Origin of the sequence: Pseudomonas sp. SED1 (assembly GCF_034044025.1) — a bacterium.
Taxonomy (GTDB): Bacteria; Pseudomonadota; Gammaproteobacteria; order Pseudomonadales; family Pseudomonadaceae; genus Aquipseudomonas.
This window is the reverse complement of record NZ_JAXCIS010000068.1, coordinates 1-56,104: the sequence shown is the minus strand read 5'-3', so window position 1 is coordinate 56,104 and position 56,104 is coordinate 1. Positions and strand designations below refer to the sequence as shown.

General features: G+C 59.4%; 53 protein-coding genes, 1 tRNA gene and 1 pseudogene (1 of these 55 cut by a window edge). 34 read left to right on the top strand and 21 right to left on the bottom strand.

From position 1 onward, the window contains the following. Positions 1-182 carry the 3' portion of a PilZ domain-containing protein gene (locus SNL23_RS10555; protein WP_076017732.1) on the top strand. It extends 178 nt beyond the left edge of the window, so the window shows 182 of its 360 coding nt (coding positions 179-360); the start codon falls outside the window, past its left edge; the stop codon is at positions 180-182. 17 nt (positions 183-199) lie between these two features. Here the strand turns inward: SNL23_RS10555 and SNL23_RS10550 are convergent, their stop codons facing one another. The 6 genes from SNL23_RS10550 to SNL23_RS10525 are packed head-to-tail and all read right to left on the bottom strand — an operon-like array spanning position 200 to position 6,855. Continuing rightward, entirely contained in the window at positions 200-1,531 is a 1,332-nt protein-coding gene (locus tag SNL23_RS10550) for a DUF58 domain-containing protein (protein ID WP_076017446.1), read from the bottom strand. Positions 1,532-1,538: 7 nt separating this feature from the next. Next, on the bottom strand, positions 1,539-2,519 hold the full coding sequence (locus SNL23_RS10545) for an AAA family ATPase (RefSeq protein ID WP_167664430.1): 981 nt from the start codon (positions 2,517-2,519) through the stop codon (positions 1,539-1,541). Further along, positions 2,516-3,673, bottom strand: a complete 1,158-nt coding sequence (locus SNL23_RS10540) for a DUF4350 domain-containing protein (protein WP_167664429.1) — start codon at positions 3,671-3,673, stop codon at positions 2,516-2,518. Before SNL23_RS10540 ends, SNL23_RS10545 begins: the two co-directional genes overlap by 4 nt. Then, positions 3,670-5,199 carry a DUF4129 domain-containing protein gene (locus tag SNL23_RS10535; protein WP_318302206.1) on the bottom strand — a complete coding sequence of 510 codons (1,530 nt, stop codon included), beginning with the start codon at positions 5,197-5,199 and terminating at the stop codon, positions 3,670-3,672. The genes SNL23_RS10540 and SNL23_RS10535 overlap by 4 nt, the downstream gene beginning before the upstream one ends. Further along, positions 5,186-6,166: a stage II sporulation protein M gene (locus tag SNL23_RS10530; protein ID WP_318302205.1), complete on the bottom strand. Its 981-nt coding sequence runs from the start codon at positions 6,164-6,166 to the stop codon at positions 5,186-5,188. Before SNL23_RS10530 ends, SNL23_RS10535 begins: the two co-directional genes overlap by 14 nt. Further along, positions 6,163-6,855, bottom strand: a complete 693-nt coding sequence (locus tag SNL23_RS10525) for an RDD family protein (RefSeq protein WP_076017442.1) — start codon at positions 6,853-6,855, stop codon at positions 6,163-6,165. The genes SNL23_RS10530 and SNL23_RS10525 overlap by 4 nt, the downstream gene beginning before the upstream one ends. A 189-nt stretch (positions 6,856-7,044) precedes the next feature. On the opposite strand from SNL23_RS10525, the gene sbcB reads away from it, so the two are divergent. Then, the gene (gene sbcB, locus SNL23_RS10520) at positions 7,045-8,472 is read left to right on the top strand and encodes an exodeoxyribonuclease I (protein WP_167664426.1); all 1,428 of its coding nucleotides are present in this window, start codon (positions 7,045-7,047) and stop codon (positions 8,470-8,472) included. A 90-nt stretch (positions 8,473-8,562) separates the two neighbouring features. Here sbcB and mvaT read toward each other — a convergent pair whose 3' ends face one another. Further along, positions 8,563-8,937: a histone-like nucleoid-structuring protein MvaT gene (gene mvaT / locus SNL23_RS10515; RefSeq protein ID WP_005790963.1), complete on the bottom strand. Its 375-nt coding sequence runs from the start codon at positions 8,935-8,937 to the stop codon at positions 8,563-8,565. 350 nt (positions 8,938-9,287) lie between these two features. Between mvaT and purU the strand changes: the two genes are divergently transcribed. Further along, positions 9,288-10,136 (top strand): formyltetrahydrofolate deformylase, encoded by an 849-nt coding sequence (gene purU, locus SNL23_RS10510; RefSeq protein WP_318302204.1) that lies wholly within the window; start codon positions 9,288-9,290, stop codon positions 10,134-10,136. An 87-nt stretch (positions 10,137-10,223) separates the two neighbouring features. After that, positions 10,224-10,424 carry a hypothetical protein gene (locus tag SNL23_RS10505; RefSeq protein ID WP_318302203.1) on the top strand — a complete coding sequence of 67 codons (201 nt, stop codon included), beginning with the start codon at positions 10,224-10,226 and terminating at the stop codon, positions 10,422-10,424. A gap of 10 nt (positions 10,425-10,434) precedes the next feature. Here the strand turns inward: SNL23_RS10505 and SNL23_RS31505 are convergent, their stop codons facing one another. Further along, complete coding sequence (locus SNL23_RS31505) at positions 10,435-11,199, bottom strand: methyl-accepting chemotaxis protein (RefSeq protein ID WP_412104191.1); 765 nt, start codon at positions 11,197-11,199, stop codon at positions 10,435-10,437. Positions 11,200-11,292: 93 nt separating this feature from the next. Further along, positions 11,293-12,324 (bottom strand): annotated as a pseudogene (locus tag SNL23_RS31500) (HAMP domain-containing protein); the annotation flags it as partial. Between the two features lie 196 nt (positions 12,325-12,520). Here SNL23_RS31500 and SNL23_RS10495 point away from each other — a divergent pair. After that, positions 12,521-13,999, top strand: a complete 1,479-nt coding sequence (locus SNL23_RS10495) for a helicase HerA-like domain-containing protein (RefSeq protein ID WP_076017730.1) — start codon at positions 12,521-12,523, stop codon at positions 13,997-13,999. 60 nt (positions 14,000-14,059) lie between these two features. Here SNL23_RS10495 and SNL23_RS10490 read toward each other — a convergent pair whose 3' ends face one another. Further along, positions 14,060-14,515 (bottom strand): DUF721 domain-containing protein, encoded by a 456-nt coding sequence (locus SNL23_RS10490; RefSeq protein WP_008432358.1) that lies wholly within the window; start codon positions 14,513-14,515, stop codon positions 14,060-14,062. A 305-nt stretch (positions 14,516-14,820) separates the two neighbouring features. Here SNL23_RS10490 and secA point away from each other — a divergent pair, with 305 nt between their 5' ends. The 3 genes from secA (at position 14,821) to SNL23_RS10475 (ending at position 19,992) form a co-directional block, all read left to right on the top strand. Next, positions 14,821-17,556 carry a preprotein translocase subunit SecA gene (secA, locus tag SNL23_RS10485; protein ID WP_076017438.1) on the top strand — a complete coding sequence of 912 codons (2,736 nt, stop codon included), beginning with the start codon at positions 14,821-14,823 and terminating at the stop codon, positions 17,554-17,556. 121 nt (positions 17,557-17,677) lie between these two features. Next, positions 17,678-18,895 carry a bifunctional glutamate N-acetyltransferase/amino-acid acetyltransferase ArgJ gene (gene argJ / locus SNL23_RS10480; RefSeq protein WP_167664422.1) on the top strand — a complete coding sequence of 406 codons (1,218 nt, stop codon included), beginning with the start codon at positions 17,678-17,680 and terminating at the stop codon, positions 18,893-18,895. A 152-nt stretch (positions 18,896-19,047) separates the two neighbouring features. Further along, the gene (locus tag SNL23_RS10475; RefSeq protein WP_076017436.1) at positions 19,048-19,992 is read left to right on the top strand and encodes a Nudix family hydrolase; all 945 of its coding nucleotides are present in this window, start codon (positions 19,048-19,050) and stop codon (positions 19,990-19,992) included. Between the two features lie 137 nt (positions 19,993-20,129). On the opposite strand, the gene SNL23_RS10470 is transcribed toward SNL23_RS10475, so the two are convergent. From SNL23_RS10470 to SNL23_RS10460, 3 genes are read right to left on the bottom strand one after another with little or no spacing between them, the layout of a single operon-like run. After that, positions 20,130-20,708, bottom strand: a complete 579-nt coding sequence (locus SNL23_RS10470) for a cob(I)yrinic acid a,c-diamide adenosyltransferase (protein ID WP_063027599.1) — start codon at positions 20,706-20,708, stop codon at positions 20,130-20,132. A gap of 2 nt (positions 20,709-20,710) precedes the next feature. Then, entirely contained in the window at positions 20,711-22,747 is a 2,037-nt protein-coding gene (locus tag SNL23_RS10465) for a sensor histidine kinase (RefSeq protein ID WP_076017435.1), read from the bottom strand. A 46-nt stretch (positions 22,748-22,793) separates the two neighbouring features. Beyond that, positions 22,794-23,711, bottom strand: coding sequence for a putative 2-dehydropantoate 2-reductase (locus SNL23_RS10460; protein ID WP_167664420.1), 918 nt, complete (start codon positions 23,709-23,711; stop codon positions 22,794-22,796). Between the two features lie 125 nt (positions 23,712-23,836). Here SNL23_RS10460 and SNL23_RS10455 point away from each other — a divergent pair, with 125 nt between their 5' ends. Together SNL23_RS10455 and SNL23_RS10450 are read left to right on the top strand one after the other, a co-directional pair. Further along, a complete protein-coding gene (locus SNL23_RS10455; protein WP_076017433.1) occupies positions 23,837-24,322 on the top strand; it encodes a YajQ family cyclic di-GMP-binding protein in 486 nt (161 codons plus the stop codon). A gap of 135 nt (positions 24,323-24,457) precedes the next feature. Beyond that, a complete protein-coding gene (locus SNL23_RS10450; protein WP_167664419.1) occupies positions 24,458-25,300 on the top strand; it encodes a mechanosensitive ion channel family protein in 843 nt (280 codons plus the stop codon). Positions 25,301-25,490: 190 nt separating this feature from the next. Here SNL23_RS10450 and SNL23_RS10445 read toward each other — a convergent pair whose 3' ends face one another. Further along, positions 25,491-26,762 (bottom strand): OprD family porin, encoded by a 1,272-nt coding sequence (locus SNL23_RS10445; protein ID WP_076017431.1) that lies wholly within the window; start codon positions 26,760-26,762, stop codon positions 25,491-25,493. Between the two features lie 882 nt (positions 26,763-27,644). Between SNL23_RS10445 and SNL23_RS10440 the strand changes: the two genes are divergently transcribed. Both SNL23_RS10440 and SNL23_RS10435 read left to right on the top strand, forming a co-directional pair. Further along, complete coding sequence (locus SNL23_RS10440; RefSeq protein ID WP_076017430.1) at positions 27,645-28,070, top strand: HIT domain-containing protein; 426 nt, start codon at positions 27,645-27,647, stop codon at positions 28,068-28,070. A gap of 3 nt (positions 28,071-28,073) precedes the next feature. Then, positions 28,074-28,280 carry a SlyX family protein gene (locus tag SNL23_RS10435; protein WP_017475674.1) on the top strand — a complete coding sequence of 69 codons (207 nt, stop codon included), beginning with the start codon at positions 28,074-28,076 and terminating at the stop codon, positions 28,278-28,280. Between the two features lie 85 nt (positions 28,281-28,365). Here SNL23_RS10435 and SNL23_RS10430 read toward each other — a convergent pair whose 3' ends face one another. Then, positions 28,366-28,968, bottom strand: a complete 603-nt coding sequence (locus SNL23_RS10430; protein ID WP_003209798.1) for a cold-shock protein — start codon at positions 28,966-28,968, stop codon at positions 28,366-28,368. A 429-nt stretch (positions 28,969-29,397) separates the two neighbouring features. Here SNL23_RS10430 and SNL23_RS10425 point away from each other — a divergent pair, with 429 nt between their 5' ends. The 18 genes from SNL23_RS10425 to SNL23_RS10340 all read left to right on the top strand — a co-directional run bounded on the left by SNL23_RS10425 (position 29,398) and on the right by SNL23_RS10340 (position 43,229). Continuing rightward, positions 29,398-29,871: a Dps family protein gene (locus SNL23_RS10425; protein WP_003209800.1), complete on the top strand. Its 474-nt coding sequence runs from the start codon at positions 29,398-29,400 to the stop codon at positions 29,869-29,871. Positions 29,872-30,084: 213 nt separating this feature from the next. Continuing rightward, complete coding sequence (locus SNL23_RS10420) at positions 30,085-30,438, top strand: ribbon-helix-helix domain-containing protein (protein WP_167664416.1); 354 nt, start codon at positions 30,085-30,087, stop codon at positions 30,436-30,438. Between the two features lie 218 nt (positions 30,439-30,656). Continuing rightward, positions 30,657-30,878, top strand: coding sequence for an FmdB family zinc ribbon protein (locus SNL23_RS10415; protein WP_076017428.1), 222 nt, complete (start codon positions 30,657-30,659; stop codon positions 30,876-30,878). Positions 30,879-30,986: 108 nt separating this feature from the next. Continuing rightward, positions 30,987-32,762, top strand: a complete 1,776-nt coding sequence (gene aspS, locus SNL23_RS10410; protein ID WP_076017427.1) for an aspartate--tRNA ligase — start codon at positions 30,987-30,989, stop codon at positions 32,760-32,762. Between the two features lie 151 nt (positions 32,763-32,913). After that, positions 32,914-33,660, top strand: coding sequence for a YebC/PmpR family DNA-binding transcriptional regulator (locus tag SNL23_RS10405; protein WP_003209810.1), 747 nt, complete (start codon positions 32,914-32,916; stop codon positions 33,658-33,660). A 94-nt stretch (positions 33,661-33,754) separates the two neighbouring features. Beyond that, positions 33,755-34,279: a crossover junction endodeoxyribonuclease RuvC gene (ruvC, locus tag SNL23_RS10400; protein WP_003209812.1), complete on the top strand. Its 525-nt coding sequence runs from the start codon at positions 33,755-33,757 to the stop codon at positions 34,277-34,279. 115 nt (positions 34,280-34,394) lie between these two features. Beyond that, positions 34,395-35,006 carry a Holliday junction branch migration protein RuvA gene (gene ruvA, locus SNL23_RS10395; protein ID WP_010169952.1) on the top strand — a complete coding sequence of 204 codons (612 nt, stop codon included), beginning with the start codon at positions 34,395-34,397 and terminating at the stop codon, positions 35,004-35,006. Then, positions 35,007-36,065 carry a Holliday junction branch migration DNA helicase RuvB gene (gene ruvB, locus SNL23_RS10390; protein ID WP_071484352.1) on the top strand — a complete coding sequence of 353 codons (1,059 nt, stop codon included), beginning with the start codon at positions 35,007-35,009 and terminating at the stop codon, positions 36,063-36,065. Positions 36,066-36,203: 138 nt separating this feature from the next. Then, the gene (gene ybgC / locus SNL23_RS10385) at positions 36,204-36,659 is read left to right on the top strand and encodes a tol-pal system-associated acyl-CoA thioesterase (protein WP_017475680.1); all 456 of its coding nucleotides are present in this window, start codon (positions 36,204-36,206) and stop codon (positions 36,657-36,659) included. A gap of 1 nt (position 36,660) precedes the next feature. After that, entirely contained in the window at positions 36,661-37,356 is a 696-nt protein-coding gene (gene tolQ / locus SNL23_RS10380; RefSeq protein ID WP_048727035.1) for a protein TolQ, read from the top strand. A 23-nt stretch (positions 37,357-37,379) separates the two neighbouring features. Then, a complete protein-coding gene (gene tolR, locus SNL23_RS10375; protein ID WP_161635741.1) occupies positions 37,380-37,832 on the top strand; it encodes a protein TolR in 453 nt (150 codons plus the stop codon). After that, positions 37,832-38,905 carry a cell envelope integrity protein TolA gene (gene tolA / locus SNL23_RS10370; RefSeq protein WP_076017426.1) on the top strand — a complete coding sequence of 358 codons (1,074 nt, stop codon included), beginning with the start codon at positions 37,832-37,834 and terminating at the stop codon, positions 38,903-38,905. Before tolR ends, tolA begins: the two co-directional genes overlap by 1 nt. Positions 38,906-38,922: 17 nt before the next feature. After that, a complete protein-coding gene (gene tolB / locus SNL23_RS10365) occupies positions 38,923-40,203 on the top strand; it encodes a Tol-Pal system beta propeller repeat protein TolB (protein ID WP_173860414.1) in 1,281 nt (426 codons plus the stop codon). Between the two features lie 55 nt (positions 40,204-40,258). Then, a complete protein-coding gene (pal, locus tag SNL23_RS10360; protein ID WP_003209827.1) occupies positions 40,259-40,759 on the top strand; it encodes a peptidoglycan-associated lipoprotein Pal in 501 nt (166 codons plus the stop codon). Between the two features lie 6 nt (positions 40,760-40,765). Then, positions 40,766-41,599 (top strand): tol-pal system protein YbgF, encoded by an 834-nt coding sequence (ybgF, locus tag SNL23_RS10355; protein WP_023659229.1) that lies wholly within the window; start codon positions 40,766-40,768, stop codon positions 41,597-41,599. A gap of 164 nt (positions 41,600-41,763) precedes the next feature. Further along, on the top strand, positions 41,764-42,411 hold the full coding sequence (gene queE / locus SNL23_RS10350; RefSeq protein WP_318302201.1) for a 7-carboxy-7-deazaguanine synthase QueE: 648 nt from the start codon (positions 41,764-41,766) through the stop codon (positions 42,409-42,411). 1 nt (position 42,412) lies between these two features. Next, complete coding sequence (gene queC / locus SNL23_RS10345; RefSeq protein WP_318302200.1) at positions 42,413-43,090, top strand: 7-cyano-7-deazaguanine synthase QueC; 678 nt, start codon at positions 42,413-42,415, stop codon at positions 43,088-43,090. 63 nt (positions 43,091-43,153) lie between these two features. After that, positions 43,154-43,229 (top strand) — tRNA-Lys (locus SNL23_RS10340). Positions 43,230-43,348: 119 nt separating this feature from the next. On the opposite strand, the gene pstB is transcribed toward SNL23_RS10340, so the two are convergent. The 5 genes from pstB to lldD all read right to left on the bottom strand — a co-directional run bounded on the left by pstB (position 43,349) and on the right by lldD (position 48,384). After that, complete coding sequence (gene pstB, locus SNL23_RS10335; RefSeq protein ID WP_003209835.1) at positions 43,349-44,128, bottom strand: phosphate ABC transporter ATP-binding protein PstB; 780 nt, start codon at positions 44,126-44,128, stop codon at positions 43,349-43,351. Next, positions 44,128-45,000 (bottom strand): phosphate ABC transporter permease PstA, encoded by an 873-nt coding sequence (gene pstA, locus SNL23_RS10330; protein ID WP_063027624.1) that lies wholly within the window; start codon positions 44,998-45,000, stop codon positions 44,128-44,130. The genes pstB and pstA overlap by 1 nt, the downstream gene beginning before the upstream one ends. Beyond that, positions 44,997-45,992 (bottom strand): phosphate ABC transporter permease subunit PstC, encoded by a 996-nt coding sequence (pstC, locus tag SNL23_RS10325; protein ID WP_083676737.1) that lies wholly within the window; start codon positions 45,990-45,992, stop codon positions 44,997-44,999. Before pstC ends, pstA begins: the two co-directional genes overlap by 4 nt. 63 nt (positions 45,993-46,055) lie before the next feature. After that, a complete protein-coding gene (pstS, locus tag SNL23_RS10320) occupies positions 46,056-47,072 on the bottom strand; it encodes a phosphate ABC transporter substrate-binding protein PstS (protein ID WP_318302199.1) in 1,017 nt (338 codons plus the stop codon). 169 nt (positions 47,073-47,241) lie between these two features. After that, positions 47,242-48,384: an FMN-dependent L-lactate dehydrogenase LldD gene (lldD, locus tag SNL23_RS10315; RefSeq protein ID WP_003209842.1), complete on the bottom strand. Its 1,143-nt coding sequence runs from the start codon at positions 48,382-48,384 to the stop codon at positions 47,242-47,244. Positions 48,385-48,491: 107 nt separating this feature from the next. Between lldD and SNL23_RS10310 the strand changes: the two genes are divergently transcribed. Then, entirely contained in the window at positions 48,492-49,397 is a 906-nt protein-coding gene (locus SNL23_RS10310; RefSeq protein WP_318302198.1) for a LysR family transcriptional regulator, read from the top strand. Here SNL23_RS10310 and SNL23_RS10305 read toward each other — a convergent pair. Further along, on the bottom strand, positions 49,394-51,352 hold the full coding sequence (locus tag SNL23_RS10305) for a hybrid sensor histidine kinase/response regulator (RefSeq protein WP_318302197.1): 1,959 nt from the start codon (positions 51,350-51,352) through the stop codon (positions 49,394-49,396). The two genes, SNL23_RS10310 and SNL23_RS10305, sit on opposite strands and share 4 nt — an antisense overlap. 358 nt (positions 51,353-51,710) lie before the next feature. Here SNL23_RS10305 and SNL23_RS10300 point away from each other — a divergent pair, with 358 nt between their 5' ends. The 3 genes from SNL23_RS10300 to nadA all read left to right on the top strand — a co-directional run bounded on the left by SNL23_RS10300 (position 51,711) and on the right by nadA (position 55,975). After that, entirely contained in the window at positions 51,711-52,997 is a 1,287-nt protein-coding gene (locus SNL23_RS10300) for an OmpP1/FadL family transporter (protein WP_318302196.1), read from the top strand. A gap of 128 nt (positions 52,998-53,125) precedes the next feature. Further along, positions 53,126-54,697 carry a lactate dehydrogenase gene (locus SNL23_RS10295; RefSeq protein WP_318302195.1) on the top strand — a complete coding sequence of 524 codons (1,572 nt, stop codon included), beginning with the start codon at positions 53,126-53,128 and terminating at the stop codon, positions 54,695-54,697. 219 nt (positions 54,698-54,916) lie between these two features. After that, positions 54,917-55,975 carry a quinolinate synthase NadA gene (nadA, locus tag SNL23_RS10290; RefSeq protein WP_003209852.1) on the top strand — a complete coding sequence of 353 codons (1,059 nt, stop codon included), beginning with the start codon at positions 54,917-54,919 and terminating at the stop codon, positions 55,973-55,975. Positions 55,976-56,104 lie beyond the last annotated feature (129 nt).

Sequence of the window (56,104 nt, the reverse complement as noted above, 5' to 3'; positions counted from 1 at the left end):
GGCCTGAGGGCGAGGTACATGCGGTGGACCTCACGGCTACCTGCCTGTGGTGCCATGAGGATATAAACCCCAAGCATTACGACTCCGGGTTTCGTATTTCCCAGGCGCCTGCCGAATATGGGGAGGTGATCAACGCACTGTTGAGTTACTTCAGCTTTGATCCCTTGCAGGCCTCTGCCTAGAGACAGTGCACCAGCATTCATAGTACGCCGGCTTTTTTCCAGCCCAGGTAGCGGGTCACCAGGGCGGCTCCCATTTCCGAAGGCAGCGTGTCCAGTACCGAAAGCCCGTGGGCGTTCAAGCGGTCATGGAGTTCGTCCCGGGTATTGAGATAGTCGACATTCCCGCAATAGGCCAGGGCTTCGGGCAGGGTTTGCACGGGGGCCTGGCGCAACTGGTCAAGGACTTCCTCCCGCAGGCTGGCAACCAGCACCCGGTGCTGGCGACTGATGCGTTTAACGGCGCCCAGCAATTCTTCATCATCCTCATCGCGCAAATTGGTCACTACGATCACCAACGAACGACGCTTCTGCCGGGCTAGCAGTTGGCTCGCGGCTGCCTGGTAATCGGCCGTACGCCGGGAAGTGTCCAGGTCATACACCGCATTCAGCAGCAGGTTGAGCTGGCCGCTGCCCTTGACCGGCGCCAGGTAGCGCGGCTGGTCGCAGGCAAACGTGCAGAGCCCCACGGCATCGCCTTGGCGCAGGGCGACATAGCTGAGCAGCAGGCATGCATTGAGGGCGTGGTCGAAGTGCGACAGTTCGGCGTCCTGGCTGCGCATGCGCCGGCCACAATCGAGCATGAACATGATCTGCTGGTCGCGCTCGTCCTGGTACTCCCGGGCAATGGGCGTGCGTTGCCGAGCGGTGGCTTTCCAGTCGATCTGGCGCAGGCTGTCGCCCTCGCGAAATTCACGCAGTTGATGAAACTCCATGCCCAGCCCGCGTCGTTGGCGCTGGCGTACGCCGAGCTGGTTGAGCCAGTTGTCCACCGCCAGCAACTGCGCGCCGTACAGGCGCGCGAAGTCCGGGTAGACCCGGGTGGCATCGCTGACGTCTATCAACCGCCGTGCCGACCACAATCCGAGTGGGCTGGGAAGGTGAACTTCGCATCGGGTAAAACTGAAATGCCCGCGCCTTTGAGGTTTTAACCGGTAGCCCAATTCACTCTGCTCGCCGGGTCGCAGGTCGATGGACTGCGGCAGGTTCTGCACCGTCAAACCGTCCGGTACATGATCGAATACCTGGAGCACCAGTGGCTGGGAATAGTCGTGGTCCAGCGTCACCCGCACCTCGCCCCAGCGACCCAGCGCCAGGCTCCCGGGCATCTGTCGTCGCACGCGCGGGGACGGGCGGCGACGCAAACGGCCGGCATCCAGCAGGGCCAGTAACAACAGGGCCAGCAGCAGGCCCCACGTCACGGCGTGCAGGGTGTCTGGCACCTTGACCTGCAGCGCCACCAGTGCGCCGAGCAGGATGCTCAGGCCCAGCAGCACACCGAGCCAGATCAATAGCAGGCGGGTCGGTCTCATGGGCGGGTCATTGCCGTGGCGCCGGGACTTGGTCCAGCAGTTGCTTGAGCACCTGGTCGACTTCCAGCCCATCGATATCCAGTTCCGGGGCAATGCGCACCCGATGGCGCAGCACGGCCAGGGCGCAGCCTTTAATATCGTCCGGGGTGACAAACTCGCCACCGCGCAGCAAAGCCCGGGCCCGTGCGCCACGCACCAGGGCGATGGAGGCCCGCGGGCCCGCGCCGATGGTCAGGCCTGGCCAACTGCGGGTGGTGCGGGCCAGTCTTACGGCGTAGTCGAGCACCTGCTCATCCAGCGCCAGCTCACTGGCGATCTGTTGCAGCTGCAACACATCTTCGGCGTGCAGCACCGTTCGCAGCGGTTGCACGTCGAGCATGTCGGCGCGGGACGAACGGGTGACTTCGCGCACCATGTCCAGTTCCTGCTGCGCCTCGGGATAGTCCATGCGCACCTTGAGCATGAAACGGTCCAGTTCGGCCTCGGGCAATGGGTAAGTGCCTTCCTGTTCGATGGGGTTCTGGGTGGCCAGTACCATGAACGGTTGGCCGATGGGCAGCGCCTCGCCTTCGAGGGTTACCTGGCGTTCCTGCATGGCTTCCAGCAACGCCGCCTGGGTTTTTGCCGGAGCACGGTTGATCTCGTCAGCCAACAGCAGGTTGGTAAACAACGGCCCCTTGCGCAGCTTGAACTGCTCGGTATGCAGGTCGTACACGGCATGGCCGGTCACGTCGCTGGGCATCAGGTCCGGGGTGAACTGGATGCGTGCGAACTCGCCACCAAAACAGCGTGCCAGGGCTCGTACCAGCAAGGTTTTGCCCAGGCCGGGAACACCTTCCAGCAGTACGTGGCCACCCGCGATCAATGCCGTGAGCACGTCATCGATCACCTGGTCCTGGCCGATGACCGCCTTGCGCAGTTCTACGCGCAAGGCCTGGGCCAGTTGGCTGGCGCGCTGGATCGGGTCTGCGGCTGGAAATTCGCTCATAGGGCATTCCTGAGGGTTTGCAGGCTAGCCACCTGACGGCTGAAATCGGCACTGGAGAGCCGTTTTGCCGGGAGTGGGCCGAGGGCCTGGCTGATGACGAGTGAGGGTTGGCGGGTCAGGCGTTCAAGCACCCGCGATTGTTCGGCAGTGTCGAGGTGTTCGAACCCCGGATGACGGCGCCTCGCCGTACGTTGGATGTCGCGCTGCAAGGCTTGCAACAAGCTGTTTTGGCCGCTGCGGCGCAGCAGGAAGTCGGCACTGGCTTTCAAATGTTCCTGCAATTGCCGACGTGCCTTGGGGGCTGGTTGCCGGATCGGGCCCTGGCGCAGGCTGGCGTGCCATAACCCCAGGGCGATCAATGCGGCGAGTGCCACCAGAGCCTGGGGGAAATAGCGCAGCAACAGACTGAACAGATCCTCGATATCGGTGTTGAACAGCAGCGTGACCTGCGTCCCCTGACTCAGGTACCAAAGCAGCCAGGCGTTATCGTATTGACCAATGGCCGGGCTTTTCCACAGGTCGCTGTCGGTGACCACGGTCACACGGCCTTGCCCGAGGTTAATCTGCATCAGGTGCGTCGACTTGGCACTGTTGGCCGAGAATTGCGCCAGGTGCCTGGGGTCGGTGAGATTGAAGTCGGTGTCGAAGCTGAAATAGGCCGGGGCCGTTTCGTTGTCCACATAGAGTTTGGTCAGGTCCGGTGTTTTCTTTTTACGCGCGGGTGCTGGAGCGTCGAACTCTTCACTGAAGGATTGGTGTATCTGCACGCGGTCCAGCAGCAGGTCACCACTTTTACCGGTGTCGTCATCCCACAGTGCCTCTGCGACGAGCAGCAGGTGGCCGCCAGCCTGTGTCCATTGCAGCAATTGCTCGACCTGCGGTGGGCTCATGTTACTGCGCTCGCCCAGCAGCAACAGGCTGTTGCCTTTGGGCGAAAGACTGGCCAGCCGTTCCAGGCTGTTGGCGTGCTCCACCACCAGGCCTTGCTGGCGTAGAAAGTGTTCCGCCGCCAGGTAAGGGTTGGCGAGGGCTTCGGGCGAAGGGCCGCGATCGACCACCTCCTGATACGGGATCGCCTTGTGCCAGGCATAAAAACCGCCTGCTGCGAGCAGGCCAGCCACGAGCAGTCCGACCCACAGCAATGGCCGGTTCATTGCGCAGCTCCCGAGCCAAACAGGGCTCGCCAACTGCTGCATAGCTGTTGTTGCGCGAGGGCAGGCGGCAGGCGGTGGCCATAGGCAAGGTTTTGCCAGTAGCGGGTCAGCTCATCGCTGAACGCCAGTAACTGCGGCTGTTGCAGTTGGCGGATACGCTCCAGGACCTGGCCTTCCGTGTCGGCGTTTTTCAGCGGCAGGTTGAAGTCGTGCAGCAGTCGGCTGAGCAAGCCACGGTAAAGCAAACCGAGGGCTTCCCGAGGCTGTGTCGCCCAGAGCTGTTCGGCGGTGCCGGCGATGTCTTCGGGCAAGGTGTCTGCCCCCAGTTCGAGGCCGAACAACTGCGAGGGGGCGGGCTTGGCAGCCTTCGGCTTGCGTGGGCTGCGGCGGCTGACAAAGGCATGCAGCCAGTCGCGATAGCGCCAGATCACCAGTGCCAGGCCACCCACCAGCAACCCCCAGAGCAGTACTTCAAGGCCCTTCGCGATGTGCTTGAACGAATCGCTGTTGAGGTTTTTCAGCAATGCTTCCAGCCAGGCCGGCAACTTGCCGTCATCACCCGGTTGGTTTTTGTCCGCCGCTTTTTCTTCGCCGAAGCGGTAGCGGGTGACGGTCTCGGAGTTTTTGAACGGTGGCTGCTCCAACAGCGCCTTGATCGACTGACTGGCCGATTGTGTACTCAGCTGTTTTTGGGGAGCCGGTTCATCGGCCCATGCCGATGGGAGCGGCGGAACCAGCATCAGCCCGATCACCAGCAGCAGGACCGGCGCCACACCGCTCAGGCGCTGGCGCAATCGGCGGAACACCAGCTCCAGGTCCCAGGCTTCCAGTACGGTGCGGCGGTTCAGGTACAGGCTGAAACCGCAGGCGACATAGATAGGCTCCCAGAACACCAGGATCAGCGCGTAGAAAGCGTTGGTCAGGTTTTCCAGCCAGAGCCAGTCGTGCCCCGCGGTTAGCACCAGCTGTTGCCAGTCCCAGTCCCGTTCGACCTCTTGCGGCAGGAAAAAATAGAACACGGCCATCAACCCGAACCACAGGGCAATTTCCAGATGCACCCCGATCAGGGTCAGCCAGCGTGCGGCGCCGGCATTGCGTTGTTGCAGCACACCAAGACGTTGTTGGCGCGCCTGGCCTTGCAGGCCTTCAAGCTGGACCACCGGCATCATGAAGCTGCGGCTCAGGTTGAAGCGTCGCCAGGTCAGGCTGGCCAGCAGTTGGCCCTTGAGCAGGCGCGGCGAGTGGCGCAGGGCTTGTTTCAGGCTGGGTGTTTCGCCGAACAGGGCCTTGGACAGGATATACAGTGGCAGGCGGTCGAATGCCGGTTTCAACCACCAGAACAGTAACAACGCGGTGGAGGGATGATTCCACAGCAGCATGCTGAACAGCGCGAAGATCGGCAAGGTCACGATGGCCCAGCTGCTCATCAGCAGCAGCCGATGTTCGCGGGCCAGCAGGATGCCGAGGTCCATGGCTTCCCACGAGGTACGCGGACGGATCACCACGCTGGCATCACTCAGGCGCATGGCGGTTCCGTCCGGCAAGCAGCAGGTAGGCGGCCATCAGCAACCAGAGGGTGGTGCCCACCAGGTACTTGATCCACGGCGCCACGGCATTGGTGGAAGACCAGTACGCCTCGATAAACGCGGCGATCAGCAGGAACACCATCACACCGCAAATCATCTGCACGCTTTTACGTGCGGCCAGTCGCAGGGATTCACCTCTCGTCAGGTGCCCCGGCGCAATCAACGCCCAGCCCAGTTGCAGGCCGGCTGCGCCTGCCAGGGCGATGGCGCTGAGTTCGAAGGCGCCATGGCCAATCACGAAAGACCAGAAGGTTTGGCCGTAGCCGATTTGTGTCAGGTGCCCGGCAACGGCACCAATGATCAGGCCGTTGAAGAACAGGAAAAACACGCTGCCCAGGCCGAACAACAGCCCGGCGGCAAAGGTCTGGAACGCGATGCCGATGTTGTGCATCACGTAGTAGCCAAACATCATCCAGTCTTCGCTGGAGGCACGTTCGGCTGCCCGGCCCAGGCGGCTGGCATCCGGGTCGTACATGCTTTGCATCTCAGCCACTTGTTGGGGGCTGACGATGCTGTAGATCAGGTCTGGATACAGGTACACCAGCAACGCGATGCCGATCAGGCTGCCAAAGAACAGCAGGCTGGCGGCCAACACGAACGGCCATTGCGCGCGAACCAGCCGGGGGAAGTCGGCCAGCAGGAAGCTCAGTACGTTTGCGCCCAACTGGCTGCGATGCCGATATAACTGCTGGTGGCCGCGCAAGGCAAGCTGCTGCAACGGGTCAACCAGGTAGCTGCTGTAGCCACGTCCCTGGGCCAGGGCCAGGTGTTGGCACAACTGCCGGTACTGATGAGGGAAGTCGGTGAAGTCAGCGCGCTTGGCGTTGCCTTTTTCAAGTTGTGTCAGTTGCGTGGCAAAGGCTTGCCATTGTGCCTGGTGGCGGCTTTCGAAAAGACTCTGCTTCATGCTGGCCCCAACAGTCCGCGAGCCACGCCGTTCAGTTCCGCCACGGCGCGGGCAGGGGAGACTTGCAGGGGCGTGGCCAGGATCGCGGCCAGTTCGTTGATTCGCTCGGCGGAGAGTTCGCCCTGGCGTTCGGCGAAGCTGAGAATCGCCCGTTGTTCGTTCAGCTCAAGGGCGAACGGCAGGCGCAGTGCCGGGGCTTGCGGCACCTGCGGACGGGAAAGGGGTTGTTCGCGATAGATCACCAGCGTCCCGGCCGCCAGGTCACCCAGGCGTTTGAAGTTGGGGTGTTGCAGGCAACTGATGGCGCCGAGGAAGTAGCCGAAGGGCAGCATGTCGACAAAACGCAGCAGGTTGCGGATCAGCGAGGCGGACCAGCCGATGGGCGTGCCGTCGTCCTGTACCACCCGCAGGCCCATGATCTGCTTACCGGGCGAGCAGCCCTGGTTAAGCACTTCGAACAGCACCATGTACCACCAACTGACGAGGAACAGCAGCAGCGAGCCCAAGCCAATGCCCAGGTTGCCGAGAAACGCGAGGGCGATGAACAGGATGCCAAGAATCAGGCCGCGCAACCCCAGGTCGAAGGCAAAGGCCAGTGAGCGAACCAGCAGGCCGGCCGGGCGCAGGGGCAGGTCGACGCCCTCCGGGGTCTCGATCTGGTAGCGGGTGTCCAGTGGCGCAGATGGCATCGCGGTCCTTGGCAGTGCGGCGCTGGCGCCTGGGCGGCAGCGGCGGGGTTGGAAAGACGGATGCTAGCAGTGTCGACGGTGGAAGCAACCACTCAACGATTTACTGAATGTTTGTACAGTGAACACAGCGCTGGCCCCCGGTGCCGTCAAGCGCCTAGACTTTGCCGGTCTTCAGCACAGGAATAGCCCGTGACCACCATTTTCTGGTACGACTATGAAACCACCGGCATCAACCCGCGTAGCGACCGCCCGCTGCAGGTAGCCGGTATTCGCACCGACCTTGAACTCAACGAAGTCGGGCCGCCGGTCAATCTCTACTGCCAGCCCAGCGAGGATATCCTGCCGCATCCGGCCGCCTGCGCGATTACCGGCATCACGCCCGGGGTGCTGGCGGAAAAAGGCCTGGCCGAAGCCGACTTCATGACCCGCGTACACGCCGAGCTGGCCACCCCGGGTACCTGCGGGGCCGGCTACAACACGTTGCGTTTTGACGACGAGATGACGCGCTACAGTCTGTACCGCAACTTTTTTGATCCCTATGCCCGGGAGTGGCAGGGCGGCAACAGCCGCTGGGACCTGATCGACGTGGTACGCACCGCTTACGCCCTGCGCCCGGACGGGATCGTCTGGCCGGAACAGGACGGGCGCGTCACCCTCAAGCTTGAGCGATTGACGGCTGCCAACGGCATCGATCACGGCCAGGCCCACGATGCCTTGTCCGATGTGCGCGCCACCATCGCCCTGGCGCGGTTGATCCGCGAGAAACAACCCAAGCTCTATGACTGGCTGTTTCAACTGCGCAGTAAGCAACGGGTTATGGACCAGATTCGTTTGTTGCAGCCGATGGTGCACATTTCCGGTCGATTTTCTGCCGAGCGTCATTACCTGGGTGTGGTGCTGCCTCTGGCCTGGCACCCGCGCAATCGCAATGCGTTGATCGTCTGCGACCTTGGGCTCGATCCCCAAGGGCTGTTGGACGAGGACGCCGATACGTTGCGCCGGCGGCTATATACCCGTCGTGACGACCTTGCCGAAGGTGAGTTGCCGGTACCGCTCAAACTGTTGCACATCAATCGCTGCCCGGTGGTCGCACCGTTGAGCGTGCTTCGGGCCCAAGACCGCGAGCGTCTGCAACTGGATATGGATGAGTGTGAGGCGCGGGCCCTGCGGCTAAGCGACGCACAGGAACTATGGTGCGATAAATTAGCGCTGATTTACGCCGAGGAAGATTTTGCGCCAACCGCTGATCCTGAGCAGCAGCTATACGATGGTTTTATCGGTGACCGTGATCGACGTTTATGTGAACAAGTGAGAGTCGCCGAGCCTGCGCAACTAGCGCGTCAGCAATGGCCTTTCGATGATGAACGTTTGCCTGAATTATTATTTCGCTATCGTGCGCGTAACTTCCCTGACACCTTGAATAGTGAGGAGCAACAACGCTGGAGAGTTTTCTGTCAGCAACGTTTGTCAGACCCGCAATGGGGCGCGCCAAACACCCTTGAGGCTTTTAAGCAGGCGCGTCTTGAGTTGGCTGTTAGTGCTACACCGTTTCAGCAGCGGGTGCTTGATGAATGGCAGGAGTATGTTGACTCTTTAGCCGCACGAATGAGCCTGTAATCGGCACACAGGTAAAATACGGACAATAAAAAACGCCAGCTAGCTGGCGTTTTTTATTGCGTTGCGTATCACGCGGCGTCCTGGTGAGGCTTAGCCCAGCAGGGTAGCCCAGCCTTCAACCACGTCGCCGCCCCACTTGGCTTTCCACTCTTTCAGAGTCTTGTGGTTGCCACCTTTGGTTTCAATCACTTCGCCGTTATGCGGGTTTTTGTATTGTTTAACCTTGCGTGCACGCTTGGTGCCGGTAGTTTTTACGGCGCCACGTGGAGCTTTAACTTTCGATTCTGGATCCAGCAGCGCGATGATGTCACGCAGGGATTTGGAGTATTCGCCCATCAGGGTGCGCAATTTGCCTTCGAATTCCAGCTCGGTTTGCAGTTTGTCGTCTTGGGACAGGTTCTTCAAACGGGCTTGCAGCTCTTTGATAGCTTCTTCGGTGGCGCGGTATTCGTTGATCAGGGACATGAGGACTACCTTATGTAGGGCGCGGAGTGAAAGGGGATAGTGGCCCAATAATAGTCAGACAGTTTGCTCAAGTAAACATTTAAGACTGCATTTATGTAATTTACTTTGGTTGTTTGTGACAAAAGCGTGGAATTTAGTTAATTACTAACGGCGACAGGCTAAAGATACTCTCGCTAAGTCTTGGCTTACTGCCTGAGTCCACGGGTTTGCACACATACCATGGGTAAAACCTTACGCTATTAAGGGGCAGGGCTGACGCTCGCGATCAGAATAACGGTTAAGGAATACTGCAGTTTTTCTGCGCAATCGCTAGAATGGCGGCCTTTGCGAAGTTCTGGAGTTTCCCCCTAATGCGCACTTTTCGGCTGGTGATTGCTTGCCCGGACCGGGTTGGCATCGTTGCCAAGGTCAGTAACTTTCTGGCTTCCCATAACGGTTGGATCACCGAAGCGAGCCATCACTCGGACAATCTCAGCGGCTGGTTTTTCATGCGTCACGAAATTCGTGCCGATACGCTGCCCTTTGGTCTTGAGGCATTTCGCGAGGCATTTGCGCCGATCGCCGAAGAGTTCTCGATGACCTGGCGCATTACCGACACGGAACAGAAAAAGCGCGTGGTCCTGATGGCCAGTCGCGAGTCCCACTGCCTGGCGGACTTGCTGCATCGCTGGCACAGCGACGAGCTGGACTGCGAGATTTCCTGCGTGATTTCCAATCACGACGACCTGCGCAGCATGGTCGAGTGGCATGGCATCCCGTACTACCACGTCCCGGTCAACCCGCAGGACAAAGAGCCGGCATTTGCCGAAGTCTCGCGCCTGGTCAAACAGAACGATGCAGACGTCGTGGTGCTGGCGCGCTACATGCAAATCCTGCCGCCGGAACTGTGCAGTGAATACGCTGGCAAGGTGATCAACATTCACCACAGTTTCCTGCCGTCGTTTGTGGGCGCCAAGCCGTATCACCAGGCATCCCTGCGTGGTGTAAAGCTGATCGGTGCTACCTGCCACTATGTTACCGAAGAGCTGGACGCAGGTCCGATCATCGAGCAGGACGTGGTACGCGTCAGTCATAGCGACAGCATCGAAGACATGGTGCGTTTTGGCCGTGATGTCGAGAAGATGGTGCTGGCTCGCGGCCTGCGCTATCACCTGGAAGACCGGGTGCTGGTGCACGGCAACAAGACCGTCGTGTTCTGATTGAAGTGTTTTGATTGAAGAGTGAAGGGCCTGGGCGTTAAATCGCTACAGGCCCTTTTTTCTTTGGCAACAGGTGAGGATTGGAGAATGAGCGATCCACTTGATAAAGCCACGTCCAAAGCTCCCGCGACGCTGGGAGAAGGTTGTTTGAGTCGATATGACCCGGATGACCTGAGCAGTGAGGACGGCACCGAGTTTCCAGGTGCCGCCGAGTTGTGGGAGCAACTGCAAGACACATCCGATTCGCCGGAAGAACAGGCGTCAGCCGCTGCGCAAAGCCGCCACTGACGCTGTTGAATCAGATCCGGAAACTGCCCACCAGTTGTTTCAAGCGCGCTGCCTGTTGTTTCAGGTCGGAACAGGCGCGCAACGTCGATTGCAGGTTTTCCACACCTTCCTGATTGAGGGTGTTGATCTCGGTGATGTCCATGTTGATCGACTCCACCACCGAGGTCTGTTCCTCGGTAGCGGTGGCGACTGACTGGTTCATCCCGTCAATCTCGCCGATGCGCTGGGTCACGCTGTTCAGGCGCTCGCCCGCCAGGTTGGCGATTTCCACGCTGTCCTGACTGTGTCGCTGGCTTTCGCTCATGGTGCTGACCGAATCCCGCGCGCCGACTTGCAGCTCCTCGATCATCTTCTGCACTTGCTGCGCCGATTCCTGGGTGCGGTGTGCCAGGTTGCGCACTTCATCGGCCACGACCGCGAACCCGCGACCGGCTTCCCCGGCCCGTGCGGCTTCAATCGCCGCGTTGAGGGCCAGCAAGTTGGTTTGCTGGGAAATGCTGGTGATCACTTCCAGGATCTGCCCGATGTTCACGGTCTTGCTGTTAAGCGCTTCGATATTGGTGCTGGAGGCGCTGATCATTTGCGACAACTGGTTCATCGCCTTGATATTGCGCTCGACAACGTGTTGCCCGTCTTCGGCCAGGTGCCGCGCATCGGTGGCCTGATTAGAGGCCTGGGCGGCGTTGCGGGCGATTTCCTGGGCGGCGGCCCCCAGCTCGTTGATGGCCGCGGCGACGCTGTTGGTGCGGTTGGCCTGCTCGTCGGAGTTGATCATCGAGGAGTTGGAGGCGCTGACCACCCGCAAGGCTACTTCATTGACGTGTTCGGTGGCCGAAGACACTTCTCGGATCGAGGTGTGAATCCGCTCCACGAAGCGATTGAACGCGATGCCGAGCACGCCGAATTCGTCGTGGTTCTGGATGGTCAAGCGGCGGGTCAGGTCGCCTTCGCCGTCGGCGATGTCTTCCATGGCGCGGGTCATGACGTGCAATGGTTGCAGGAGGATGCGGATCAGCATGCCCAGCAGGGCGATGATGATGACCACGGCGATGATCGTTGCAATGATCGCCGAGGTGCGGAATTCGCTGAGCATGGCGAAGGATTTGTCTTTATCCACCGACAGGCCGAGGTACCAGTTCACCGAGGGCAGGCCCTTGATCGGGGTAAAGGTGACGATACGGGTTTTGCCGTCTACGTCGACTTCACTGAAATCGCTGCTGATCTTCGGGGTGCTTTTTGGATAGACGTCAGCCAGGGTTTTCATCACCAGGTTTTTGTCCGGGTGCACCAGCACTTTACCGTCGGCGCTGACCAGGAAGGCATAACCCATGCCGCCGAAGTTCAGGGCGCCGATGTTGTCCACCAGGGTTTGCAGGCTCAGGTCACCGCCCACCACGCCGACACTCTGGCCGGCTTTGCTGCTGGGGGTGGCAATGGAGATGATCAACTGGCCGGTGGCCGCATCAATGTACGGTTCGGTCAGGGTTGAGCCGTTACTGCCCTGTGCGCCCTTGTACCAGGGGCGTACACGCGGGTCGAAGCCGTCGGGCATCTTGGTGTCGGGGCGGATCACGAAACCGCCTTTGCTGTCGCCCAGGTACGTGGCCATGAACGAAGACGTCAGGGCTTTCTGTTCCAGGAGGCTTGCGACGTTAGTTGAATCCGGGTTGATGGCGATGTTCTGGGCGGCACTTTCGATCAGCACAATGCGCCCGGTGAGCCAGGTCTGGATGTTGCTGGCGGTGACATCACCCATTTCATGCAGGTAGTTGTTCAGATCGTCGCGAATCGCATTACGCTGCAAGTAGTCGTTGTAGAGGGTAAACAACGCAAAGGCGGCAATGACGATAAGAGCGGCGGCAAGCAGGATTTTATGGCTGAAACGCAGATTTTTATTCATGGCTTGTGGGGTCCGCTATGGTCTTAATATCCGATGCACGTCCTTTTGAGGCGCGCAAAATGGCTGCGTTAAAAAAAGTGTGATATTTCCATCTGCTCCTGCAGGAATTATCCGGCCCGTTTTTCTAAGACTTTTTGGGTCTCTCGCTCTAACTGTATCGACCACGCAGTGCTAAAGATTAACCATGGGTGACAAAATGCCTGACTCCTCGCAACTCATTATTGGTGCCGATCTTCAAGGTCAGCCGATCGCCCAGTCGATGCGCCTGGCCAACCGCCACGGCCTGATCGCGGGTGCTACCGGCACCGGCAAAACCGTCACGTTGCAGCGTCTGGCGGAAGCCTTCAGCGATGCCGGCGTCGCGGTATTTGCCGCCGACATCAAGGGCGACCTCTGCGGCCTGGGCGCTGCGGCCAACCCTCAAGGCAAGGTCGCTGAGCGGATCGCCGGCATGCCTTTCCTTAATTACACGCCCAAGGCGTATCCGGTGACGTTGTGGGATATCCACGGCGAGTCCGGTCATCCGCTGCGTACCACCATGAGTGAAATGGGCCCGCTATTGCTCGGCAGCCTGTTGGAACTCACCGACAGCCAACAATCAGCGCTTTATGCGGCCTTTAAGGTGGCCGATCGCGAAGGCCTGTTGCTGCTGGACCTCAAGGACCTCAAGGCGCTGCTCAATCATTTGCGCTACCACCCGGAATTGCTGGGGGAAGATGCGGCCTTGATGACTACCGGTTCCAGCCAGGCGTTGTTGCGGCGCCTGGCGGTGCTGGAGCAGCAGGGCGCCGAAGCGTTGTTCGGCGAACCGGCGTTGCAACTGGAAGATATCCTGCAGCCGGCCAGTGACGGCCGCGGACGCATTCACCTGTTGGACGCCAGCCGCCTGGTGCATGAAGCGCCGAAGGTGTACGCGACCTTCCTGCTCTGGCTGCTGGCCGAGCTGTTCGAGCAACTGCCGGAGCGCGGTGATGCCGACAAGCCGCTGCTCGCGCTGTTTTTCGATGAAGCGCATCTGTTGTTCGCCGATACGCCAAAGGCCCTGCAGGATCGCCTGGAACAAGTGGTGCGACTGATTCGTTCGAAAGGCGTCGGGGTGTATTTCGTCACCCAGTCTCCGGGGGATCTGCCAGATACGGTGCTGGCTCAGTTGGGCCTGCGCATCCAGCATGGGCTGCGCGCGTTCACCACTAAAGAACAGAAATCCCTGCGGGCCGTGGCCGATGGCTTCCGCCCCAACCCGGCGTTTGATGCGCTGGCGGTGCTGACCGAATTGGGTACGGGTGAGGCGTTGGTGGGAACCTTGCAGGAAAAAGGGACGCCTGAGGTAGTCCAGCGCGTGCTGGTGGCGCCGCCACAATCGCGGATCGGGCCGTTGAGCGAAGCTGAGCGGGCGGCGTTGATTGCCGGTTCGCCGTTGCTGGGGCGCTATGACAAGCCGATTGACCGGGAGTCGGCGTACGAAGTGTTGATGGCGCGCAAGGACCTGGGGCCGCAAGAGGAGGCGACGCCCGCTGCTGAAGAACCGAGCTTTACCGACAAGGCCGGCGCGTTCCTGGGGACTACGGCAGGCAAGGCACTGAAATCGGCGATGCAGCAGGCGGCCAATCAGATGGGCCGGCAGTTGGTGCGCGGGTTACTGGGGTCGCTGTTGGGCGGCAGCAAACGTAAATAACGATGCGATCAAATGTGGGAGCGGGCTTGCTCGCTCCCACACTTGGTTCTGCGCCGGGTCTCAGGTCTTGGGTTTGGCGTGAGCGGCCAGCCGCTCCAGTGCCGCGCGTAAATTCGGATCGGTAATCCCGTCGGCTGTGGCCTGAATGGTTTCGGCCGCAATCTCCGACAAATCCATCGTATGCCCCACTGCACCTTGCGGCACGGTCGGCGGTTGTACTTTGAACTGGATGCGCGTCAGGCTGGCGAATTCATCGAAGGCCATCAATTGGCGCTGCAACCGTTTTTGCTGATAGCGCAGGCGCGTCGCCCAATGGCCGTCGGTGACGATCAGCAGCAGATTGCCTTCACGCCACGACGCCACATGACAGTGTTCGCGGGCGGCGGGTTGCAGTTGGCTTTCTACCAGGCGTTGCAAATGACCAAGGCGTTGCGCATGGCCGAAGATGGCTTTTAAAGGCTTGGCTTCGCGAAGCAACACGGCGGGAGCTCGAGCCGTAAGAGGGCGAAATGCCATGACTAGACACCTTAAGTAACAGAGCGGCCATGGTAGCAGAAAGTGTCTGCACCGCCGCGCCCATTGCATTACGGGCAGATTATCCATTAAATCAATGAGTAACTTCTTGCCCGAATGGGTTGAAGTTCAGCAAAAAGCCCTTATTTTAAACAAGCCCTCTAAGAGCGCCGTGCCTGCATCGTGGAATAACGCCACTTTCCTCACCCACGTTTCCGGGTAGAATGCTCGTTCGCATGCGGCCGTGAGGGCTGCTCGGGCGACTCACGGGGCGCCCTCCATCCCTATGTGTGGAAGAACCTGCCGATATGTTTGCGCCTTTGTTAAAGAAACTTTTTGGAAGCAAGAATGAGCGCGAAGTCAAACGCATGCTCAAGACGGTGCAGCTGGTCAATGCCTTCGAAGAGCAGATGGTTGCCCTTTCGGACGAGCAATTGCGCGCCAAGACCGAAGAGTTCAAGGCCCGCATAGCCAAAGGTGAAACCCTCGACAAGCTGCTTCCCGAAGCCTTTGCGGTCGCCCGTGAAGCCGGTAAGCGTGTCATGGGCATGCGCCACTTCGACGTTCAGTTGATCGGCGGCATGACCTTGCATGAAGGCATGATTGCCGAAATGCGCACCGGTGAAGGCAAGACCCTGGTAGCAACCCTGGGCGTTTACCTCAACGCACTGTCCGGCAAGGGCGTGCACGTTGTGACGGTGAACGACTACCTGGCCCGCCGGGATGCCAACTGGATGCGTCCGCTGTATGAATTCCTCGGCCTGACCGTCGGCGTTGTCACGCCGTTCCAGCCGCCGGAAGAGAAGCGCGCCGCCTACGCTGCCGACATCACCTACGGTACCAACAACGAATTCGGTTTCGACTACCTGCGCGACAACATGGCGTTCAGCATGGAAGAAAAATTCCAGCGCGAACTCAATTTTGCCGTGATCGACGAAGTCGACTCCATCCTGATCGACGAAGCCCGTACACCGCTGATCATTTCCGGTCAGGCCGAGGACAGCTCGCGCCTGTACACCGAAATCAACAAGCTGATCCCGCGCCTTGAGCAACACATCGAGGAAGTGGAAGGCGTGGTGACCAAAGAAGGTCACTTCACCATCGACGAGAAGACCCGCCAGGTCGAACTCAACGAAGCCGGTCACCAGTTCGTCGAAGACATGCTGACCCAGATCGGCCTGCTGGCCGAAGGCGAGAGCCTGTACTCGGCGCATAACCTGGGCCTGTTGACCCACGTGTATGCCGGCCTGCGTGCTCACAAGCTGTTCCATCGCAACGTCGAATACATCGTGCAGGACGGCCAGGTCGTACTGGTCGACGAACACACCGGTCGTACCATGCCGGGTCGCCGTTTGTCGGAAGGCCTGCACCAGGCGATCGAAGCCAAGGAAGTCCTGAACATCCAGGCAGAGAGCCAGACCCTGGCCTCGACCACCTTCCAGAACTACTTCCGTCTGTACAACAAACTGTCCGGCATGACCGGTACAGCCGACACCGAAGCGTTCGAATTCCACCAGATCTACGGTCTGTCGGTGATGGTTATCCCGCCGAACAAGCCGCTGGCGCGTAAAGACTTCAACGACCTGGTGTTCCTGACCGCCGACGAGAAATACGCTGCAATCGTCGCCGACATCAAGGAATGCATGGCCCAGGGCCGTCCGGTGCTGGTGGGTACTGCCACCATCGAAACTTCCGAGCACATGTCCAGCTTGCTGAACAACGAAGGCATCGAGCACAAGGTCCTCAACGCCAAGTTCCACGAAAAAGAAGCCGAGATCATTGCCCAGGCCGGTCGCCCAGGCGCACTGACCATCGCCACCAACATGGCCGGTCGTGGTACCGACATCCTGTTGGGCGGTAACTGGGAAGTGGAAGTCGCCTCCCTGGAAGACCCGACCCCTGAGCAGATCGCGCAGATCAAGGCCGACTGGCAGAAGCGTCACCAGCAAGTGCTGGAGTCCGGTGGCTTGCAGGTGATCGCGTCCGAGCGTCACGAGTCGCGCCGTATCGACAACCAGTTGCGTGGTCGTGCCGGTCGTCAGGGTGACGCCGGTTCCAGCCGTTTCTACCTGTCCCTGGAAGACAGCTTGATGCGTATCTTCGCCTCGGACCGGGTGAAGAACTTCATGAAAGCCCTGGGCATGCAGTCCGGTGAAGCGATTGAACACCGCATGGTGACCAACGCTATCGAGAAGGCCCAGCGCAAGGTAGAAGGCCGCAACTTCGACATTCGCAAGCAACTGCTCGAGTTCGATGACGTCAACAACGAACAGCGTAAAGTGATTTATCACATGCGTAACACGTTGCTGGCCGCCGACAACATCGGCGAGACCATTGCCGATTTCCGTCAGGACGTGCTCAACGCCACTGTCAGTGCACACATTCCGCCGCAATCCCTGCCTGAACAGTGGGATGTTGCCGGTCTGGAAGCTGCGTTGAAGAGCGACTTCGGTGTCGACTTGCCGGTCCAGCAATGGCTCGACGAAGACGATCACCTGTACGAAGAAACCCTGCGCGAGAAGCTCATGACCGAGCTGCTGGCCGCGTACAACGAAAAAGAAGAGCAGGCGAGTGCCGAAGCACTGCGCACCTTCGAGAAGCAAATCGTACTGCGTGTGCTGGACGACCTGTGGAAAGATCACCTGTCGACCATGGACCACCTGCGTCACGGCATCCACTTGCGTGGCTACGCCCAGAAGAACCCGAAGCAGGAGTACAAGCGCGAGTCGTTCACGCTGTTCTCCGAGCTGCTGGATTCGATCAAGCGCGATTCGATTCGTGTGCTGTCCCACGTTCAGGTGCGTCGCGAAGACCCGATCGAGGAAGAAGCCCGCCTGCGTCAGGAAGCCGAGGCACTGGCTGCGCGCATGCAGTTCCAGCATGACGAAGCACCGGGTCTTGAAGCTCCGGAAGTGTTGGGTGAAGAGGTCGATGTGGCCCTGGCCCAGGCGCCTGTGCGCAATGAGCAGAAGCTGGGTCGCAACGAGCTGTGCTGGTGCGGTTCGGGCAAGAAGTTCAAACACTGCCACGGCGAAATCAACTAAGATTTTCGCCTGACGCTGCAACACCCCGCGCCGCGACCGGCATCAGCCGTCGCGGCGTTTTGCCATTTCGTCACCGTCGATAACGACGGGATACACATCCACTATTGTTAGGAGCGCATTCATGGCTGTTGGTCTTGGTCCTTTGCCCACGTTGCACCCGGTTGCCGGTTTTGAACTTGGTATCGCTTCGGCCGGCATCAAGCGCCCGGGGCGCAAGGATGTGGTAGTGATGCGCTGTGCCGAAGGCTCGACCGTCGCGGGTGTGTTCACCCTGAACGCGTTTTGCGCGGCTCCGGTGATTTTGGCCAAGCAACGGGTTGAAGGCCCGGTGCGTTACCTGCTGACCAACACCGGCAATGCCAACGCCGGCACCGGCGAGCCAGGCCTGGCCGCCGCTGCCCGTACCTGCGCCAAGCTGGCGGAACTGACCGGCGTTGATGCCAGCCAGGTGCTGCCGTACTCCACCGGCGTGATCGGTGAGCCGTTGCCGGTCGAGAAAATCGAAGGCGCGCTGCAAGCCGCACTGGATGACTTGTCGGCGGATAACTGGGCGGCTGCGGCCACCGGCATCATGACTACCGACACCCTGCCCAAAGGCGCAAGCCGCCAGTTTGTGCATGAAGGCGTCACCGTCACTGTTACCGGCATCAGCAAAGGCGCCGGCATGATCCGCCCGAACATGGCGACCATGCTTGGCTACATCGCCACCGACGCCAAAGTCTCCCGTGATGTACTGCAGAACCTGATGCTCGACGGCGCGAACAAGTCGTTCAACCGCATCACTATCGACGGCGATACCTCGACCAACGACTGCTGCATGTTGATCGCCACCGGCCAAGCCGACCTGCCGGAAATCACCTCGTCCAACGGCGCGTATTTCGCAGCGTTGAAGCAGGCCGTGTTCGAAGTGTGCATGGACGTGGCCCAGGCCATCGTGCGTGACGGCGAAGGCGCCACCAAGTTTGTGACGGTTGAAGTCAACGGCGGCGGCAACCACCAGGAATGCCTGGATGTTGGCTACACCGTGGCCCACTCGCCGCTGATCAAGACTGCACTGTTTGCTTCCGACCCGAACTGGGGCCGTATCCTGGCCGCTGTGGGCCGTGCCGGTGTGCCGAACCTCGACGTGAGCAAGATCGACGTATTCCTTGGCGACGTGTGCATCGCCAGCCGTGGCGCTCGGGCCGAGACATACACCGAAGCCCAAGGCTCTGCGGTGATGCAGCAGGAAGAAATCACCATCCGTATCGAATTGGGTCGTGGTGAGTGCAGCGAAACCATCTGGACCACCGACCTGTCCCACGAGTACGTGAAGATCAATGCGGAATACCGCACCTGATACGCAGGTATGGCAGGTGTCACTGTAGGAGCGAGCTTGCTCGCGAAAAACCTGAGGGCGCCCCGCTGAGTCAGGAAGCCCGCGTTATCGTTAACGAACTTCGCGAGCCAGCTCGCTCCTACAGGTGGATTTACGTTTAGAGGAACAATGCGGTGAAACGAGTTCATGTAGCAGCAGCGGTCATCCGGGGTGTCGACGGCAGGATTCTGCTGGCGCGCCGCGCCGATACCCAGCATCAGGGCGGCCTCTGGGAGTTTCCCGGTGGCAAGGTGGAGGCCGATGAGTCGGTCGCTACCGCGCTGTCCCGTGAATTGCAGGAAGAGTTGGGCATCCAGGTTACGGCAGCTCGTCCGTTGATCAAGGTGCAGCATGATTACCCGGACAAGCAGGTGTTGCTGGATGTCTGGGAAGTCTCGGCTTTTACCGGTGAACCTCACGGTGCCGAAGGGCAACCCCTTGAGTGGGTAGCCCAGCGGGACTTGCCTGACTATGAGTTTCCGGCGGCCAACGCACCGATCGTAGCGGCAGCGCGTTTGCCGGCTGAATACCTGATCACTCCGGGTGAGCTGGAAACGCCGACGCTGTTACGCGGCATTCAAAAAGCTATCGCGGGCGGCATCAAGCTGGTTCAGTTGCGTGCTCCCAACGGCTACGACCCCAAATACCGCGACCTGGCGGTGGACGCCGTGGGGCTGTGTGCGGGCAAGGCTCAGCTTATGCTCAAGGGGCCGTTTGAATGGCTGGGGGATTTTCCCGCAGCCGGCTGGCACATGACCTCGGCGCAACTGCGCAAATACGCGAGCAAGGGGCGACCCTTGCCGAAGGATCGCTGGTTGGCGGCGTCTTGCCACAATGCTGAAGAACTGGCGTTGGCGGAGTTGATGGACGTGGATTTCGTCACGCTGTCACCGGTGCAGCCGACCCAGACTCACCCTGATGCCCAGCCATTGGGTTGGGAGCAGGCGCAGCAGTTGATCAGTGGTTTCAGCAAACCGGTGTTCTTGCTGGGTGGGGTTGGCCCTGCTGAGCGGGAAAAGGCCTGGGAGGCCGGGGCTCAAGGTGTGGCGGGGATTCGGGCGTTCTGGCCTGAGGTGTAAGGACCAGGCCGGTGAGTTTGTTGTGGCGAGGGAGCTTGCTCCCGCTGGAGTGCGCAGCGCTCCCAATATTTTGGGTCTGCTGCGCAGCCCAGCGGGAGCAAGCTCCCTCGCCACAAATCTCAATCAGTCAGTAAGCATCAGTGCGGCTTCGCCGCCGCCTGCCACAAAATCTCCGCAACGCCCTGGCGCTTGGCAATCACCCTGGCGGCCACAAACAGCAAGTCCGACAGCCGGTTGATATACGCCAACCCCACGCCTTCCAGCGGTTCCACTGCATTCAGGTGCTGACACCGACGCTCCGCACTGCGGGCCAGGCTGCGGCACACATGAGCCTGGGCAATCAACGCCGACCCCCCCGGCAGAATGAAGTTCTCCAGCGGCCCGACCTCTTCATTCCAGCGATCGATCGCCGCCTCAAGCCGGTCGACTTCCGCCGCATTCAGCGCCTTGTACACCGGCATCGCCAACTCGCCGCCCAGATCAAACAGCCGATGCTGGCAAGGCGTCAGCACCTCGATCACATCCTTCAATGCCGGATGCTGCCCGCTCTGTTCCTCAAGCCCCGCCAACAACAAACCCAGCTGGCTGTTCAACGCATCGACTTCGCCAATGGCCTCTACCCGTGGGTGGTCCTTGGGTACGCGGCGGCCATCGCCCAGGCCGGTTTCGCCCTTGTCGCCGGTACGGGTGTAAATTTTCGACAGGCGAAAGCCCATGGTTAGCGCTCCAGTTGAGTCAGTTCGTTGGGGGGCAGTTGGCTGCCGGCCAAGGGCAGGCGCAAGGTGAAGCAGGTGCCCTGGCCGAGGGTGGAATGCACTTCCATCTGCCCCTTGTGATTGTTGGTGATGATGAAATACGAAACCGACAATCCAAGGCCGGTGCCCTGGCCGATTTCCTTGGTGGTGAAGAACGGTTCAAAGGTGCGTTTGCGCACGTTCTCACTCATGCCAATGCCGTTGTCTTCCACCTGGATCTCCGCCCATGGCGGGTTGAGCCGGGTGCGCAGGATGATACGCCCTGGTTCGCTGTCATCTTCACGCTGGTGAATTGCCTGTGCGGCGTTTTTCAGCAGGTTGAGCAGCACTTGTTCGAGTTCGTTGGCGGTGCCGGGGACCGGGCCCAACTGCGGGTCGAACTGGCGGATGATCGCCTGGCCCTTGAAGTCGAAGCCGACGATGAGGTCGAAATCGTTGCCGGCAATCTCCACGGCCTGGTCGATCAAGGCCGGCAAGTCGCAGGGCGCCATCTGGCGGTTGCTGCGACGGCTGAAGCTGAGCATGTGGGTGACGATTTTCGCTGCCCGGGCACCGGCCTGCTGGATACCGTCGAGCAATTGCGGCACTTCGCGGCTTTGCAGGTAGCGGTTGACCGTGTCGAGGTCGATGCCCACTTGTTCGGCGTGCTCGAGGTTTTTCGGCAGTTCGTTGGACAGCCGGCGGCGGATGTTCTGCACGTTATGCAGGATCGCCCCCAACGGGTTATTGATTTCGTGGGCCATGCCGGCGGCGAGGCCACCCACCGAGAGCATCTTCTCTGACTGCACCATCATTTCTTCCAGGGACAGGCGCTGGGTGATGTCGTCGATCCGGATCACCACGCCGCGCCCGGCGCCGCCCATCAGCGGGTAGAAGGTCAGTGCGTAATGCTTGGGTTCGTCATCCTTGATCCAGGTGACCCGCTCGATCCGCTCCACGGTGTGTTGCTCTACCGTGGCCTTGATCTGCGGCAGGAACGGCTTGAGCGGCTGGAAGGCAAGGAAGATCGGCTGGTTCAACGCCTCGTCCAGACGGGTGCCGGAAAGCGCACTGGCTTCCTGGTTCCATTGGGTGACGTAGAGCTGCTCGTCGAGGGCGATCAGCGCCGAGGGCATCGAGTCGATGATGCTGTTGAGGTAATTCTGGAAACCGGTGAGCTTTTTCTCGATCTTGCTGCGCACCTGGACTTCCAGCTCCAGCTTGCGGTTGGTGTGGCGGGTTTCTTCCGCCAGGCCTTGGGCTTGATCGTAGGCGGCCTGGGAATCGTCCCGGGCGCGCTTGAGCTGCTGCTCGCGGGCTTCGATGCGCGAAAGCATGGTGTTGAAGGCTTCGGCGAGGCTGCCGATTTCATCGTGGTTGCCACGACCGGCGCGCAGGGCGTAGTTCTCTTCCCGGGTTACCTGGCGCGACAACTCTTCCAGTTCATGGATTGGCCGGGTAATCAGGCGCTTGATCTGTCGGGCAATCAGCAGCCATAGCAGCACGCTGAAAATCAGGATGCCCAGGCTGGCGGTGAAGGTCCCGGTGTAAAAGGCCACGGGCAGTTCGCTGCTGGCCACCAGCAACAAATGCCCGGACGGTTGGCCGGCGCGGGGAAGGGTGATCACCTGGTTGCTGCGAAACTCGGTGGCGCGCCAGGTTTCAATATCCCGGTAATTGTCTGGCAGGTGCAGGCGATTGGCATGTTGCAGCTGGGCCAGGCGCGTGCCTTCGCCGTCATATAAGGCTGCGGCCCGCAAGGGTGAGTAGCTGGTCAGTTCATCCAGCAGGGTTTGCGCCTTGAGCGGTGAGTCCAGGGACTCGGCGGCGAGCGAGGGGTTGGACACCAGCCGACCGATGGCCTGCAAGGCCTGAGGTGCCATGCTTTCCTGGGAGATCCAGTAGGCGGCGCTGATAAAGGTCAGGTTGGCCACCAGCAAGACGGTGGTCAACAAAACCAGCAGAGCCGCCAGCAGTTTTTGCCCAACCGGTAGATTTTCGAGACGCTGGCGCAGTGGCATCAAGGTTTTCGCTGCAAAGGAACAGGCAGGCAGGGTAGCGCGTGCTTCAGTCGCTGGGCAATCCGCGTGCAGACAGTCGCTGTACCAGGCGCGCCTGGAGTTGTTGCAGGTGCGGCAAGGTCAGTTGATGGCGTGCGGCCGCCTGGCAGGCGTAGCCCAGCAAATAGCTGATTTCGGTGCGTCGGGCACTGGCCACGTCCTGGTACATCGACGAGTAATTGGCTGCCGTGGCCTGGATCACCCGTTCCACTTCGCGTTGCAGGTCCTGCGCGGCAGCGGGTTGGCCGCAGCGTTCCAGCAGGTCGGCGAGTTCGGCGCACAAGGTGGCCACTTCACATTGATGGGCTTGCAGTTCGCCATTGCGGCATTCGTAGAGCACGGTCAGCGGGTTGATGGCGCAGTTCAGGGCCAGCTTGCGCCACAGGCGGGTGAGGATGTCGGTGCTCCATTCATGGGGAATGCCGGCCGCTTGCAGGTCATCCAGCCACAGCGGTGGGGTAGGGTGGCTCGCATCTCCCAGCCAGGTGTAGCCATGGCCGGCAAACACGACCCGCCAGTCGCCCTCGCGAAACGCGCCTTCGGTGCTGGAGGCGAAGATGCAGCGTGCCTGGGGCAGTTGGGCGGCGACCGCGTCCTGGCTGCCCAGTCCGTTTTGCAGCAGGATCAGTTCGGCGTCCGGTGCCAGTCGATGTTCAAGCTGTGCGACGGCCTCTTGGGCGTCGTAGGCCTTGCACGCCACCAGCAGGCGATGAATCGGTCCTGGGCTGTCGGAGGTTTCGCCGACGACCGGGTAAGTGTGGGCCACGCCATGCTCGACCAGCGTCAGGCCCTCGGCGGCCTGATAACTCGTCAGCCGCATGTGGTCCCGCAGGATCAGGCGCACGGGCAACCCGGCACGGGCCAGGCGGGCGGCCCACAATGTTCCGAGGCTGCCAGCGCCGAGGACATGCCAGGTGGTCGACATCAGTTTTTACTCCGTAAGGCTGCCCGCAGTGAACGAGGCGAAAGAACCGCTATAATGCCCGGGCATTTTAGCCTGGGCGTGCTCCATCTCTACTGAGCCGCGCCCCTTTTTATTGGAGAAATTACATGCCGTCGTTCGACGTGGTATCCGAACTGGACAAACACGAAGTCACCAACGCCGTCGAGAACGCCGTCAAGGAGCTGGATCGTCGCTATGACTTGAAGGGCAAGGGCAGCTTCGAGTTCAAGGAAAAGGACCTGACCGTCAACCTGACCGCGGAAGCCGATTTCCAGCTCGAAGCGATGATTGAGATCCTCAAGCTGTCGCTGGTCAAGCGCAAGATCGATGCGCAATGCCTTGAAATCAAGGATGCGTATGCCTCCGGCAAGCTGATGAAGCAGGAAGCCGTGCTCAAGGAAGGCATCGACAAGGAGCTGGCGAAGAAAATCGTCGCTCACGTCAAGGACGCGAAGCTCAAGGTCCAGGCCTCGATTCAAGGCGAGCAGGTGCGCATCACCGGCAAGAAGCGTGACGACTTGCAAGAGGCTATTGCTGCCTTGCGTGCCAAGACTTTCGACATGCCGCTGCAGTTCAATAACTTCCGTGACTGATAGCACTTTGGGGAACCTGTAGGCGTTTTTGACGTCCCACGCCCCAGAACCTGCGCCCACCATTGAGCCCTACGGGGCTCAATTGCATTTAGGGCCAATCAATATGCCGAGCATCCGGTAAACAGGAGAATGTAGATGGATTTGAACGCTGAAGTGGATCACCTGATCAAGACCTCTGAGTCGTGGTTACCGATGATCATGGAATACGGCAGCCGATTTTTGCTGGCCCTGGTCACCCTGGCCATCGGTTGGTGGCTGATCAACGTCTTGACCCACCGAGTCGGGCGTTTGCTGGCACTGCGTAATGCTGACCTGGCGCTGCAACACTTCATTACCAACCTTGCGAACATTGCGCTCAAAGTCATGCTGGTGGTCAACGTGGCCTCGATGATCGGCGTGGCAACCACTTCGTTCGTTGCCGCGATCGGTGCCGCCACCCTGGCCATCGGCCTGGCCTTGCAAGGCAGCCTGGCGAACTTCGCCGGCGGCGTGCTGATTCTGTTGTTCCGCCCGTTCCGCATTGGTGACTGGATCGAAGCCCAGGGCACTTCCGGTACCGTCGACAGCATCCAGATCTTTCACACCGTGTTGCGCACCGGCGACAACAAGACGGTGATCATCCCAAACGGCAGCCTGTCCAACGGCCTGATTACCAACACCAACCGTCAGCCGACCCGCAAGGTGGTGTTTGATGTGGGTGTCGACTATGAAGCCGACCTGCAGAAGGCCCGCGAAGTGTTGCTGGAACTGGCCAAGGATCCACGTGTACTGGCTGATCCTGCGCCGGCAGCCGTGATTTCTACCTTGGGCGACAGTTCGATCACTGTATCCCTGCGGGTCTGGACCAAGACTGCGGATTATTGGGATGTGATGTTTATGTTCAATGAACTGGCACGTGACCGTTTGAAAGCCGCGGGGATTGATATTCCATTTCCGCAGCGGGTTATTCGCGTGATGCAGGAAAGTGCAGTGAAGTAAACGTGCGACGTGCGGATTAAACTTGTCTGGTGTGTCAGGTTTATTCGCGGGATTGAACTAGATAGCTAGCTTGCTAGTTATCCGGTTGTTGAGATTAAGTTGCAATAAAAAAGCCGCTCACTTGCGAACAAGTGAGCGGCTTTTTAGTTAGAGCCGAGGCCCTAAGTCATCGTTGTAATCAAACTGCCAATTACAAGATGTTCAGCGGGTATTGCGCGATCAGACGCAGTTCGTCGATAGACGCCGAACCGTAGTACACACCATCGCTGGAGCGATAAGTGGCTTGACGTACACGCAGGCTCAGGTCTTTAGCCGGGCCGCTCTGGATCACGTACTTGGCTTCGATGTCACGTTCCCACTCTTTGCCGTTCGAGGTGTCGGCGGTGTTGGCGCCGGTACCTTTAACGTAGCGAGTCATGAAGCTCAGGCCTGGCACGCCAAACGTGGCCATGTTCAGGTCGTAGCGAGCCTGGAAGGACTTCTCGTCTTCAGCGTTGAAGTCGGAACGAGCGATGGAGTTGGCAAGGAAGATCGTGCCGCCGCCGTCTACGCCGTAACCGTAGTCACCGTCACCGCTAACCTTCTGGTAGGCCAGGGTAAAGGTGTGAGCCTGGATGGTGTACGCGCCTTGCAAGCTGTAGGCACGGTTATCCAGTTTGGTGGTGCCGTCCTTTTCAGCCCGTTGCAGGCCAGCGCCATCACTTTTGGTGCTGTAGATGTTGAAGTCGACTGCCAGGGACTGTTCATTGCTAAGCGCATGGGTCCAGTTCAGGTTGGCGTAGGTTTTCTTCCAGTAGTCTTCGGTCTTCGCGTAGTAGAGGCTGGCGCTGACTTCTGGAGTGAGGGCGTAGACGCCACCGATGAAGTCAGTTTTTGTCAGGCCCAGGCTGTCGCGGTAGGTCTGGGCTTGCGCCACGCTCGACGTGAAGTGACCGCCTTCGAGTTTCAGGCCCTTGATCTCGTTGCTGGTCAGCGAGATACCCTGTGGCAATTCAGGCAGCAGACGGCTGTCATCGGAAGCGAACACAGGTGCGGTGGTGTACTGGTCGCCGACTTTCAGGACCGTATCGGAGATACGGAACTTAACAGCGCCGCCGCCTTTGGAGTAATCATCCTCAGAGCGACCGTCGGAGCCCGTTGGAAACAGGCCAGTACCGGAACGACCCTTGCCGCTGTCCAGTTTGACGCCCAACAGACCGATCACGTCGACACCCACACCGATGGTGCCTTGGGTGAAGCCCGACTGGTACAGGCCATTGAAGCCCAGGCCGGTTTCGTTGACGCGGCTTTTGCCGGTGTCGTTGTTACGGAAGTCGCGGCCAAAGTTCAGGAGGCGAGTGTTGATGCTGAAAGTACTGTCTTCAACAAAGCCTTTGGAGTCGTCCTGAGAGGACGCCATTGCGAACTGCGAGGTGCCTGCTGAAACAGCCAGGGCGATCATGCTCCACTTCATCACGCGCATCGTGATTTGCTCCTTTGGTTTTAGGAAGAGTACTGCCGTCCCACCTATATTTTTGTCTGGGCGGCTCTTTCTTTTTTGTGTCGGCGCAAAGTTATATCACGCAGACATTATTGACGATACTTGCACATCTATCCTTTCAGCTTCTTTACGGGCCTGTCGTAAATTGCTAGCTCCATGTCGCAAATTCACAGTCCGTTTGGAACCGGACTGACAACTTCAATACTGTTTAAAAGCGTTGAGTCGGGTAAGGAATATCCCTTCTCAAAGTTTTAACTCTTCCTTGAAAAGCATTGAACCGCTGTTGTTTTCCGTCGCGAAACACCTGCTTCCTGCCGGTGCCGTTGTCGACGATACAACGGTGAATGCAACAAGCGTGCACAAACCGAAAACCGAATGTGATTTTTTCGTGAAAATTGTCAACGCCGTGTAAAAACCGCATAAGCACGGGCTTTTTACGCCGATTGGTTTGGCCTTGACGCGCCTGCTGTGCTCCTGTTGGGTGGTGCATAAAACCTGCACCAGAGCAAAACGTTACCGGTTCACCCCGTTCGGTGGGTAGTCGGCGGATCCCTTTGAAGCACAAATGGGTCATTTTGGTGCGATTGTTCCCGGTCTGCGTTTTTGCCTCAGGGTAGTGTTCCTATCCTGAGAGCCCTCTGGCTCAAGGTCTTTAAGCGTGTCCTACGTCCTGACTTTGACTGGGATTGGATGCATTGGTCATTTAGCGTAGCTGAAATATTGGTCTGTCTCGAAATGGTGCGCTTTTTTTCGCGGCGTCCTGTTTGGGCGCGTATCTGGCCTGATGCATTCGCCGTGAAGCGCCCGGCATTCGCAGGTATGCTGGGCGCCTGAAACCTGACCCGCCGAACGGGAGTGACTGCTGTGTTCGCCTTAGATCCACGTCTTCAACAAGACACCTTGCCCATCGGGGATTTCCCCCTGTGCCGGCTGCTGCTGTCCAATGACTCGAATTACCCTTGGTTTATCCTGGTGCCGCGCATCGACGGTATCAGCGAAGTGTTTCAACTGGATGTCGCTGACCAGCAGCGCGTGTGGCAAGAAAGCACGGCGCTGGCGCAGTTGCTTAATGAAGGGTTTGGCGCCGACAAAATGAATATCGGTGCGCTGGGTAATGTGGTCAGCCAACTGCATGTGCATGTGATCGTGCGCAAGCGCGATGACGCCGCCTGGCCGGCGCCGGTCTGGGGCAAGCATCCGGCGAAGCCTTACAGCGACGAGCAAGTGGCGGCGATTCGTGCGCGTCTGCGCGAGATCCTGCCGGCCGGCTTCGCGTTTCTGGAGGCTTGAGCCATGGACCTTCAAGACCGCGTGACCGACCTGGAAAGCCGCCTGGCCTTTCAGGACGACACTATTGAAACCCTCAATGACATCCTGGTCACCCAGCAGCGGGCGGTTGAACGCCTGCAGATGCAGATGACTGCACTGCTCAAGCGCCAGGAAGAAATGGGCGGCCAGTTCGAGTCGTCTGAGGAAGAGGCGCCGCCGCCTCACTATTAATGAGGCAGGGGTGAGAATCCCCAGGCATAAAAAAACCGCGATGCAGCCAGGCTGCATCGCGGTTTTTTGTTTCGGGGGGCTGAAATCAGCGACGCGGCAATGCCGCGATCACATCTTCGGCTTGCAGGCCCTTGTCACGATTCATCACGGAGAACTCCACGCGCTGGCCTTCCACCAGGACGCGATGGCCTTCGCCGCGAATCGCCCGGAAGTGGACGAAGATATCGTCGCCCGAATCCCGGGAAATAAAGCCGAAGCCCTTGGAGGTGTTGAACCACTTCACGGTACCGGTATCCCGGTTGGTCATGTCGTAGCTTTGCGACGCTGCGGCCGGCGAGGAACGGTAAAAACTGATGGCCAGATGAAGAACGATGGCGACCAGTGCTATTGCCAGGCTGAGCAGGACGGCCGGGTGGCCACCGACTTCAGGCATAGGCGCCAGCAGGGTGAGGGTTTGCACGACAACAGCCAGGACCAGCAGGGCGCTGACCAGGTTTTGCAGTTGATGACGCGGGCCTTTGTTCCAGTAAGGAATGACTGGAGCCAGTGTCAGGTTAAGAAGACCAAAGAAGGTCAGGTAGAGAGCGTCAGGTTGCTGCAGGTAAGGCAGGGTTTCTGAGCGCAGGCTGGGGATAAAGGACAGCAGCAAAGCTGCAGCGCCCGTTAGCAGGTGGACGATTTTCAACATTTTGATTAACTCACGTTAAGACGGATCACGAGGAAGAGCTGACTGGCACGGTTCGCTTCTGAACAATGGGAGGCGTTGGGCACGTACACGGGTATCAGCCTATGTCGCTGCCGCGAAAAATAACGACGGCGACACGCTGCCTATTTAACAGCAAAGCCTGTGCCTACTCAAATCAAGCATTTCGGGCTGTTGCAAGGCGCGGGGGCATTTGCGCGCCAAACGCTTGTCCTAGACAGGTGCGGGATTTTTCGTCGGCGGCGGGTAATTTTTCTTGCAGGGCTCAAAGCCTTGCCTGCCGTGCAGACGCGCGCTGCAAGGGGCGATTTGCCGCAGGTAGAGCGGGCCAGTCGGGCTGCACAAGGCCGGTACTCTTGCTAGAGTGGTCCTGCACCTGATCAATGAATTTTTTATCAATTGAAGGGGAAACACATGGCAATCGATATTGGTATCAGTGAAGAAGACCGTAAATCAATCGTTGACGGACTTTCGCGCCTGCTTTCCGATACCTATGTACTTTACCTGAAGACCCACAACTTCCATTGGAACGTAACGGGCCCCATGTTTCGTACGCTGCACTTGATGTTTGAAGAGCAGTACAACGAACTGGCGCTGGCGGTGGATTCAATTGCAGAGCGTATTCGCGCCCTGGGTTTTCCTGCGCCGGGTGCTTATTCGGTGTACGCGCGACTTTCTTCCATCAAGGAAGAAGAGGGTGTGCCGAGCGCTGAAGACATGATCAAGCAACTGGTCGAAGGCCAGGAAGCCGTTACCCGGACTGCCCGGGGTATCTTCCCGTTGTTGGACAAAGTCAGCGATGAACCTACTGCGGACTTGCTGACACAGCGTATGCAAGTTCATGAAAAAACCGCTTGGATGTTGCGCTCCCTGCTCGAAAACAAGTAACACCGGTGGCGGGTGGGCGTCGAGCTGACGCCCCTCGCGTGCCTGTTTTCCGGCGATGTCCCTGATTCTGCGAGCTTCCTGATACACGCGTTGGCTTGTCCTACGGTGATCAGCTCCCTGTCTTCTGGCTGCACTTGTCTTCTTGATGTTCTATAGCTCAACGGCCAACGACAACACTGATGAGTGGCCGTCAGGCAATGGAGTGTCAAGTGTATGTCACGCGGAGCAGGTAATGGAGTTATGGAAACGTGCGGGTTGCACAAGATAAAGGTAGATCCCTTTGCCAAGGGGTTCGATATGAACTTGGCGAGGCCATTGTCCCGGTCCGTTCGGCTTAATGGTTTTTCGACGTGTTTGCGACTTGAAGAGGTGTATTGGAATATCCTCACGGAGATAGCCAGGATCAATACGTGTTCGGTCAGTGCGCTGCTGTCTTACGTGGACCGTGAAGTGCACTTGCGATACGGCGGTGTAAAGAACTTCAGTGGTCTGGTCAGGGTAGTTTGTGTGGTTCATGTATTGAAAGGGCGCCTTGACGCGCCGGGTGTCCATCCGGACCTGGCATGATCCTTGTGCCGGCCGCCAGGCTCGGGATTGCCCCGGGTCGGGCGCCTGGCAGAAGCGTGCTGCCACCACCTATATAAAGAGCAGCGCGCCGCTACGGCTGCACAGCCTCGATTTACCAGATATAATCCCGGGCTTTGCTGCGCATGCCGGGACTTTCCCACGGGATAGAGTCAGGGCAGGGCGTGGCGCAGTAATGATCTGATCGCCGAGACATCTCCATGCCCATGTACGACTATCAATGCGCTTCCTGTGGTCATCAGTTGGAAGCCATTCAGAAGATCAGCGCCGCGCCGCTGGTCGATTGCCCGGCCTGCCAGGCACCGGAGCTTAAAAAGATGTTGTCCATGCCGGGCTTCCGCCTGAGTGGCAATGGCTGGTACGAGACTGATTTCAAGACCGGTACAAAAAAGAATCTGGCCGGCGGCGACAAAGCAGACTGAGTTGAACTCTACGCGCAGGCTCCTGCATTATCCGTCACCTGACTTAGCTGTACGGTGATGAGGCAGGCCTCCACTGAATTTCGAATTACGAGAAGCGAAACCACTATCATGATGCGCAGCCACTATTGCGGCCAACTGAACGAGACCCTGGAAGGTCAGGAAATCACCCTTTGCGGATGGGTTCACCGTCGCCGCGACCACGGCGGGGTGATCTTCCTCGATATCCGTGATCGTGATGGTCTGGCCCAGGTGGTGTTCGATCCGGACCGCGCCGAGAGCTTCGCCGCCGCCGACCGCGTGCGCAGCGAGTACGTCGTGAAGATCACCGGCAAGGTTCGCCTGCGTCCGGCCGGTGCCACCAACGCCAATATGGCGTCGGGCATGATCGAAGTGCTGGGTTACGAGCTGGAAGTGCTGAACGAGTCGGAAACCCCGCCGTTCCCACTCAACGAGTTCTCCGACGTTGGCGAAGAAACCCGCCTGCGTTATCGCTTCCTGGACCTGCGTCGCCCGGAAATGGCCGAGAAGCTGCGTCTGCGTTCGCGCATGACCACCAGCATCCGTCGCTTCCTGGACGAAAACGGCTTCCTCGACGTCGAGACGCCGATCCTGACCCGTGCTACCCCGGAAGGCGCTCGCGACTACCTGGTGCCGAGCCGTACCCACGCCGGTTCCTTCTTCGCGTTGCCGCAATCGCCACAGCTGTTCAAGCAGCTGCTGATGGTTGCCGGCTTCGACCGTTACTACCAGATCGCCAAATGCTTCCGTGACGAAGACCTGCGGGCCGACCGCCAGCCGGAATTCACCCAGATCGACATCGAGACCAGTTTCCTCGATGAAAAAGAGATCATGGGCATCACCGAGCAAATGATCCGCAACCTGTTCAAGGAAGTGCTGGACCTGGAGTTCGGCGAATTCCCGCACATGACCTTCGAAGAAGCCATGCGCCGTTACGGTTCCGACAAGCCTGACCTGCGTAACCCGCTGGAACTGGTTGACGTTGAAGACCAACTCAAAGACGTCGACTTCAAAGTGTTCAGCGGTCCGGCCAACGACCCGAAATGCCGTATTGCCGCGCTGCGCGTTCCTGGCGCTGCGAGCATGCCGCGCAAGCAGATCGACGACTACACCAAGTTCGTCGGCATCTACGGTGCCAAGGGCCTGGCGTACATCAAGGTCAACGAGCGCGCCAAGGGCGTTGAAGGCCTGCAGTCGCCAATCGTCAAGAACATCCCTGAAGCCAACCTCAACGTGATCCTTGATCGCGTTGGTGCGGTCGATGGCGACATCGTGTTCTTCGGCGCCGACAAGTCGAAGATCGTCAGCGAAGCACTGGGTGCACTGCGGATCAAGGTCGGTAACGACCTGAACCTGCTGACCTGCAAGTGGGCGCCGATGTGGGTTGTCGACTTCCCGATGTTCGAAGAGAACGACGACGGCAGCTTCAGTGCCCTGCACCACCCGTTCACCGCGCCGAAGTGCACGCCGCAAGAGCTCGAGGCCAACCCGGCTGGCGCTCTTTCCCGTGCCTACGACATGGTGCTGAACGGCACCGAGCTGGGTGGCGGTTCGATCCGTATCCACCGCAAGGAAATGCAGCAATCGGTCTTCCGCCTGCTGGGCATCAACGAAGATGAGCAGCAAGAGAAGTTCGGCTTCCTGCTCGACGCCCTGAAATACGGCGCACCACCCCACGGCGGCCTGGCCTTCGGCCTGGACCGTCTGGTGATGCTGATGACCGGTGCGCAGTCGATCCGTGAAGTGATTGCCTTCCCGAAAACCCAAAGTGCTGCCGACGTGATGACGCAAGCACCGGGTGTGGTGGATGCCAAGGCACTGCGCGAGCTGCATATCCGTCTGCGCGAAGCACCAAAGGCTGAGTAAGGCCGCAGCGTGAAAGCGCCATAAGGTTTTACATTGTCAGCTAAGGGCGCATCTTCGGATGCGCCTTTGCGTTAGAAGGGCTGTACGTTAAAGAGGGAAGTCCCGCCTGGGGCGGGATCGACAGGTTTCTACAGAATTTCGGAGTTGTGTTATGGCTGGTCATTCCAAGTGGGCGAACATCAAGCACCGCAAAGAGCGTCAGGATGCCAAGAAAGGCAAGATCTTCACCAAGTGGATTCGCGAGCTGACCGTCGCTGCGCGCCAAGGTGGCGGTGACCCGGGTTCCAACCCGCGTTTGCGCCTGGCCCTGGACAAGGCCCTCGGTGCCAACATGAGCCGCGACATCATCGACCGCGCCGTGGCCCGTGGTGCCGGTGCGGCCGATACCGACGACATGGTCGAGCTGAGCTACGAAGGCTACGGCCCGGGTGGCGTGGCGGTGATGGTCGAGTGCATGACCGACAACCGCAACCGTACTGCGGCCGCCGTGCGCCATGCATTCAGCAAGTGTGGCGGCAACCTGGGCACCGACGGTTCGGTGGCCTACCTGTTTGAGCGCAAGGGGCAGATTTCCTTCGCGCCGGGCGTTGACGAAGATGCACTGATCGAAGCCGCGATGGAGGCAGATGCCGACGACGTGGTGACCAACGAAGACGGTTCCATCGACGTGTTTACCTCGTTCGCGGGTTTCTACTCTGTGCGTAACGCTCTGGAAGCAGCCGGTTTCAAAGGTACCGATGCGGAAATCGTGATGCTGCCCACCACCAGCGCCGAGCTGGACCTGGATGGGGCGCAGAAGGTGCTCAAGATGCTCGACATGCTTGAAGACCTGGATGACGTGCAGAACGTCTATTCCAATGCCGATATCCCGGAATCGGTGGCCGAACAGCTAGGCTGAGGGATGATGCAGATCTAATGTGGGAGCGGGCTTGCTCGCTCCCACATTTCGACCTTCGCTATATCAAGAATTTTTTACCCAATCCGCAGGCGTTATGACTCTAATCCTAGGTATCGACCCCGGTTCGCGAATCACCGGCTTTGGCGTGGTCCAACAGACCCCGCGAGGCTGCGTGTACGTGGCGTCGGGCTGTATCCGTACCGGCGCCGGCGAGCTGGCCGAGCGCTTGCAGATCGTTTATCGCGGCGTGCGTGAAGTGATCCAGACCTACGGCCCGGTCACCATGGGCATCGAAAAAGTGTTTATGGCAAAAAACGCCGACTCGGCTTTAAAGCTCGGCCAGGCCCGCGGTGCGGCCATCGTTGCCGGTGCCGAGGAGGGCATGGAGATCGCTGAATACACCGCGACCCAGGTCAAGCAAGCCGTGGTCGGTACCGGTGCCGCGAATAAGGAGCAGGTGATGATGATGGTCATGCACATGCTCAAGCTCACCGCCAAACCGCAAATCGATGCCTCTGACGCCCTGGCCATTGCCATTTGCCACGCCCATACCCGCTCCAGCCTGATGCCCCATGGCCTGGGTACGGCACGCAGTCGTGGCGGCCGGCTGCGTCTCTGATAGCATCAGCGCAATCATTCTGCGTGGGGTGCATGAACGGCCTGTACTGTCGGCCGGCATGCCCGCGTTATTACCGGTCAGGCCTTGATCTGAGCCGATTCTTAAGGATTCGAACGTGATTGGACGCTTGCGCGGCACCCTGGCTGAGAAACAGCCGCCGCACCTGATTCTGGATGTAAACGGGCTGGGCTATGAGCTGGAAGTGCCCATGACCACCCTCTACCGCCTACCGTCGGTCGGTGAACCGCTGACCCTGCACACCCATCTGGTGGTGCGCGAAGACGCACAATTGCTCTATGGTTTCATTGGCAAGCGTGACCGGGACTTCTTCCGTGAGCTGATCCGCCTCAACGGCGTGGGCCCGAAGCTGGCGTTGGCGCTGATGTCCAGCCTCGAAGTCGATGAGCTGGTGCGCTGCGTGTCGGCCCAGGACACCTCGGCGCTGACCAAGGTGCCAGGCGTCGGCAAGAAAACCGCCGAGCGCTTGCTGGTGGAGCTCAAGGACCGCTTCAAGGCCTGGGAGGTCGTGCCGAGCATGTTCGCCCTGGTGCCTAACCAGCCGGATGCGCCGGGTGTGCCGGTGGCCAGTGCCGAAAGCGATGCAGTCAGTGCGCTGATCTCCCTGGGCTACAAGCCCCAAGAGGCGAGCAAGGCCGTGTCGGCCATCAAGGACAAGAACCTGAGCAGCGAAGACATGATCCGCCGCGCCCTGAAGGGAATGATTTAAGTGATTGAAGCTGATCGTCTGATCGCGGCCACCGGCCCCCGTGACCGTGAAGAAGTCCAGGACCGGGCGATTCGCCCCCTGAGCCTTGCCGAATACATCGGCCAGCCCACCGTGCGTGAGCAGATGGAGCTGTTCATCCAGGCCGCGCGCGGGCGTAGCGAATCCCTGGACCACACGTTGATTTTCGGTCCGCCGGGCCTGGGCAAGACCACCCTGGCCAACATCATTGCCCAGGAAATGGGCGTGTCGATCAAGTCCACCTCCGGCCCTGTGCTGGAACGCCCGGGTGACCTGGCGGCGCTGTTGACCAACCTGGAACCCCACGACGTACTGTTCATCGACGAGATCCACCGGCTTTCGCCCATCGTCGAAGAAGTGTTGTACCCGGCCATGGAAGACTTCCAGCTGGACATCATGATTGGCGAAGGCCCGGCCGCGCGCTCGATCAAGCTCGACTTGCCGCCGTTCACCCTGGTGGGGGCCACCACCCGTGCGGGCATGCTGACGAACCCGCTGCGAGACCGTTTCGGGATTGTTCAACGTCTAGAGTTCTATAGCACGGCGGATCTGGCGACTATTGTCAGCCGTTCGGCGAATATCCTCGGTCTGCCACTGGACCCGGAAGGCGCGTTTGAAATCGCCCGTCGCGCCCGTGGTACGCCGCGGATTGCCAACCGGTTGCTGCGACGGGTGCGCGACTTTGCCGAAGTACGGGCCAAGGGGCATATCACCAAGCCCGTGGCAGACCTGGCGCTGAACCTGCTGGATGTGGATGAGCACGGCTTTGATCACCAGGACCGGCGCCTGCTGCTGACCATGATCGAGAAGTTCGACGGTGGCCCGGTGGGTGTGGACAGCCTCGCGGCAGCCATCAGCGAAGAGCGGCATACGATTGAGGATGTACTGGAACCGTACCTGATCCAGCAGGGCTATATCATGCGTACGCCGAGGGGGCGTGTGGTCACCCGGCATGCCTATCTGCACTTTGGGTTAAACATTCCGTCACGATTGGGCGAGATGCCCGTAGTAGACGAATTCCTCGATGCAGTAGACGATTAAAAACGCTTGGCGATTCGATTTATTCGGCGTTTGTGCTGTCCTAGTGGCTGGCGTCGTCATTCTTTCGTTAGAAATGTGCCACAGAATGAAAAACAGTTGCCTGGCCGGATTGGCAACCTGAGGAGTAAGCACTAGAGTATGCGCGCGCAAAACGGGGATCAGTCGTTCGCACATCGCTGTCGCGTTTATTACGAGGACACCGATGCCGGCGGCATCGTTTATTACGTCAATTACCTAAAGTTCATGGAGCGGGCTCGAACCGAGCGGCTACGGGAGCTGGGCTTTGCCCAATCCCAGCTGGCAGGGGAGGACCTGTTGTTTGTCGTGCATTCCAGCGAGGCGCGTTACTACGCGCCGGCGCGACTGGACGATGAATTGCTGGTCAGCGCAGAAATAACCGAATTGAACCGTGCCAGCCTGCGCTTTAAACAGCAGGTCAGGCGGGCTACGGATGCAACGCTGCTCTGTGAGGGGCAGTTCCTGGTGGCCTGTGTTCGCACCAATAGTTTGAAACCCCGGGCCATTCCCGAAGCTCTACGCACGGCCTTTGCCGGCGTGAGCGGCGCGGGTAAACATTCAGAGCAGGAGATTTAGCGTGGAACCTACCGTCGTCGACCATTCCTCCATGTGGAGCCTGGTCAGCAATGCCAGTGTCGTGGTTCAACTGGTGATGCTGATCCTGGTAGCCGCATCGGTTACCTCTTGGGTCATGATTTTTCAGCGCAGCAACCTGCTGCGTGCCGGTCGACGTGCCCTGGAGAGCTTCGAAGAGCGCTTCTGGTCGGGTATCGACCTGTCCAAACTGTATCGCCAGGCCGGCAGCAACCCGGACCCGGATTCGGGCGTCGAGCAGATCTTCCGTGCCGGCTTCAAGGAATTCTCCCGTCTGCGCCAGCAGCCAGGCGTTGATCCGGAAGCGGTCATGGAAGGCGTGGCCCGTGCCATGCGCGTAGCGATTTCCCGCGAAGAAGAAAAGCTTGAGCAAAGCCTGCCGTTCCTCGCCACCGTAGGTTCCGTCAGCCCGTACATCGGCTTGTTTGGTACCGTGTGGGGGATCATGAACTCCTTCCGTGGCCTGGCCCAGGCCCAGCAAGCGACCCTGGCCACCGTGGCCCCGGGTATCGCCGAAGCGCTGATCGCCACCGCCATCGGCCTGTTCGCAGCTATTCCCGCAGTAATCGCCTACAACCGTTTTGCCGCTCGTGGCGAAACCTTGATCAGCCGTTACTACACCTTCGCCGATGAATTCCAGGCGATCCTGCACCGTAAAGTGCACACCAGCGAAGAATAAGCAGGTAATTCCCAATGGCTTTAATCGCTCGAGCTCGCAAAAAGCGCAAGCCGGTCGCCGAGATGAACGTAGTGCCTTACATCGACGTGATGCTGGTGCTGCTGGTTATCTTCATGGTGACCGCGCCGATGCTCAATCAGGGCGTGAAGGTTGATCTGCCCAAGGTTTCCAGCGAAGCCTTGCCGCAGGACAACAACACCCAGGTCCTGACCATTTCGATCAAGGCTGACAAGACCTATTACTGGAACCTTGGCAGCGAAGTCGACACTCAGAAACAGCAGGACAAGGCCATGACCTTGCCGCAGATGACTGATGCTGTGACCAAGATCATTCGCGCCGGCAACGAAGGTGGCAAGCACACCCAGGTGTTCATCCGCGGCGACAAGGTCGTCGACTATGGCTCCGTGATGGGCGCCATGGGCGGGCTGCAGAAGGCCGGCGTCGGTAACGTTGGCTTGATTACCGAGGCGCCCTGATGCACCAACAGCGAGAGCCGTCCGCCTCGGAAAGCTTCTTCTGGCCTAGCGTCTGGGCGATTGCCCTGCACGTCCTGGTGTTTGGCATGCTGTTTGTCAGCTTTGCCATGACCCCGGACCTGCCGCCAGCCAAGCCGATCGTGCAGGCGACCCTGTATCAGCTGAAATCGAAAAGCCAGGCCACCACCCAGACCAATCAGAAGATTGCGGGTGAGGCCCAGAAGTCGGCTGCGCGCCAGACTGAAGTCGAGCAGATGGAACAGAAGAAGGTCGAGCAGGAAGCGGTGAAGGCTGCTGCGGAACAAAAGAAAGAAGAGGCGGCTCAAAAGGCCGAGGAATCGAAAAAGGCTGACGAGGCGAAGAAAGCTGACGAGGCTAAAAAGGCTGATGAAGCCAAGAAAGCCGATAAAGCTGCCGAAGCCAAGAAGGCTGAAGAGAAACAATTGGCTGATATAGCCAAGAAGAAATCTGAAGAAGAAGCCAAGAAAGCTGCTGAAGAAGAGGCCAAGAAAAAGGCCGCTGAAGACGCGAAGAAAAAGATAGTCGAAGACGCGAAGAAGAAAGCCGCGGACGACGCCAAGAAGAAAGCTGAAGCTGACGAGGCGAAAAAGAAAATCGCCGACGATGCGAAGAAGAAAGCTGCCGCCGACGCCTCCAAGAAAAAGGCCCAGGAAGCAGCACGTAAATCGACCGAAGACAAAAAGGCCCAGGCCTTGGCCGATTTGCTTTCCGACACGCCGCAGCGCCAGCAAGCCTTGGCCGATGAACGTGGTGACGAAGTCGCGGGCAGTTTCGATGACCTGATTCGTTCACGGGCAGCGGAAGGGTGGACCCGTCCTCCTTCGGCACGCAAAGGCATGACAGTAGTGCTGCAGATCGGCATGTTGCCGGACGGTACGGTGACTTCGGTCGGCGTGGCCAAGTCCAGTGGCGACGGTTCGTTCGACAGTTCGGCGGTAGCAGCGGTCAAGAACATTGGCCGGTTGACCGAGATGCAGGGAATGAAACCAAGCGACTTCGCTCCCTACCGTTCATTCAAGATGACATTCACACCTGAGGATCTAGCCTTGTGAGAAACCTTCTTCGAGGAATGCTTGTCGTTATTTGCTGCATGGCAGGGATAGCGGCGGCGGATGAAAAGAACATCCTGGTCACCAGCGGTAGCGATCGGGCCACCCCGATCGCCGTTGTACCGTTTGGCTGGCAGGGCGGCAGCGTGCTGCCGGACGACATGTCGCAGATCATCAGCGATGACCTGCGCAACTCCGGTTACTACGCACCGATCGACAAAGGCAACATGATCAGCCAGCCGACCCAGGCCAGCGAAGTCATCTTCCGCGACTGGAAAGCGCTGAACGCCCAGTACCTGATGGTGGGCAGCATCACGCCTGCCGGCGGTCGCCTGCAGATCCAGTACACGTTGTTCAACGTCGCGACCGAGCAGCAAGTGCTGACCGGCAGCGTGTCGGGCACCACGGATCAACTGCGGGACATGGCGCACTACATCTCCGACCAGTCGTTTGAAAAGCTGACCGGGATCAAGGGTGCCTTCTCGACTCGCCTGCTTTATGTAACGGCAGAGCGTTTTTCGGTAGACAACACTCGCTACACGCTGCAGCGCTCCGACTATGACGGCGCTCGCGCAGTGACGCTGCTGCAATCCCGTGAGCCGATCCTGTCGCCACGCTTTGCACCCGATGGCAAGCGTATCGCCTATGTGTCCTTTGAACAGAAGCGTCCACGGATCTTCGTTCAGCACATTGATACCGGTCGCCGTGAGCAGATCACCAACTTTGAAGGCCTGAATGGCGCGCCAGCCTGGTCGCCGGATGGTTCGCGACTGGCATTCGTATTGTCCAAAGATGGCAACCCGGACATCTACGTGATGAACATGGCTTCGCGCCAACTGAGCCGTGTTACCAGTGGCCCGGGCATCAACACCGAACCGTTCTGGGGCAAGGATGGTTCGACCATCTACTTCACCTCAGACCGTGGTGGCAAGCCGCAAGTCTACAAAACCAGCGTGAGCGGCGGCGGCGCCGAACGAGTGACCTTTATTGGTAACTACAACGCTGCACCGAAGCTTTCGGCTGATGAAAAGACGTTGGTGATGATTCACCGTCAGGATGGTTTCACTAATTTCCGGGTTGCGGCCCAGGATTTGCAGCGTGGAACGGTAAAAATCCTTACAGATACCAACCTTGATGAGTCAGCTACTGTTGCGCCCAACGGCACCATGGTAATCTACGCCACCCGCCAGCAGGGCCGGGGAGTCTTGATGCTCGTGTCCATTAATGGACGCGTAAGGCTCCCGCTTCCTACCGCACAAGGCGAAGTCAGAGAACCGTCCTGGTCCCCTTACCTGAACTGACGCGGCGCTACAAAAAGAAGTACTTAACACACTGGGGTTCATTAGGAGTTTCACGATGGAAATGCTGAAGTTTGGTAAGTTTGCTGCTCTGGCTCTGGCTCTGTCCGTAGCCGTTGGTTGCTCGTCTAAAGGCGGCGACAATGCCGGTGAAGGCGCAGCTGTTGATCCAAACGCTGGTTACGGCGCTAACACTGGTGCAGTTGACGGCTCCCTGAGCGAAGAAGCTGCTCTGCGCGCTATCACCACTTTCTACTTCGAATACGACAGTTCGGACCTGAAGCCAGAAGCCATGCGCGCTCTGGACGTTCACGCGAAGGACCTGAAAGCTAACGGCGCTCGCGTTGTTCTGGAAGGTAACACCGACGAACGTGGTACTCGTGAGTACAACATGGCACTGGGCGAGCGTCGTGCGAAAGCCGTTCAGCGCTACCTGGTACTGCAAGGTGTTGCTCCGGGCCAACTGGAACTGGTTTCCTACGGTAAAGAGCGTCCAGTTGCTACTGGCCACGACGAGCAGTCCTGGGCTCAAAACCGTCGCGTCGAACTGCGTAAGTAATTCGTCATGCGAACGTGCCGTCGTGCTCTAACTGTATTGGCTCTCAGCCTGGCACCGCTTGCGGTGTGGGCTGCGGTTCCTGTGGAAGATAGCAACTCTGGCTATAACAATAGCGGGAGCAGTTATCCCCCAGCGGGTTATGGCACGAACGGCGCCTATGCCGGGGGCGCGGCTACGGCCGCGCCTTCGGCACAGGGCGAACTGTTCAACCAGCTGCAACGCATGCAGGATCAATTGTCGCAGCAACAAGGCACGATTGAAGTTCTGCAGAATCAAGTGAACCAGCTGAAGCAAGAAGGCCTGGAGCGTTACCAGGATCTTGATCGACGTATTGGAGCCGGCGTTACACCAGCCGCCACTCCTGATAATTCTTCTGCCGGTGGCGCCGCAAGCGCCGCCGGTGGTGCAGCAGCAGGGGCCGCGGCTGCGAGCCAAGCCCCTGCCGCCAGCAGCGAACCGGGTGATCCGGCGAAGGAAAAGCTGTATTACGACGCAGCCTTCGACCTGATCAAGGCCAAGGATTTCGATAAGGCCAGCCAGGCTTTTACCGCATTCCTGCGCAAATACCCGAACAGCCAGTACGCGGGCAACGCCCAGTACTGGTTGGGTGAGGTGAACCTGGCCAAGGGTGACCTGCAAGGTGCAGGTCAAGCGTTTGCCAAGGTCAGCCAGCTGTACCCCAAGCACGCCAAGGTGCCGGACTCGCTGTACAAACTCGCTGACGTAGAGCGCCGCCTGGGTCATACCGACAAGGTCAAAGGCATTCTGCAGCAGGTGGTGGCTCAATATCCGGGTACCTCCGCTGCTCAGTTGGCACAGCGGGATCTGCAACGCATGTAAGCGTTGCAACCCGTTCAGAAGAAACCCGCGCCCTGCGCGGGTTTTTTCGTTAGAATCCACGCCCTTTTATGACACACGCTTCCTGGGGTTTACGCGTTGGCGCAATTCCTTGAAGTGCCTGACGGAGGCGGACAGCCTGTTTAGCTGTTACGCCCGTGGCGACTATGCAAGACACATTACGTATCACCGAAGTTTTTTACTCGTTGCAGGGTGAAACGCGCACTGCCGGGCTGCCCACTGTATTTGTGCGCCTCACCGGTTGCCCGCTGCGTTGCCAGTACTGCGACAGCGCCTACGCCTTCAGCGGCGGCACCGTGCGTACCCTTGACGACATTCTCGAGCAAGTAGCCGGTTACCGGCCGCGCTATGTCTGTGTTACCGGTGGCGAGCCACTGGCACAGCCTAATGCCATTCCGCTGCTCAAGCAGTTGTGTGACGCCGGTTACGAGGTGTCCCTGGAAACCAGCGGCGCCCTGGATATTGCCGCGGTAGACCCTCGCGTCAGCCGGGTTGTTGACCTCAAGACCCCGGGTTCCAAGGAAGCGCACCGCAACCGCTACGAGAACATCGAACTGCTGACGGCCAACGACCAGGTCAAGTTCGTCATCTGTTCCCGTGAAGACTACGACTGGGCGAACTCCAAGCTGATCCAATATGGCCTGGACCGCCGCGCCGGCGAAGTGCTGTTTTCCCCAAGCCACCATGACCTGAATGCGCGTGACCTGGCTGACTGGGTCGTCGCAGACAATCTGCCGGTGCGCTTGCAACTGCAGTTGCACAAGTACCTGTGGAACGACGAGCCGGGGCGCTGAGATGACTGATCAAAAGCGTGCGGTCATTCTGCTGTCCGGCGGCCTCGACTCGGCCACCGTGGTTGCCATGGCCCGTGCCGAAGGCTACAGCTGCTACACCATGAGCTTCGACTACGGCCAGCGCCACCGCGCCGAGCTTGATGCCGCGGCTCGCGTCGCCCGCGACCTGCGCGTGGTGGAGCACAAGGTGATCGGACTGAACCTCGACGGCATGGGTGGCTCCGCTCTGACCGACAGCTCCATCGACGTGCCACAAGGCCCCAGCGAAGGCATCCCGGTGACCTACGTGCCGGCGCGCAACACGGTCTTTCTGTCCCTGGCCCTCGGCTGGGCCGAAGTGCTGAACGCCCGCGACATCTTCATCGGCGTTAACGCCCTGGACTACGCCGGTTACCCGGACTGCCGTCCCGAGTACATCGAGTCGTTCGAGCGCATGGCCAACCTCGCTACCAAGGCCGGTGTAGAAGGGCAGGGCTTTCGCATCCTGGCGCCGCTGCAGAACCGCAGCAAGGCCGATATCGTGAAGGCTGGCGTAGGACTTGGCGTCGATTACTCGCTGACCGTTTCCTGCTATCAGGCGGACAATGACGGCCGTGCTTGTGGGAAATGCGACAGCTGCCGACTGCGTGCTGAAGGCTTCCAGGCAGCCGGAATCACTGACCCAACGCGTTATTTCTGATTTATTTTAAATAAGGTGTTGAATAATCCTTAGAAATCAGTATTATACGCGCCACCACACAGCGGGTCGTTAGCTCAGTTGGTAGAGCAGTTGGCTTTTAACCAATTGGTCGTAGGTTCGAATCCCACACGACCCACCATTTTTGGCGGTTTAGAAAATCCGGAAGGCCCACGCAAGTGAGGATTTCCGGGTTTTTTTTTGCCCAACAAAAGCCGATCATTCTCAACGCCGAGAGTGATCGGCTTTTTTGTTTTAAACCTAGCCAAACCGCCCGGTGATGTAGTCCTCGGTCTGCTTCATCTTCGGCTTGGTGAAGATCTCATCCGTATTGCCGTGCTCAATCAGTTCGCCCATGAACATGAACGCCGTGCTGTCGGATACCCGCGCGGCCTGTTGCATGTTGTGGGTCACGATGATCACCGTGTATTGCTCTTTCAGCTCGGTGATCAACTGTTCGATACGCCCGGTGGAGATCGGGTCGAGTGCCGAAGTCGGTTCATCCAGCAGCAAAACCTGCGGCCGCAGCGCAATGGTGCGAGCGATGCACAGGCGTTGCTGCTGCCCGCCTGAGAGACTCTGGGCGCTCTGCTTGAGTTTGTCTTTCACTTCATCCCACAGGGCGCCTCCGCGCAGGGCCTGCTCCACACGGTCATCCATTTCCCGGCGTGAGAGCTTTTCATGGTGGCGCACGGCATAGGCGATGTTGTCGTAGATCGACATGGGGAACGGCACCGGCTTCTGGAAAACCATCCCGACATGACTGCGCAGGCGGTTCATCGAGTAGCCGGGGGCGAGGATGTTTTCTCCGTTGAGCAGCACTTCGCCGCGGGCTTCCTGCTTCGGGTACATCGAGTAGATGCGGTTGAACACCCGCAGCAAGGTCGACTTCCCGCAACCCGATGGACCGATGATCGCGGTGATGCGTTTTTCCGGAATGTCGATGTCGATGGATTTCAGCGAACGCTGGTTGTTGTAGAAAAACTCCAACCCACGGACACGGATTTTGGTTTTTTCAGGATCAAGGCGGGTCGATTGCATCAGTGGGACCTATTGCGCAAAAGAATCAGGCGAGACAGCAAGCTCAGCACCAGCACGAACATCGTCAGTACCAAGGCGCCTGCCCATGCCAGGGAGTGCCAGTCATCGAAGGGGCTCATGGCGTACTGGAAAATAACCACCGGCACGCTGGCGATTGGTTTGAGCAGGTTGCTGCTCCAGAACTGGTTGCCGAAGGCGGTGAACAACAGCGGGGCGGTTTCCCCGGTAATTCGCGCCAGCGCCAGCAGGATGCCGGTTACCACGCCGGCCTTGGCGGCTCTCAATACGATCTGCAACGTCAGCTTCCATTGCGGCACGCCCAGGGCCAGGGCCGCCTCGCGCATGGTGGAGGGCTGCAGCTGGAGCATCTCGTCGGTCGTCCTCACCACCACCGGAATCACCAGCAGGGCCAACGCCAGGGCGCCGGCAATGGCAGAGAAACCGACCTGGTGATTGGTCAACAGGTTCAGCGGCAGGATCACGCCGGTGTAGATGAACAAACCGAGGACGATCGAGGGCGCGGACAGCAGAATGTCGTTGATGAAACGCACCGTGGTACCCAGGCGCGAATGCCGTGCGAATTCCGCCAGCCAGATACCGGCCATCAGCCCGATGGGCGTGCCAATCAGCAGCGCAATCCCGGACATCAGGGCGCTGCCATAAAACGCGTTGGCCAGGCCGCCGTCTGTTCCGGGTGGCGGTGTCATCTCGGTAAACAGGCGCAGGTTGAGTGCCTGAAAGCCGTTGATGATGGTGGTCAACAGAATCCACGCCAGCCACAACAGGCCAAAGACTGTGGCGCCACAACTGAGCAGCATGGCCACGCGGTTCTTGAAGGCACGCTTGCGGTACAGGCGGTCGTTGCTGTTCATAGGCCCTCCTTGCGTGACAGGCGCATGAGCATCAGCCGCGCCAGTGCCAGCACCACGAACGTCACGATAAACAGCAGGAAGCCCAGCGCGATCAGTGCCGAACGATGCAGGTCGGTATAGGCCTCGCTGAACTCGTTGGCGATGACCGATGCGATGGAGCTGCTGGGCATCAGCAATGAGGCGGAGAACTGTTGTGCGTTACCCAGCACGAAGGTGACGGCCATGGTTTCACCCAGGGCGCGACCGAGGCCGAGAAATACCCCACCAACCACTGCCGAACGGGTGTAGGGCAACACGATGTCCCACACCACTTCCCAGGTAGTGCTGCCCAGCGCGTAGGCCGATTCTTTCAATTGAGTCGGCACACTGCGGAAAACCTCATGCATCACCGACGTAATGAACGGCGTAATCATGATCGCCAGCACAATGCCGGCGGTCAGCATCCCGATGCCCAGCGGCGGCCCCTGAAACAGCGAGCCAATAAACGGAAGCGCACCCAGGTAATCGTTGATCCAGGGTGACAAGTGTTCTGCCATAAAGGGCCCGAAAACAAACAAACCCCACATGCCATAAATGATCGAGGGAATGCCCGCGAGCAATTCAACGGCGGAGGCGACCGGCATTCTCAGCCAGGGCGGCGCCACTTCAGTGAGGAAAATCGCGATGCCAAAACTCACCGGCACTGCAATCAGCAACGCCAGGAATGACGTGACCAAGGTGCCGTAAATCGGCACCAGGGCGCCGAAGTGGTTGTTGACCGCATCCCACTCGGTGCTGGTAATGAAACCGAAACCGAAGGTCTTGAAGGCCAGGCCGCCGCCCCACAATGTCGAGGCGGCGATGCTTGCCAACAACAGCAAGACCAGCATGGCGGCCCCGAACATCGAGCGTTTGAACCACAGGTCGTTACGCTGATCGCGAGCGGCGCGGCTGTCACCCGACACATCGCTCGCGTGAGTGGTCATGGCCAGAGGATGGACAGTTTCGTTCATATCAGATGTGCTCACCCGCCTTGCTCAAGCAGGTGCCTGGCAAGGGGGTCATGGGAGGACGGATCAGTGGGCGAAGTCGGACTTCCAGTAACCTTCGATCCGGGTCACGAGGGAATCAGGCAACGCGACGTAGTCCAATGCCGCAGCCTGCTGTTGACCTTTCTCCAACGACCATTTGAAGAAGTTGAACGCGGCCTGGCCTTGCTCGGCGTTCTTTGCCTGCTTGTACATGATGATCCAGGTGGTCGCCGTGATCGGCCACGCGTTCTCGCCCGGTGCGTTGGTCATGATCAGGTTGAAGTCTTGGGCGTTGGCCCAGTCGGCGGTATCCGCCGCTGCCTGGAAGGCCTTGGCGTTGGGCTCGACGAATTTGCCGGACGCGTTCTTCAGTGAGGCGTAAGTCATCTTGTTCTGCAGGGCGTAGGCGTATTCAACAAAGCCTATGGAGTTCTTGATCTGCTTTACGTAGGCCGAAACACCTTCGTTACCCTTGCCGCCCACACCGACTGGCCACGGCACGGTGGTGCCGAAACCGATTTTGCTTTTCCAGCCATCACTGACTTTGGAGAGGTAGTTGGTGAAGTTGTACGAGGTGCCCGAGCCGTCCGAGCGGTGGACCACGGTGATATTCGCGCCAGGCAGCTTCAGGCCGGGGTTGAGCGCGGCAATCGCCGGGTCGTTCCAGGCCTTGATGTCACCGAGGAAAATCTTCGCCAGCACCTCGCCATCGAGTTTCAGTTGGCCTGCTGCAACGCCTTCGACGTTCATCACCGGCACGATGCCGCCAATCACGCTGGGGAACTGGCCGAGGCCGCCGGCCTTCAATTCATCCGCCGACAGCGGTGCGTCGGAAGCACCGAAGTCCACGGTCGCCGCCTTGATCTGGGCGATGCCGCCGCCAGAACCGATGGACTGGTAGTTGATCCGGTCATTGGAATTCTTGCTGTATTCCTGGGACCACTTGGACAGCACCGGGTAGACGAAACTGGAGCCTGCGCCCGTGACGTCGGTGGCGTGAGCGACACCACTCAGGCACAGGGCAGTGAACAACACTGACAGACTCTTTTTGGTCAGCAACATCACGACGACACCTCAAAGGAAAGGGTTAAGTGGAGGGCTCCACCTGTCAAAGACGTGACGATTTAATTCCTGGGATGTTTCTGTTTGATGACGGTTTGGCTTTATGAAGAAACATTTAGAAATATCTGCGAATGACCTCAGAAGAGTGATTCTGAGGCCATTGCGCCAATCAACCCTGGCTGCGCACCAGAATCGATTCATCGATTTGTGCAATCGACGTGACCCCGGTCAGCGTCATGGCCACGCGCATTTCCTTGGCGAAGATATCCAGCAGGTTTTCCACGCCACGCTGCCCGTCGGCGGCCAGTGCATACGCTTGCGCACGGCCCAACAGTACGCCCTTGGCGCCCAGCGCGAGCATGCGCACCACGTCCAGCCCCGAGCGTACGCCAGAGTCCACCAGCACCGTCAGATCGCTGCCTACGGCTTGTACGATAGGTGCCAGCGCCTTGGCCGTGGACAGCACGCCATCCAGTTGGCGGCCGCCGTGGTTGGAGACGACGATGCCGTCGGCACCAAAGCTCACCGCGTCCTTGGCATCCTGGGGGTCGAGGATGCCTTTGATGATCATCGGGCCTTTCCAGAATTCGCGAATCCACTCCAGGTCCTTCCAGCTGATGGACGGATCGAAGTTGTTCGCCAGCCAGCCGATGTAGTCCTTCAACTGCGTGGGCTTGCCCAGGTATTTGGAGATGTTGCCCAGGTCGTGGGGGCGACCCAGCAGGCCAACATCGAAGGCCCAGGCCGGTTTGGTCATGGCTTGCAGTATTTGGCGTTGCGGGCCGTAGGCGCCGGACATCCCCGAATGCGCATCGCGATAGCGCGCGCCGGGGGTGGGCATGTCGACGGTGAACACGAGGTTTTTCACCCCGGCGGCCTGGGCTCGCTCCAGGGCGTTTTTCATGAAGCCGCGATCTTTCAGCACATATAGCTGAAACCAGATGGATTGCGGGCTCTGAGACGCCACTTCTTCGATCGGGCACACAGACACGGTCGACAGGCAAAACGGAATGCCCTTGTTCGCCGCCGCCTTCGCCGCCTGCACTTCACCACGCCGGGCAAACATGCCGGTCAGGCCCACCGGGCTGAGCACCACCGGCATCGCCAATGGCTGGTCGAACAACGTGGTTTCAAGGCTCAGGCTTTCGACGTTGCGCAGGATGCGCTGGCGCAGGCTGATGTCGGACAGATCCGAACTGTTGGCCCTGAGGGTGTGTTCGGCGTAGGCACCGCCGTCGATGTAGTCGAACAGGAAACGCGGCAGTTTGCGGCGGGCGGCTTCGCGGTAATCCGATGCGGACGAAATGATCATGAACAGTGATGCCCCGGAATGAAGAAACGGTGGGGGGAGGATAGACAAACGCCTTTCATGGTAAAAACAACTTTTCCAACTTGATTCAAGTCGCAAACGGAATACTCATGAACCTTCGTACGCTGTTGGCCTTTGTCGAAGTAGTACGCCAGGGCAGCTTCTCACAGGCGGCCGAGGTGGTTTCACTCACGCAGTCTACCGTGAGCAAGGCGGTCAAGACCCTGGAAGATGAGTTGGGCACGCCGCTGTTCAATCGCATCGGCCACAAGAGCGAGCTTACGGCCGCTGGCGAAATTGCCTACCGTCGCTCCCTGGTGTTGCTCGCCGAGCGAAGTGACCTGGTGGCGGAGATCAACGACCTGCTGGGACTCAGGCGCGGTGTATTGCGCATCGGCTTGCCGCCGGTGGGCAGTGGCGTGCTGTTTGCGGCGATGTTTGCGTTGTATCGACAGCGTTATCCGGAAATCGAAATCGAGCTGATCGAGCACGGCAGCAAGAAGCTCGGCGAATGCCTGGAGGCCGGCGAGGTGGACCTGGCAGCGTTACTGGTACCGGTGGCGGGGGAATTTGAATATCAGGATGTGCGCGTCGAACCGCTGATGGTGGTGATGCCGATCGACCATCCACTGGCCGGGCGCAAAAGCGTCGACTTTTCCGACCTCGCCGACTCGCCGTTCATTCTGTTCGAAGCCGGGTTTGCGCTTAACCGGATTATTCTCACGGCCTGCGAGCGCAGAGGCGTAGTCCCGCGCATCACCGCCCGCAGCGCGCAGATCGACTTTATCGTCGACTTGGTTGCCGCGGGGCTGGGGATCGCGTTTCTACCGAGCATGCTGGCTTACAAACACCTGCATGCCGGTATCGCGCTGATTCAGCTGGACGAGCCTCAGACCGATTGGCACATCGCCCTGGCCTGGCGGCGACAGGCGCATCTGCCACCGGCGGCGCGGGCCTGGCTGGACTTGGCCCTGGAGATGGGCAATGTTCCAGACACGGCCCAGCCTGCGGTTTAGCTTTGTGCGACCAAGGGCAGGCGGCTGTTGACGACTTTTTGCAGCAGCAGGGCCAGCGCCTGGGTGGAATATGGCTTCTGCAGCAAGACAAAACGGCTGGCCTCTTCCTGAGCGATACGCGCGTATTCGTCGTTGTAACCGGTGGTAAGCACCACGGGCAGCCACGGATACAGGGCCTCGATCGCGTCCAGTAACTCCAGGCCGCTCATGCCGGGCATGGAGATATCCGAGAACACCACCTGGAAGCTTTCCGGGTTGGGAGCGAGCGCTTCCAGCGCGCTTTGGGCATCGGGCACCCACAGCACGTGAAAGCCCATCTGTTCCAGGGTCTGCGAGGTGTATAGGCCGACATCGGCGTTGTCCTCGACCATCAGTACGCCCAAGCCCGAGACGATAGGCGAGGTGCTGGTGGTCTGAGGCGCCGGCATGGCGCTTGGCTCGACCTTGGGCAGGTACAGGGTGAATTGGCTGCCGGTACCGCACTCGCTCTGCACCAGGATTTCACCGCCCGATTGCTTGGCGAAACCGTACACCTGGGACAATCCCAGCCCGGTGCCCTGGCCGATGCCCTTGGTGGTGTAGAAGGGCTCGAAGATAGCGTCGAGTTTCTCCGGCGGGATACCCGACCCGGTGTCCGCCAGTTCGATGGTCACGTAATCGGCGATGCGTACCGGATGAGCGCGTACCGAAGGCAGCCAGCTGGCCGTCGAGACAGTAATCGTCAAATGCCCATTGCCAGCCATGGCATCCCGGGCGTTGACCACCATGTTGACCAAGGCGGTGTCGAACTGGCTTTCATCGGCGTTGATATAGCAGGCGTCGTCAGGCACCTGGATGCTCACCTTGACCCGTGAACCGGTCAGGCTGTCCATCATCTCGCCCACCCGCTTCACACTTTCGCCGACGTTGAACACTTCTGGCCGCAAGGCCTGGCGGCGGGCGAACGTGAGCAATTGGGCGGTCAGGCGGGCTGCGCGGTCTACGGTGCTGGCGATGGCTTCCACGTATTTGATGCGGCGCGCTTCGCTCAGGGCGGGCGGTTTGAGCAAGTCGGCGCAGGACTTGATCACCGTCAGCAGGTTATTGAAGTCGTGTGCGACACCGCCGGTGAGTTGGCCGATGGCTTCCAGTTTCTGTGACTGGCGCAGGGCATCTTCTGACAGGCGCAGGGCTTCCTTGGCTTCTTCCTCGGCCTGGATGTCGCGGCCCACGGCATGGATGTAGTCGCTGTCGGGCACGGCCGTCCAGGCGATCATGCGGTAGCTGCCGTCCTGGTGGCGGTAACGGTTCTTGAAGTTGGGGAAGTTCTTGCCGTCCCCCAGGCGACTGACTGCCGAGGATGAGACGGCCAGGTCGTCGGGGTGGACCAGCGCCAGCAATTGGCTGCCCACCAGGTCGTTTTCGGCGTGGCCGAGCATGCGGGTCCAGGCCGGGTTCACGGCGGAGATCACACCGTCGAGTTGCGCCACCAGCATCAGGTCTGGTGACAGGCGCCAGATGCGGTCGCGGTCGCGGGTGCGTTCGATCACCCGCTGCTCCAGGGATTCGTTGAGCTTGCGCAGGGATTCTTCGGCTTCGCGCAGGGGCGTGATGTCCCGGGAGACGCAGAGGATTTTCTCCGGCAGACCGTCACTGCCCATGATCGGGCTGACGTTCACATGCCACCACTTCAGGTTGCCAGCCATGGTGTTGGCGGCGCCGATGAAGCTGGCGTTGTGGCCATCCCGGGCGGCTTGCACGGCAGCCTTGGCGTCGAGATTACCCTGGTCCTGCCAGAAGTCCGGCCAGGGGCAGCCGCGAATCGCATTGAAGTCGCTGACCTCCATGATCTGCTTGCCGCCTTCGCTCATGAAGGTCAGCCGCGCGTCGAGGTCCAGCACCTTGATGCAGTCGTTGATGCTGGCAAGCACGCGCTCGGTGAAGGCTTCGCTGTGATCCAGGCCCGCGACGGACAAATCGCTGGCACCCGTTTCGGGTGGGCGATGTGTTTCTGAACCCTTCCCGATAGTGCTATTCATTTGAGTGCTGCCGCGCGTGTTAAATAGCCGCCATCATGTCATTGCGACACTTATATCTCCAGCAACTTGACGCTAATTCGACGGCGGTCGCCCGTCTGTCTGCAAGCGCCGGATCAAGCTTAAAACTCATCAGTCATTTTCGGGTTTTCAGGTCTGAATGAGTGCGCTAAAAACCGCCAAAGTCGTTGAAATCAAGAGGATTGTCGGACAATTTTTCGCATGAAAAACTCTTCATAATTTGCCCGCTCGAAGATTGGTAGCTTCCTCGTGCTGCCCAATAATTCGAGTTCTAATAATGAATAAAAAACTCTGCAAGAGCGCTTTGGCGCTGTCGATTTCGCTCGCCTCCACGTCCCTGTTTGCAGGTGGTTTCGCCCTCAATGAACAAAGCATCAGTTCAATGGGTACAGGCTACGCCGGGCGTTCCTCCTCCGCCGATGACGCCAGCACGGTGTTCGGCAACCCGGCCGGCATGTCCCGCCTCAAGCAGAATGAAGTGAGCATCGGGGCGACTTACCTGGATGCGAGTTCGAATATCAAGAACGCAAGCTCCTCGCAATTCGGTGCCAATAACCCGGGCACCGACAAGGGCGACATGGTGCCGGGCATTGCCGTGCCGATGGGCTACCTGGTGACGCCGATTGATGAACACTGGGCGTTCGGCCTGGGGATTTATGCGCCGTTCGGCCTGGAAACCGACTATGAGCGCAGCTTTCAGGGCAATGGCTTTGGCAATAAAAGCCAGATCAAGGTCATCACCGTCCAGCCGACGGTCAGTTATGCCTTCAACGACAAGGTCTCAGTGGGTTTTGGTCCTACCTTCAACCGGATCTCGGGTGAACTGGATTCCAACGTGCCGCTTGGGGGTGGCGCCGGCGAGAAGGTCAAAGTCAAGGGCGACGACACCGCCACCGGTTTCAATGCCGGTATCCTGGTACAACCGCTGGAAAGCACGCGCATCGGCCTGACTTATCACTCGCAAGTGGTCTACCACCTCAGCGGCAAGACCAACGCTTCCGGCCTGATTTCCGATGCCTTTGATGGCGGCCCGCAACGCTATGACGCCAGCCTCAATGTCACCACACCCTCGTCGGTGGACTTCTCGGTTACCCATCAACTGAACGATGACTGGACCCTGTACCTGGGCAGCACTTACACGCGCTGGAGCCAGTTGAAGAAGATCACCATCAACAACGACGGTGTGTCAGCCTTGGCCGCCCAGTTCGGCGGCTTGAATGCGATCACCGAACAGCAGAACTGGCATGACACCTGGTCCCACGCCATTGGCGCGGCGTACCGGGTAAACAAACAACTGGTGCTACGTACCGGGTTCTCGGTGGATCAGACGCCGACCAACAACACCGACCGTTCCGTGCGGATTCCGACGGGTGACCGAACGGTATTCAGCCTCGGTGCCGGGTGGACGCCCATCGAAAACGTAACCTTTGACGTGGCCTATTCCTACCTCAAGGAAGAACCGATCAAGGTGCGCCAGAGCCAGCCCGCCGTGGGCCTGACCTACGACGCCAAGTATGAAAACAGCGCCAACGGTTTTGGTGGTTCGGTCACTTACCGCTTCTGATGCACCGGAACAGGGCAAAGAGTCATTTTTCTGACATGGCTCTTTGCTAGCAATTGTATCAATCGTGCTACCAAACCCTACCTGTCTTGGTTAAATTAGGCGTAATTCAGCTCAAGACAGGGATCGTCATGACTACGCTTTCGCCGATCAGCTCCGCCATTCCCCTTATCAATCGACCCGCCGTTACGCCGCCAGCGACGCTGACGCCAGAAACGGAGGTCACTGCCGTGCGTCCTTCCTCGGTGGTCAGCCTTGGCAATGTCACGGTGGAGGTTCAAGCCGAGACGTATTCCCGTAACGGCCAATTGCCCGGCCATGGGTCGATCAACGCTTGGGAAAGTGACAGCTACGATGCGGTGACTAACGCGATCAACACGAATTTCTATGCGCTGCCCAGAGGCACAGGCTTCAGCGGATTGGGCGCGACTCTGATCGAGCAATTTGCGAAGGGCGGTACGGACATTTCCCAGTCGGCGCTCAGCACCGCCTCGTCCAAGACCCAAAGCCCCGACGAGCTCAAGATTCAACAGGCGCTGCTCCACAGCAAGGCAGACAACCTGGTCAGCCTCACCGTCAAGACGGCCAGCGGCAAGACCGTCACCTTCAGCCTGGCCAGCCAGTCCGGTGGCCTGGCTGCGCAGGCCAAGGTGGACGGCGGCACCCTCAGCGCCGCCGAGCTCAAGGAAGTCGCCAAGTTGGGCGAAGCCTTCCAGGGTGCCATCGACGGCCTGGCCGCCCAGCCGCCGAAACTCGAGTTGAGCAAACTGACGCAATTTGATTCCAGTGTGTTGTCCTCGGTGGATCTCAGCGGCAAATTGAAAGTGGGTAACGTTGACGACCTCAACCTTGCGTTCCACGCGGACAACCAGAGCCGTACGACGAAGATGAGTGGTCCGGCGGGGGAAGTGAATCTCTCGGTCGACCTGAAAAACGCCGGCATCCTCGGCAACGCCAAGCAGCAGGCAATCGCGCTGAAAAGCTACCTGGCCCAGTTCGACAAGGCCCAGGCGCGGGGCAAAGCCGACGCTGACCTGATGGCGATGTTCAAGGACGCGTTTACCGCCATGAACAGCAACTACCCGCAGGGCATCAAGGCGCCACAGCCGCTGACCCGGAATGCGGCGGATCAAGGCCTGCTCACCGGTCTCGCAGATTTCAAGGCCTCCATCAGCCAGACGGCCTCGTCCCCGAACCCGGCCCGCCTGGCGGAAACCGACACGTTTGCCTATGAGGTGTCCCAGAAGACCCGCGTCGGCGGCAATGACCTCTCGAATCGCACGGTCGACCAGGTCCAGCAATCAACTCTCAAAGCCAGTTTTCATTTGGCGCTCAATGGCGGTAAGCCACCGTCTTTCGATAGTCAGCGCGAGTCGCAGAACTACCTCTATGTGCAGGTCGACGACAAGGCCAGCAGCTCGGCGAATATCACCTACAAGGACGGCTTCCTGACCAACGCCTCCGTGGACCAGAGTGCCAGCCAGATCACCCGTACCCAGCGCTATGAGATGGGGATATTGGTTAAAGACACCGTGGCGCCGAACCAGGCCAGCAGCCATCGCGACTACCTGGTGTTGCTGGAGTACGCGGCGCGGGAAGGCAAGAAGGCCCAGGGCGCTGATGAAACCATCCTGAAGGATGCGCTGGCGAACATGCATCAGTTGGTGTTGCTGCAAGACGATCCAACCGTTTTGCCCCGTTAAACCAATCGTTGTAAAAAAGGGAAACCCCCGGCCGGGTTTCCCTTTTTTATGCCTCGTCGAATCCCAGATTAGGCTTTTGAATCCATTCGATATTCTGTAGCCTTGCGCAGCTTCACCGTGCTTGATGAATACAATCACTTCGTCCGGCGGCGCCCGAAGGGCTCCAGAGCCGGTGGTACACTCGACTTTCGCGCAACTGCGCCTGCAGGTCTTGCGAACATGACGCAAATTTCCGAACGCCTTCTGGTCCAAGCCCACCTCGACGCCAAGCAGCCCAAGGTGCTGAGCGCTGAAGAAGAGGCGGGCTACCGTGCCGCCATCGCTGCCGAGCTCAAGGCTCAGGACGCGGTGCTGGTGGCGCACTTCTACTGCGATCCGGTGATTCAGGCCCTGGCCGAAGAAACCGGTGGCTGTGTCTCCGACTCCCTGGAAATGGCCCGCTTCGGCGCGGCGCACCCGGCCAAGACCGTATTGGTGGCGGGCGTGCGATTCATGGGCGAGACGGCCAAGATCCTCACGCCTGAAAAACGCATCCTGATGCCAACCCTGGAAGCCACGTGCTCCCTGGACCTTGGCTGCCCGGTGGATGAGTTTTCGGCGTTTTGTGATCAGCACCCTGAGCGCACTGTGGTGGTTTATGCCAACACGTCGGCAGCGGTGAAAGCCCGGGCTGATTGGGTAGTGACTTCCAGCTGTGCGTTGGAGATTGTCGAAAGCCTGATGGATAACGGCGAGACCATTATCTGGGGGCCGGATAAGCATCTGGGCACCTATATCCAGCGTCAGACGGGTGCGGACATGCTGCTGTGGGACGGTGCTTGCATCGTGCACGAGGAGTTCAAGTCCAAGCAGTTGGAGGACATGAAGGCGTTGTACCCGGACGCAGCGATTCTGGTGCATCCGGAGTCGCCCACTTCGGTGATTGAGTTGGCGGATGCGGTGGGGTCGACCAGCCAGTTGATCGCGGCGGCGCAGCGGTTGCCGAACAAGACGTTTATCGTGGCTACTGATCGGGGTATCTTCTACAAGATGCAGCAGTTGTGCCCGGATAAGGTGTTTGTCGAGGCGCCTACGGCCGGGAATGGGGCGGCGTGTCGCAGTTGTGCGCATTGTCCTTGGATGGCGATGAACACCCTGGAACGTACGCTGCAATGTTTGCGTGAGGGGAGTAATGAGATTTTTGTTGAGCCTTCGGTGATTCCGCAGGCGGTTAGGCCGCTGAAGCGGATGTTGGATTTTACTCAGGCGGCTCGGTTGAGGTTGGCTGGTAACGCCTGATTTTCGGTGGGTTGGTTTGTGTACATATCCGTTGCTGCGGTAACGGCGGCTTATGGTTCCGCTCTTACAGCGGGTCACTTTTGGCAAACGCCCCAAAAGTAACCAAAAGGTCTTTGCCCCACCACTCGG

Excerpts from the sequence above, each read along its gene's own strand:
- SNL23_RS10550 (WP_076017446.1), bottom strand. The coding sequence starts at position 1,531 with ATGAGACCGACCCGCCTGCTATTGATCTGGCTCGGTGTGCTGCTGGGC.
- SNL23_RS10545 (WP_167664430.1), bottom strand. The coding sequence starts at position 2,519 with ATGAGCGAATTTCCAGCCGCAGACCCGATCCAGCGCGCCAGCCAACTG.
- SNL23_RS10540 (WP_167664429.1), bottom strand. The coding sequence starts at position 3,673 with ATGAACCGGCCATTGCTGTGGGTCGGACTGCTCGTGGCTGGCCTGCTC.
- SNL23_RS10535 (WP_318302206.1), bottom strand. The coding sequence starts at position 5,199 with ATGCGCCTGAGTGATGCCAGCGTGGTGATCCGTCCGCGTACCTCGTGG.
- SNL23_RS10530 (WP_318302205.1), bottom strand. The coding sequence starts at position 6,166 with ATGAAGCAGAGTCTTTTCGAAAGCCGCCACCAGGCACAATGGCAAGCC.
- SNL23_RS10525 (WP_076017442.1), bottom strand. The coding sequence starts at position 6,855 with ATGCCATCTGCGCCACTGGACACCCGCTACCAGATCGAGACCCCGGAG.
- mvaT (WP_005790963.1), bottom strand. The coding sequence starts at position 8,937 with ATGTCCCTGATCAACGAATACCGCGCCACCGAAGAAGCTATCAAAGAG.
- purU (WP_318302204.1), top strand. The coding sequence starts at position 9,288 with ATGCGCACTTTTCGGCTGGTGATTGCTTGCCCGGACCGGGTTGGCATC.
- SNL23_RS10505 (WP_318302203.1), top strand. The coding sequence starts at position 10,224 with ATGAGCGATCCACTTGATAAAGCCACGTCCAAAGCTCCCGCGACGCTG.
- SNL23_RS31505 (WP_412104191.1), bottom strand. The coding sequence starts at position 11,199 with ATGATCAACTCCGACGAGCAGGCCAACCGCACCAACAGCGTCGCCGCG.
- SNL23_RS10495 (WP_076017730.1), top strand. The coding sequence starts at position 12,521 with ATGCCTGACTCCTCGCAACTCATTATTGGTGCCGATCTTCAAGGTCAG.
- SNL23_RS10490 (WP_008432358.1), bottom strand. The coding sequence starts at position 14,515 with ATGGCATTTCGCCCTCTTACGGCTCGAGCTCCCGCCGTGTTGCTTCGC.
- secA (WP_076017438.1), top strand. The coding sequence starts at position 14,821 with ATGTTTGCGCCTTTGTTAAAGAAACTTTTTGGAAGCAAGAATGAGCGC.
- argJ (WP_167664422.1), top strand. The coding sequence starts at position 17,678 with ATGGCTGTTGGTCTTGGTCCTTTGCCCACGTTGCACCCGGTTGCCGGT.
- SNL23_RS10470 (WP_063027599.1), bottom strand. The coding sequence starts at position 20,708 with ATGGGCTTTCGCCTGTCGAAAATTTACACCCGTACCGGCGACAAGGGC.
- SNL23_RS10465 (WP_076017435.1), bottom strand. The coding sequence starts at position 22,747 with ATGCCACTGCGCCAGCGTCTCGAAAATCTACCGGTTGGGCAAAAACTG.
- SNL23_RS10460 (WP_167664420.1), bottom strand. The coding sequence starts at position 23,711 with ATGTCGACCACCTGGCATGTCCTCGGCGCTGGCAGCCTCGGAACATTG.
- SNL23_RS10455 (WP_076017433.1), top strand. The coding sequence starts at position 23,837 with ATGCCGTCGTTCGACGTGGTATCCGAACTGGACAAACACGAAGTCACC.
- SNL23_RS10450 (WP_167664419.1), top strand. The coding sequence starts at position 24,458 with ATGGATTTGAACGCTGAAGTGGATCACCTGATCAAGACCTCTGAGTCG.
- SNL23_RS10445 (WP_076017431.1), bottom strand. The coding sequence starts at position 26,762 with ATGCGCGTGATGAAGTGGAGCATGATCGCCCTGGCTGTTTCAGCAGGC.
- SNL23_RS10435 (WP_017475674.1), top strand. The coding sequence starts at position 28,074 with ATGGACCTTCAAGACCGCGTGACCGACCTGGAAAGCCGCCTGGCCTTT.
- SNL23_RS10430 (WP_003209798.1), bottom strand. The coding sequence starts at position 28,968 with ATGTTGAAAATCGTCCACCTGCTAACGGGCGCTGCAGCTTTGCTGCTG.
- SNL23_RS10425 (WP_003209800.1), top strand. The coding sequence starts at position 29,398 with ATGGCAATCGATATTGGTATCAGTGAAGAAGACCGTAAATCAATCGTT.
- SNL23_RS10420 (WP_167664416.1), top strand. The coding sequence starts at position 30,085 with ATGTCACGCGGAGCAGGTAATGGAGTTATGGAAACGTGCGGGTTGCAC.
- SNL23_RS10415 (WP_076017428.1), top strand. The coding sequence starts at position 30,657 with ATGCCCATGTACGACTATCAATGCGCTTCCTGTGGTCATCAGTTGGAA.
- aspS (WP_076017427.1), top strand. The coding sequence starts at position 30,987 with ATGATGCGCAGCCACTATTGCGGCCAACTGAACGAGACCCTGGAAGGT.
- SNL23_RS10405 (WP_003209810.1), top strand. The coding sequence starts at position 32,914 with ATGGCTGGTCATTCCAAGTGGGCGAACATCAAGCACCGCAAAGAGCGT.
- ruvC (WP_003209812.1), top strand. The coding sequence starts at position 33,755 with ATGACTCTAATCCTAGGTATCGACCCCGGTTCGCGAATCACCGGCTTT.
- ybgC (WP_017475680.1), top strand. The coding sequence starts at position 36,204 with ATGCGCGCGCAAAACGGGGATCAGTCGTTCGCACATCGCTGTCGCGTT.
- tolA (WP_076017426.1), top strand. The coding sequence starts at position 37,832 with ATGCACCAACAGCGAGAGCCGTCCGCCTCGGAAAGCTTCTTCTGGCCT.
- tolB (WP_173860414.1), top strand. The coding sequence starts at position 38,923 with ATGCTTGTCGTTATTTGCTGCATGGCAGGGATAGCGGCGGCGGATGAA.
- pal (WP_003209827.1), top strand. The coding sequence starts at position 40,259 with ATGGAAATGCTGAAGTTTGGTAAGTTTGCTGCTCTGGCTCTGGCTCTG.
- ybgF (WP_023659229.1), top strand. The coding sequence starts at position 40,766 with ATGCGAACGTGCCGTCGTGCTCTAACTGTATTGGCTCTCAGCCTGGCA.
- queE (WP_318302201.1), top strand. The coding sequence starts at position 41,764 with ATGCAAGACACATTACGTATCACCGAAGTTTTTTACTCGTTGCAGGGT.
- queC (WP_318302200.1), top strand. The coding sequence starts at position 42,413 with ATGACTGATCAAAAGCGTGCGGTCATTCTGCTGTCCGGCGGCCTCGAC.
- pstB (WP_003209835.1), bottom strand. The coding sequence starts at position 44,128 with ATGCAATCGACCCGCCTTGATCCTGAAAAAACCAAAATCCGTGTCCGT.
- pstA (WP_063027624.1), bottom strand. The coding sequence starts at position 45,000 with ATGAACAGCAACGACCGCCTGTACCGCAAGCGTGCCTTCAAGAACCGC.
- pstC (WP_083676737.1), bottom strand. The coding sequence starts at position 45,992 with ATGAACGAAACTGTCCATCCTCTGGCCATGACCACTCACGCGAGCGAT.
- pstS (WP_318302199.1), bottom strand. The coding sequence starts at position 47,072 with ATGTTGCTGACCAAAAAGAGTCTGTCAGTGTTGTTCACTGCCCTGTGC.
- lldD (WP_003209842.1), bottom strand. The coding sequence starts at position 48,384 with ATGATCATTTCGTCCGCATCGGATTACCGCGAAGCCGCCCGCCGCAAA.
- SNL23_RS10310 (WP_318302198.1), top strand. The coding sequence starts at position 48,492 with ATGAACCTTCGTACGCTGTTGGCCTTTGTCGAAGTAGTACGCCAGGGC.
- SNL23_RS10300 (WP_318302196.1), top strand. The coding sequence starts at position 51,711 with ATGAATAAAAAACTCTGCAAGAGCGCTTTGGCGCTGTCGATTTCGCTC.
- SNL23_RS10295 (WP_318302195.1), top strand. The coding sequence starts at position 53,126 with ATGACTACGCTTTCGCCGATCAGCTCCGCCATTCCCCTTATCAATCGA.
- nadA (WP_003209852.1), top strand. The coding sequence starts at position 54,917 with ATGACGCAAATTTCCGAACGCCTTCTGGTCCAAGCCCACCTCGACGCC.